The 57,671-nt window shown below is 62.7% G+C and carries 37 protein-coding genes and 1 pseudogene (2 of these 38 running past the window's edge); 11 read left to right on the top strand and 27 right to left on the bottom strand.

The window, feature by feature from the left end; all coding sequences use genetic code 11:
- Both QP305_RS01565 and QP305_RS01570 read right to left on the bottom strand, forming a co-directional pair.
- Nucleotides 1-258, bottom strand: partial view of an amino acid permease gene (locus tag QP305_RS01565; protein WP_434736380.1) — the 5' portion only. Its footprint begins 1,197 nt before the window's first position; the window shows 258 of its 1,455 coding nt (coding positions 1-258); its start codon is at nucleotides 256-258; its stop codon lies beyond the left edge, outside the window.
- A 332-nt stretch (nucleotides 259-590) separates the two neighbouring features.
- Nucleotides 591-1,112, bottom strand: a complete 522-nt coding sequence (locus tag QP305_RS01570) for a holo-ACP synthase (RefSeq protein WP_284903509.1) — start codon at nucleotides 1,110-1,112, stop codon at nucleotides 591-593.
- A gap of 190 nt (nucleotides 1,113-1,302) precedes the next feature.
- Between QP305_RS01570 and QP305_RS01575 the strand changes: the two genes are divergently transcribed.
- A complete protein-coding gene (locus QP305_RS01575; RefSeq protein ID WP_284903511.1) occupies nucleotides 1,303-2,736 on the top strand; it encodes a purine-cytosine permease family protein in 1,434 nt (477 codons plus the stop codon).
- A gap of 97 nt (nucleotides 2,737-2,833) precedes the next feature.
- On the opposite strand, the gene QP305_RS01580 is transcribed toward QP305_RS01575, so the two are convergent.
- Nucleotides 2,834-3,811: a hypothetical protein gene (locus tag QP305_RS01580; protein ID WP_284903513.1), complete on the bottom strand. Its 978-nt coding sequence runs from the start codon at nucleotides 3,809-3,811 to the stop codon at nucleotides 2,834-2,836.
- A 445-nt stretch (nucleotides 3,812-4,256) separates the two neighbouring features.
- Here QP305_RS01580 and QP305_RS01585 point away from each other — a divergent pair, with 445 nt between their 5' ends.
- A complete protein-coding gene (locus tag QP305_RS01585; protein ID WP_284903514.1) occupies nucleotides 4,257-5,834 on the top strand; it encodes a hypothetical protein in 1,578 nt (525 codons plus the stop codon).
- Nucleotides 5,835-5,961: 127 nt separating this feature from the next.
- On the opposite strand, the gene QP305_RS01590 is transcribed toward QP305_RS01585, so the two are convergent.
- The 4 genes from QP305_RS01590 to QP305_RS01605 form a co-directional block, all read right to left on the bottom strand.
- Nucleotides 5,962-15,042 carry a type I polyketide synthase gene (locus QP305_RS01590; protein ID WP_284903517.1) on the bottom strand — a complete coding sequence of 3,027 codons (9,081 nt, stop codon included), beginning with the start codon at nucleotides 15,040-15,042 and terminating at the stop codon, nucleotides 5,962-5,964.
- 84 nt (nucleotides 15,043-15,126) lie between these two features.
- Nucleotides 15,127-16,731 carry an acyl-CoA carboxylase subunit beta gene (locus tag QP305_RS01595; protein ID WP_284903519.1) on the bottom strand — a complete coding sequence of 535 codons (1,605 nt, stop codon included), beginning with the start codon at nucleotides 16,729-16,731 and terminating at the stop codon, nucleotides 15,127-15,129.
- A gap of 41 nt (nucleotides 16,732-16,772) precedes the next feature.
- Nucleotides 16,773-18,527, bottom strand: coding sequence for a biotin carboxylase N-terminal domain-containing protein (locus QP305_RS01600; protein WP_284903520.1), 1,755 nt, complete (start codon nucleotides 18,525-18,527; stop codon nucleotides 16,773-16,775).
- A gap of 2 nt (nucleotides 18,528-18,529) precedes the next feature.
- A complete protein-coding gene (locus QP305_RS01605; protein WP_284903522.1) occupies nucleotides 18,530-19,498 on the bottom strand; it encodes a biotin--[acetyl-CoA-carboxylase] ligase in 969 nt (322 codons plus the stop codon).
- 285 nt (nucleotides 19,499-19,783) lie between these two features.
- On the opposite strand from QP305_RS01605, the gene QP305_RS01610 reads away from it, so the two are divergent.
- Genes QP305_RS01610 through QP305_RS01620 form a run of 3 tightly spaced genes read left to right on the top strand, consistent with a single transcriptional unit; the run spans nucleotide 19,784 to nucleotide 22,394 of the window.
- Entirely contained in the window at nucleotides 19,784-20,695 is a 912-nt protein-coding gene (locus tag QP305_RS01610) for an ABC transporter substrate-binding protein (RefSeq protein ID WP_284903525.1), read from the top strand.
- On the top strand, nucleotides 20,695-21,561 hold the full coding sequence (locus tag QP305_RS01615) for an amino acid ABC transporter permease (protein ID WP_284898690.1): 867 nt from the start codon (nucleotides 20,695-20,697) through the stop codon (nucleotides 21,559-21,561). The genes QP305_RS01610 and QP305_RS01615 overlap by 1 nt, the downstream gene beginning before the upstream one ends.
- 8 nt (nucleotides 21,562-21,569) lie before the next feature.
- On the top strand, nucleotides 21,570-22,394 hold the full coding sequence (locus tag QP305_RS01620; protein WP_284903527.1) for an amino acid ABC transporter ATP-binding protein: 825 nt from the start codon (nucleotides 21,570-21,572) through the stop codon (nucleotides 22,392-22,394).
- A 101-nt stretch (nucleotides 22,395-22,495) separates the two neighbouring features.
- On the opposite strand, the gene pgi is transcribed toward QP305_RS01620, so the two are convergent.
- The gene (gene pgi, locus QP305_RS01625; protein WP_284903529.1) at nucleotides 22,496-24,151 is read right to left on the bottom strand and encodes a glucose-6-phosphate isomerase; all 1,656 of its coding nucleotides are present in this window, start codon (nucleotides 24,149-24,151) and stop codon (nucleotides 22,496-22,498) included.
- A gap of 156 nt (nucleotides 24,152-24,307) precedes the next feature.
- On the opposite strand from pgi, the gene QP305_RS01630 reads away from it, so the two are divergent.
- Complete coding sequence (locus QP305_RS01630) at nucleotides 24,308-26,575, top strand: 6-phosphofructokinase (protein ID WP_284903531.1); 2,268 nt, start codon at nucleotides 24,308-24,310, stop codon at nucleotides 26,573-26,575.
- Between the two features lie 202 nt (nucleotides 26,576-26,777).
- On the opposite strand, the gene QP305_RS01635 is transcribed toward QP305_RS01630, so the two are convergent.
- From QP305_RS01635 to trpD, 15 genes are all read right to left on the bottom strand, one after another.
- The gene (locus QP305_RS01635; protein ID WP_284903532.1) at nucleotides 26,778-27,419 is read right to left on the bottom strand and encodes a hypothetical protein; all 642 of its coding nucleotides are present in this window, start codon (nucleotides 27,417-27,419) and stop codon (nucleotides 26,778-26,780) included.
- Complete coding sequence (locus tag QP305_RS01640; protein ID WP_026429547.1) at nucleotides 27,397-27,639, bottom strand: hypothetical protein; 243 nt, start codon at nucleotides 27,637-27,639, stop codon at nucleotides 27,397-27,399. The genes QP305_RS01635 and QP305_RS01640 overlap by 23 nt, the downstream gene beginning before the upstream one ends.
- A 90-nt stretch (nucleotides 27,640-27,729) precedes the next feature.
- A complete protein-coding gene (locus tag QP305_RS01645) occupies nucleotides 27,730-28,713 on the bottom strand; it encodes a LysR family transcriptional regulator (RefSeq protein WP_284903533.1) in 984 nt (327 codons plus the stop codon).
- A 113-nt stretch (nucleotides 28,714-28,826) separates the two neighbouring features.
- Nucleotides 28,827-29,852 carry a class C sortase gene (locus QP305_RS01650; RefSeq protein ID WP_284903535.1) on the bottom strand — a complete coding sequence of 342 codons (1,026 nt, stop codon included), beginning with the start codon at nucleotides 29,850-29,852 and terminating at the stop codon, nucleotides 28,827-28,829.
- A gap of 298 nt (nucleotides 29,853-30,150) precedes the next feature.
- Nucleotides 30,151-31,704 carry a SpaH/EbpB family LPXTG-anchored major pilin gene (locus QP305_RS01655; protein WP_284903537.1) on the bottom strand — a complete coding sequence of 518 codons (1,554 nt, stop codon included), beginning with the start codon at nucleotides 31,702-31,704 and terminating at the stop codon, nucleotides 30,151-30,153.
- 247 nt (nucleotides 31,705-31,951) lie between these two features.
- Nucleotides 31,952-34,957 carry a hypothetical protein gene (locus QP305_RS01660; protein ID WP_284903539.1) on the bottom strand — a complete coding sequence of 1,002 codons (3,006 nt, stop codon included), beginning with the start codon at nucleotides 34,955-34,957 and terminating at the stop codon, nucleotides 31,952-31,954.
- Between the two features lie 606 nt (nucleotides 34,958-35,563).
- Entirely contained in the window at nucleotides 35,564-36,217 is a 654-nt protein-coding gene (locus QP305_RS01665; RefSeq protein WP_284903541.1) for a BspA family leucine-rich repeat surface protein, read from the bottom strand.
- 498 nt (nucleotides 36,218-36,715) lie between these two features.
- Nucleotides 36,716-38,041, bottom strand: a complete 1,326-nt coding sequence (locus tag QP305_RS01670) for a hemolysin family protein (protein WP_284903543.1) — start codon at nucleotides 38,039-38,041, stop codon at nucleotides 36,716-36,718.
- A 141-nt stretch (nucleotides 38,042-38,182) separates the two neighbouring features.
- Nucleotides 38,183-38,452: a DUF3017 domain-containing protein gene (locus tag QP305_RS01675; protein ID WP_284903544.1), complete on the bottom strand. Its 270-nt coding sequence runs from the start codon at nucleotides 38,450-38,452 to the stop codon at nucleotides 38,183-38,185.
- Nucleotides 38,453-38,490: 38 nt separating this feature from the next.
- Entirely contained in the window at nucleotides 38,491-39,894 is a 1,404-nt protein-coding gene (locus QP305_RS01680) for an alpha/beta hydrolase (protein WP_284903545.1), read from the bottom strand.
- Between the two features lie 67 nt (nucleotides 39,895-39,961).
- Complete coding sequence (locus QP305_RS01685) at nucleotides 39,962-41,389, bottom strand: cell division protein PerM (protein WP_284903547.1); 1,428 nt, start codon at nucleotides 41,387-41,389, stop codon at nucleotides 39,962-39,964.
- Nucleotides 41,390-41,524: 135 nt separating this feature from the next.
- The gene (gene trpA / locus QP305_RS01690; RefSeq protein WP_284903549.1) at nucleotides 41,525-42,322 is read right to left on the bottom strand and encodes a tryptophan synthase subunit alpha; all 798 of its coding nucleotides are present in this window, start codon (nucleotides 42,320-42,322) and stop codon (nucleotides 41,525-41,527) included.
- The gene (gene trpB / locus QP305_RS01695) at nucleotides 42,315-43,562 is read right to left on the bottom strand and encodes a tryptophan synthase subunit beta (RefSeq protein ID WP_434736378.1); all 1,248 of its coding nucleotides are present in this window, start codon (nucleotides 43,560-43,562) and stop codon (nucleotides 42,315-42,317) included. The genes trpA and trpB overlap by 8 nt, the downstream gene beginning before the upstream one ends.
- 2 nt (nucleotides 43,563-43,564) lie before the next feature.
- Nucleotides 43,565-44,413: an indole-3-glycerol phosphate synthase TrpC gene (gene trpC / locus QP305_RS01700; RefSeq protein WP_284903550.1), complete on the bottom strand. Its 849-nt coding sequence runs from the start codon at nucleotides 44,411-44,413 to the stop codon at nucleotides 43,565-43,567.
- On the bottom strand, nucleotides 44,406-45,425 hold the full coding sequence (gene trpD / locus QP305_RS01705; RefSeq protein ID WP_101595402.1) for an anthranilate phosphoribosyltransferase: 1,020 nt from the start codon (nucleotides 45,423-45,425) through the stop codon (nucleotides 44,406-44,408). The genes trpC and trpD overlap by 8 nt, the downstream gene beginning before the upstream one ends.
- Before the next feature lie 749 nt (nucleotides 45,426-46,174).
- Here trpD and QP305_RS01710 point away from each other — a divergent pair.
- Genes QP305_RS01710 through QP305_RS01725 form a run of 4 tightly spaced genes read left to right on the top strand, consistent with a single transcriptional unit; the run spans nucleotide 46,175 to nucleotide 49,827 of the window.
- A complete protein-coding gene (locus QP305_RS01710; RefSeq protein WP_087070585.1) occupies nucleotides 46,175-47,140 on the top strand; it encodes a metal ABC transporter substrate-binding protein in 966 nt (321 codons plus the stop codon).
- 9 nt (nucleotides 47,141-47,149) lie between these two features.
- Complete coding sequence (locus tag QP305_RS01715) at nucleotides 47,150-47,893, top strand: metal ABC transporter ATP-binding protein (RefSeq protein WP_284903551.1); 744 nt, start codon at nucleotides 47,150-47,152, stop codon at nucleotides 47,891-47,893.
- Nucleotides 47,894-47,905: 12 nt separating this feature from the next.
- Nucleotides 47,906-48,856: a metal ABC transporter permease gene (locus tag QP305_RS01720; RefSeq protein WP_284903553.1), complete on the top strand. Its 951-nt coding sequence runs from the start codon at nucleotides 47,906-47,908 to the stop codon at nucleotides 48,854-48,856.
- A complete protein-coding gene (locus tag QP305_RS01725) occupies nucleotides 48,853-49,827 on the top strand; it encodes a metal ABC transporter permease (RefSeq protein ID WP_284903554.1) in 975 nt (324 codons plus the stop codon). Before QP305_RS01720 ends, QP305_RS01725 begins: the two co-directional genes overlap by 4 nt.
- Before the next feature lie 22 nt (nucleotides 49,828-49,849).
- Here QP305_RS01725 and QP305_RS01730 read toward each other — a convergent pair whose 3' ends face one another.
- Complete coding sequence (locus tag QP305_RS01730; RefSeq protein WP_284903555.1) at nucleotides 49,850-52,501, bottom strand: UvrD-helicase domain-containing protein; 2,652 nt, start codon at nucleotides 52,499-52,501, stop codon at nucleotides 49,850-49,852.
- 162 nt (nucleotides 52,502-52,663) lie between these two features.
- On the bottom strand, nucleotides 52,664-54,043 hold the full coding sequence (locus tag QP305_RS01735) for an aldehyde dehydrogenase family protein (RefSeq protein WP_284903556.1): 1,380 nt from the start codon (nucleotides 54,041-54,043) through the stop codon (nucleotides 52,664-52,666).
- 85 nt (nucleotides 54,044-54,128) lie between these two features.
- Here QP305_RS01735 and QP305_RS01740 point away from each other — a divergent pair, with 85 nt between their 5' ends.
- Nucleotides 54,129-54,995: a DUF981 family protein gene (locus QP305_RS01740; RefSeq protein ID WP_284903557.1), complete on the top strand. Its 867-nt coding sequence runs from the start codon at nucleotides 54,129-54,131 to the stop codon at nucleotides 54,993-54,995.
- A gap of 183 nt (nucleotides 54,996-55,178) precedes the next feature.
- Here the strand turns inward: QP305_RS01740 and pflA are convergent, their stop codons facing one another.
- Both pflA and pflB read right to left on the bottom strand, forming a co-directional pair.
- A complete protein-coding gene (gene pflA / locus QP305_RS01745) occupies nucleotides 55,179-56,057 on the bottom strand; it encodes a pyruvate formate-lyase-activating protein (RefSeq protein WP_087070580.1) in 879 nt (292 codons plus the stop codon).
- Nucleotides 56,058-56,060: 3 nt separating this feature from the next.
- Nucleotides 56,061-57,671 (bottom strand): annotated as a pseudogene (gene pflB, locus QP305_RS01755) (formate C-acetyltransferase); it runs 780 nt beyond the window's last position.

The following is a 57,671-nucleotide window of genomic DNA, read 5'->3' on the forward strand; positions in this document are numbered from 1 at the left end:
ACGCCGCCCGTATTCTTCGAAGGAGCCGGCCACCGGCAGGTAGGCCGCCATTTCGCCCAGAGATTGCATGAGGAGGTAGACCATCATGCCGATGAGCCCGTAGGCCACCAGGGCCCCGCCCGGGCCGGCCTGGCTGATTGTTTCTCCCGAAGCCACGAAGAGCCCGGTGCCAATCGCCCCGCCCACCGCGATCATGGTGAGGTGGCGGGCGTGCAGACCGCGTTGCAGCTGCGGCTCGGCGGATTGCGCAGATTGCACGGATTGCCCAGCTAGCTCGGGTTGCTCGGCCCGCTCAGCTTGTGCAGCTCGCCCAGGTTGTCCAGCTTGCTCTGGTGCCACGTTTTCTCAGCTCCTTCATCGCGGCGCCCCTGTGGGCGGGCCCGCTCCCCGCGGTGGCCGCGCCACCGCCTCAGTGCTTCGTTCGTACCGGCACACGGTAGTGTACGCCGCCACCGCGGCGCTATTGCTTCTCACACAGCGAGCCGCGGGTCTATTTCCGGCCGGTTCGAGGTGTAGCGGCCGCTCGCTCGGGGTATAGCGGCGGCTTCTTCGGGGTGTAGCGCGGTTTAGGGGCGGGTGTAGAGGCGGGTTTAGTGCGTGCTTGCGGCCCGCCGCGCCCCACTATTGTTCTGATATTCAATAAGAACGACGGCGCTGGCCACGTTGCCATCATGACTCATGGATACATGAATATTCACGCTCCCCAGGGTTTTATGGACCGCCCCGGCTATCGGTGCCCCGAGGATAATCGCGGGGCGCCCCCAGCGGTCATTGGTGACCTCGATTGCATCCCAATGCCCCTCGGGCAGCACCGGTTGAGAGCCATACAACGCCGCCGACCACGCCTTAATAAAAGCCTCTTTAGCCGCCCAGCGCGCCGCCAGATGCGGGGCGAGCTCCACGGCCGGGATAACGGTCTCAAATCCGGCTTCTTCCGCGGCCGGGGTGGCAAAAGCCCCGGCGGCCTCAGTGCGGGTGTGGCGTTGGGCCCGGCGGATCGCATAGCGCATTTCCCTCGCGGTAAAAACATTGCGGAAGCGGGAGCCGGGTAGATCCAGCTGCTGGGCGAAGGCATCGATGGCCACGGTATCGGTTCCAATTCCCGCTATCACGGAGTACTCCTTCCCGGTGACGTATCCGTTTGGCCAGCTCAGAGCCAAAGTAGCGCCGTCGTTCCTATGACTTTAGCTCCCGCGTGACTTTTCCCTTTTATGGTAGACGAGGCCGCCGCTCCCTGTCTGCTCTTCCCGAATTTTGCTTTTCCTCTACTATTCGCCGCTGAGCTGGAGAAAAATAGTCCCTATGGCATCGATAGAGACAACCGGTATCGAAATAGTCGACGATAGTGAGCGCACCGCGAAACCCCGGCATCTGTTCCTGCCGTGGTTCGCCTCGAATATCTCCGTTTTCGGGATGAGTTACGGGGCGTGGGTGCTTGGATTTGGTATTTCTTTCCCGCAGGCGCTGGTCATCACGGTAATCGCCGTGATTCTGTCCTTCGCCATTTGCGGGGTGATCGCGCTGGGCGGCAAACGCGGCTCGGTTCCCACGATGGTCATGTCGCGCGCGGCTTTCGGGGTCAGCGGCGCGAAAGTTCCGGGCATTATTTCCTGGCTGACCTCGATTGGCTGGGAGACCTCGCTGGCCATTACCGCAGTTCTGGCCACTAATACGGTGCTGGCGCGGCTGGGCTGGGCCGGGGAAGATTCCACCACGGTCAAGGTGGTGGCGGCGGCCATTGTGGCCACCCTCATCGTGCTGGGCGCGGTGGCCGGGTATCACATTATTATGAAAATGCAGGCGGTTCTCACCTGGATCACCGGCATCACCACCATTATCTATATTATTTTAGTTTTCCCACATCTCGACGCCGCCGCGCTTTTCTCTCACCCTTCCGGCTCGCTTGCGGCCATGCTCGGCGCTTTCGTTATGGTGCTCACCGGTATGGGCCTGGGCTGGGTAAATATCGCGGCGGATTGGTCGCGCTACCAGAGCCGCGAGGCGCGCGGCAGCCATATTATTTTCTGGAACACCCTGGGTGGTTCCCTCGGCCCGGTGGTCCTCATTAGTTTCGGGCTCATGCTGGCCGGTTCGGACGACGCGCTCTCCGAAGCCATCGGCGCCGACCCGGTCGGTGCGCTGGCCACCATCCTGCCCACCTGGTTCCTCCTCCCCTTCCTCCTCACCGCGATTCTCTCGCTGCTCTCGGGCGCGATTAACGGTATTTATTCTTCGGGACTCACCCTCCTGACCCTGGGGATTCGGATTCCGCGCCCCCTCGCCTCCCTCATCGACGGCGTCATTCTCACCGTGGGAACCGTGTACGTCACCTTCTTCTCGCCCACCTTTATCGGCCCCTTCCAGTCCTTCCTGGTCACCCTGGGGGTACCGCTTGCCGCGTGGACCGGCATTATGATGGCGGATATTACTTTGCGTAAGCGTGATTACGACGACGCCGCACTCTTCTCCCCCACCGGCCGCTACGGCAAGTACAACACGACCTCGCTGGCCATCCTGGCGGTGTGCTGCGTGATCGGCTGGGGTTTGGTAGTCAACGGCTTCTCCGATGCTCCCTTCAATGATTGGCAGGGCTACCTCCTCCCCCTCATCGGCGGGGTGGACGGTCCGCTCGGCTCGGGCAATATCGGCGTGATCCTGGCTCTCATTATTGGTTTCGTGGCCTACTACGGGCTGTGCGGGGCGCGGGTGCGCCGCCAGGAAGCGGAGATGATTTAGCGCTCGCATACACAAGTGGGGCGGACATTATTTATGCTGTCCGCCCCACTTTTATAATTTTATTTTTCTTGATATCCGCAAGATATCCTCGTTATTGCTACTTTTTAACCACCACTACGATAGCCCAGATGGAGAAGGCAATATTCACGATGGTGGCGAGAACCAGGAGAATGAAACCGAATCCGAGGTTGGCGAAACCGGCGAAGTCAGGAAGCTTGGACAGAGCGTTCATGATTCCAATGAACCACAGGAGGCCGAAGAGCAAGCCCACCCCGCCGGCGGTGGCCATGGTCCACTTCTTCTTGATAACAAGGGCGAGCGTGGAGAAAACAGCCGCGATGAGGTAGCAGAGCAGCACCATCCAGCCGATTTCCGAATCTGCGGTCATGAGGCTGACGGAGAACCCGAAGCTCGAAACCAGCGGCAGGAAAACGCTGAGCATCGCGAGCACCTGGGCGCCGATGAGCACCGCCGGAATAATCACATTCCACTTGGAAGCGCGCCCCGCGGAGGCAGCCGCGAAGCTCTGGCGCATCGCGCCGGCCTGCTGGGCGACCGCCGGAGCTACCCGGTTACTCACAAAATCCTTGGCCCCGGTGGCGAATTGCTTGAGACCTTCTTTCATGTCCCCCACGGAATTATCCGGAACCCCCGGCCCGGCTACCGCGCCCTGGGCAACGGCCTCTTGGTATTCCCGCAAGGTGGGTTCGCGGCCGTTATCCAGCTGGAAGCGGGCCTGCCACTGCTCAGCGGTGAGGGGCTGCGGGGCCTGCTGCGCGTGCGCGGCGGGCTGCTGGAACTGGGGTTCGGGCTGCTGATATTCACCAGACGGCTGCTCCGCGGCGGGCTGTTCTTCCGGCTGCGTTGCCGGTTGCGCTTCCGGTTGCTGGGACTGCGCAAACTGCGGGGCCTGCTGCGCCTGGGCTTCGGCCTGACGCTCGCGAATCCAGGACACCAGCGCCGGGTAGCACTGCGGATGAACCGCAATAGCATCCCACAGGTCGGGGCGCTGGGCCGCAATATCGGCAAGATCCCGCGCAGTAATCTGCGGGTCGCCTAAGTTTTCAAGGGTCATTGTGCGCGGATCGTACATCATAGCGGTTCCACTTTCTCCCATAGAATTTCCGTACCGCAAAAACGCGGACGAAAACCCCGTGTAGCTACCAATACTTTCTACGGTTAATATACGGAGTTTTCTCCTGTAGCAACAGTATCCCAGTTACCCTAGGTACGTGGGGTTTATGAAAAACTCTACAGGTACGACGGCGGGGCTCATCACGCGAGTTCCACCTTCCACGTCACCGTACTCCATCTGTGAGGAAGGACTTCTTATGACTAACGGACCTGATCAGTTCCCATCGTCCACGCCGGTGCCCCCGCCTCCACCTCCGCCCCCCTCCGCGCCAACTCCCTCTGCGCCGAGCCCGGAGGACGCGGAGCTAACCCGGACGATTCCGCCTGTCGAGGAGGCGCCGGCAGCCCGGCCCGAGGCTACCCCTGCGCATCCGCTTGCGATCCCGGTGCCTCCCCCGCCTCCCGAACCGCCGGCCCACGAGCCGCCGGTCTCCGAGCCGCCGGCCCCCGCGCATGCCGCAGATGAGCAGCCCGAAGAGCAACCTACCGAAGACGAAGCTACCCCACAGCCCGATCCGGAAGCCACGCTCGCCGCGGAGATCCCCGCGGCGGATTCGCCCGCGGCAGCGGCGCCGTCGCCCCTATCGCCAAGTGAGCCGGAAGCGTGGATCACGGCCGATGTTGATGCGGGCGCGCCCACCCGTACCGCGCTTCCGCGGATGCTCGAGGATATTCCGAGCGCGGCCAGTGCTGGGGCTGCCCCGGATGCGCTACCAGCTCCGGATTCGGTACCGGCCCCGGGTTACCCGCCCGCTCCCGGTTATGCACCGCAGCCCGGTTACGGCACCACGCCGCAGGGCTACGCGCCTCCGGGCGGGTACGGCACCGTGCCGAGCCCGGCCGCCGGCCCCGGAATGCCGGGCGGAATGTACGCCGCCGCCCCGGCCCCGGCGCTTCCGCGGGAAAAGAAATCCCATAAGAAATTGTGGATTAGCCTGGTGGTTTTGCTGGTGCTCGTCGTGGCGGGAGTTATTGGTTTTAAGGTGACGGCCAGTAAATTCGCGCCGGAGAAAACGGCCGAGGCGTATCTTTCCGCGATTGTGGAGGGGAAGGCCAGCGCTGCGCTTGAGGTGTACGACCCGAATGTGCGGTCCGGGGAGCGCCTGCTCCTCAGCGACGAGATTTACAGCAAGGCCACGAACCGTCCCACCGATTTTGAGGTGATTTCCGCTTTTAAGCAATCCCAGCCGGGCGGGAAAAATACCGTGCACGTGAGTGCGGAATTCACCATCGATATGAAGAAATATCCCGTTGACCTCACCCTCAGCGAGCGCGGCAAGAAATTCCTGTTCTTCTCCGAGTGGCAGGTCACTGATGCGCCGCTGGGGACCGTGGAGCTGCGTTCCGCAACGCCGCAACTCAGCGTCAATGGGGTCGACGTCGATCTTTCGACCACGGTGGACCCGGCCACGAAGGGCGAGCGCGCCAGCGAGTACTATTCGCTGCCCGCGTTCCCGGGGACCTACACGGTGGGCGCCCAGGGCGGTGACACCTTCGTGAGCTTTGGGGAGGCGGAGAGCGTATCCGTTCCGGTTATTGGCCCGGGTTCCTCGGCCGCCATTGAACCGAGCTTCACTCCGGAGGTGGCCGCGGAAATCCAAAAGCAGGTGAATGCGCGGTATGAGGCGTGCATGCCTGCCGATACCTTCGAGGTGAAAGACTGCCCCGAATTGAATATGAGCGATCCCGTTTTTCAGGCGGTGACGGAGATTCGGCGCTCGTGGAAGGAGGAACCCAAGGTCGAGGTGGAGGCCTCCAGCCTGCGCTACGAGAATGGCGCTTATGTGGGCACCGCCACGATCAAGGGCAAGGCCGTTATTAATTACAAACAGCGCTACAGCGAGAAGGATCCGTGGAAGGAATCGGAGTGGCCGGTCAATATCAGGGTGAACCGCACCCTGCGCTTCGAAGTGAAGGACGGGGCGATCACGGTGGATTTCTCCAAGGATAATTACGGCTGGTAAAAGCGGCTGCGGTCACGGAGCGCTGATGTGATTACGCACTGCTAGACAGCAACCGGGGCGGGGTGGTTCGTGATGAACTGCCCCGCCCCGCTCTTATGGGATGGATCCGCTCTGCTTTAGCTCTGCTTTAGCGCAGCTGGTACTTTCCGTTCACCAGGCGGTAGCGCGGATCGAGGAGCAGCGCCGCTTCGCCTTCGTGGCGGTCCCCGGCGAAGCGCTCATCCACCGAGGTTTCGGTGTAGAGCGGCGCGTGGCCGACCATTCCGGCAACCAGGTGGCGTGCGCCTTCCAGCAGGCGCATATCAGCGCTCTCCCGCCACAGCTGGGCTGCCTTCGCGCCGTTGGTGCGCGCGATAGCCGCTTCGAAAGCCGCCGGGTGCACGAGCATCATGAGCGCGGAAACATGCCCGAAGCCGAGCGAAGTCAGCACGGCCGCCTTGATATCGCCCACCTCGAGAACCTCGCGCGGCCACACCAGGTAGCTGCGTTCCTCGAAAGCCGGATCGGAGCAGTCCAGGGCCTTATTCCCCGGGATCTTCCCGGTGGCGAACATCTGGGTGATGCCAGCCATCTGGAAGAGCGCCGCCCCGCCCTTGGAATGCCCGGTCAGGGTCTTCTGGGAAACCACGTAGAGCGGGTTACCCGCGCTGCGGCCCAGCGCCGTGAAGAGGCGGTCGTGAAGTTCCGCTTCGTTCGGGTCATTCGCATTGGTGGAGGTGTCGTGCTTGGAAAGCACGGCGACGTCGTCCACACTCACGCCGAGGGCGCGCAGGTTCGTGGCCAGCACGGAGTTCTCTCCGCCCATGCCGGCGGCCAGCGCTCCCAGGCCCGGTGCCGGAATCGAGGTTTGGATACCGTCCGCGAAGGAACGGATATAGGCCACCACCCCGTAGACGGGCAGCCCCATCTGGGCGGCCACGTCGCCGCGGGCCAGCAGCACCGTGCCACCGCCGCAGGCTTCCACGAAGCCACCGCGGCGCAGATCGCCAGCGCGGGAGAAGAAGCGCGGGTTGATGCCCTTCTTCGCCATAGCGGCAGAATCCGCCGTCGCATTCATATCACCGAAACCGATGAGGGACTCGACCTGCACGTCATCAATCGCGCCCGAGACCACGAACTGGGCCTTGCCGGTGGCGATCTTATCCACGCCTTCTTCCACGGACACCGCGGCGGTCGCGCAGGCACCGATCGGGTGAATCATGGAACCGTACCCGCCCACGTAGGCCTGCATGGTATGCGCGGCGATCACATTCGGCAGGGTTTCCTGGAGGATATCCTGCGGGTAGTCCTTACCCAGGAAGCGATCCACGTACAGGCGGCGCATGGAGGTCATCCCGCCGAAGCCAGTGCCCTGCGTGGAGGAAACATCCACCGGGTGCACGTATTCGAGCAGCTCCGCCGGGGAGAACCCGGCCGAGAGGAAGGCATCCACCGCCGTCATGAGGTTGTAGATAGCCATGCGGTCCGCGCTCTCCACCAGCGATGCCGGGATCCCCCACTTGGCCGGATCGAAATCGGTGGGGAACTGCCCGCCCACGCGGCGGGTGAGGGTGGTACGGCGCGGCATATAGGTCAGTGCCCCGGCCTTGCGGGTCACCCGCCATTCGCCGTCTTCCTCGAAGAAGCTGGTGAAGCTCGGATCCGCTTCGGCGTGGGCGCGGGCTTCCGCTTCGCTGCCCACCGTGAAGGTCACGTCCTTCTCCAGGTAGACCGGGGCGATATCGGTGGTCCCGATATCGGCCAGCGGCCCGTCATCCACGAAGGCGCGGATACCCGAACGTGCCACAACTTCATCGCGGTAGCGTTCGAAAATATCCTCTTCGGGAACCAGCTCGCCCTCGGGGGTGTACCAGCCCGGCTTCGGGGTATCGAACCAGGTGAGCAGGCCCATCATCCAGGCCAGCTCCAGCACCCCGGCCGGGGTGAGGTCCACATCGCCGTCGCTTTGAATCCCCAATTCGGCTTCCCACCGGGTACGCGAGCTGCCCCACGGACCGGTTTCTCCCAGCCCCACGATCACCACGAGGTCCTCGGGCTTGGCGCTGCCGCTCCCGAAAGCACCCAGGTCCATGGTCGGCTGGTGGATGCTCACCGGGCTGGGCAGGGCCCGCACGCTCGGTGCGGCCTGCGCTGCCGGAGCGGGGGCGGCCGGCGTGATGCTCGCGGCCAGTTCGGGCAGGTTAATATCACCCAGCCCACCGGTCATATCGTGGATAACCGGCGCGGTGCGGGCAGCCGCCACCGATTCGGGGGTGAAGAGGGTGAGCAGTTCGCGTCCGGCTTCCACCGTGGACCAGGTATGCACGCCCTTGGCTTCCACAGCTTCCACCAGCGGATCATTCCCGCCCATGAGGCCGGTGCCGCGCACCCACCCGATCTTCGCGTGCGCGATAGTGGTGCGCTGCCCCCACGGCTCCACGCGCCACTTATTGACAACGGCATCCAGCGCGGCCTTGACTTCGCCGTAGGCGCCGTCCCCACCGAAGGAGCCCCGGTTCGGGGAGCCCGGCAGAATCACGTGCATGCGATGGTCAATGGCGGCATCGGTGCCCAGGCTCGCGAGGGTGCCGATGAGGCGTTCCACGCTCCACAGCAGCACGCGGGCCTGGTTTTCCGCTTCGGGGCCGGCATCGCTGAGGTAGCCGCTCACCCGCGGTGCCGCGAAGGGCACCAGGAGGTCAGGAATGAGGGCCGGCTTGACGAGCTTCGAGGTGGCACCCACCGTTTCACGCTGCTCGGCGCCGATCCACGCGGTGATCGCGTCGACGTCGCGGAAGGAAGCGAGGTTGGCGGGGATAAGCCACAGTTCGGCACCGTTGATGGCGTTCTCACGGTAGAGCTTCTTAGCGAAGTTCAGGCGCGCGGTGGAGATACGCGAGGAAGTGGCGACGACGGTTGCCCCGCCGGCCAGCAACCCGGCCACCACCGCACCCGCGATGGAGTTCTCCGCCATACCGGTCACCACCGCAACCTTCCCGGCGTAGATCCCCGGGGTGGTATCGCGGGCAGCGCGGGCGATCTTCGTCAAGCGCGCCGCGAGCTTGGGATTACGGGCCGCCTGCCATTCGGCCTGGCGGGCCACTTCTTCCCCAACGCCGGTGAAATTGGCGTTCACTTCGCGCCCGAAGGCGATCTTGGCCACGTCCTCGCGGGCGGTGGCCCAGCGGTCGCACAGGCGCACGGCCTGGGCCGGGTCGAAGCGCGGGGTCACGAAGTCTTCCCAACCGCTGCCCAGTTCCGCGCTCATCGCTTCGCGCAGGGCTAGGTCATCAGCGGTTGCGGGCGCCTCGGGGCGCTCGTTGTGGCCGAGGCGCGCGAGCAGATCGCGCGCGGTTCCGGCCAGGATCGCGTCCATACGTTCGGCATACGCGTCCAGGGCAGCGGAATCGACGACGCCGCCCGCCCCGCTCCCGGTACTCGGGAGCGCAACGTTGATGCCGTGGGCCGCGCCCACCGCCCGCACCGCCGCGTCGATGAGTTCATCGAGCTGGGCGGCCGAGGTGGGGGCCAGCGGGAGGGTAGCCAGTTCATCGCCGCGCACCGACTTACCTTCGCGGGTACCCAGGAGGATGGTGGCGGTCACGTGGGCCACCCAGCCTTCGCCGAGCTGCCAGGTATCCTGCACCCGCTGGGCCACCCGGGCCGGCTTAGCGCCGGCCGCACCGGTGAGCGAACGCAGCCGGTCCGCGATAGCTTCGCGCAGCACGCTCCCGAAGGGCTTATAGGAGTGGGCGGCCTGATCCACCTGGGAAACCAGGGTGGCCAGCGGTGCTTCCGCGGCGCCGTCCATGGAGGCCAGGTCGAATTCGGCGGTCATATCCATGAGGATCTGGTTGCGCTTGGAGGAAACCCCGTTGGTGAGGGTTTCGACCGAGTCGGCATCGCCCATCTGATCCAGGCGGATCTTCGTGGACCAGGCGAGCAGGACGCGCAGGGCATCCCCGGCCCGGAAGGGCAGGTCCGCGGTCGGTTGGCCATCGCCGGCCGGAGCCGCGGCGGGTGCCGGGGTTGCTGCCGCGGCCGGCGCGGCCGCAGCGGCGCCAGCAGCAGCCGCATCCGGTGCGGGAGCAGCAGCTTCCGGAGCAGCAGCAGCGGTTTCGGGGGCCGGGGCCGCGGCGGTATCGCCGCCGTTCGCCGCAGCGCCATTGGCACCGGCCGCAGCCGCCGCGCCGTCCGCGAATCCATCTTCAGCAACCGGGGCGCTGGCAACATCCTCGTGCAGAACGCGCTTGGCGTCCCGTTGCACGTTGTATACGCTCACGTGGCGCTGGGCGTGCTTGGGTAGCGCGAGGGTGCGGGTGGCCATATTCGCCAGCGTCGGCGAAGCGGCCAGGCCGATTTCCACGATATCTTCCACCCCGGCCTCAATGAGGTAATCCTGGGTTTCAATCCAGCGCACCGGGGAGGCAAATTGCCAGGCCAGCAGCTCGATGAGGATCTCGCGGGCGGTACCCACCCGGTCGCGCTCCACGCGCGCGGCCAAATCATCGCGAATCTCGCGCACCACCGTTGAGGGAACCACCTCGAGGAGGGCATCGCAGAATTCTTCCGTCAGCTCGAAGGGGCGGGCCACCAGGTTAGGCAGGTAGCGCCCTTCAAGAATTTCGAGCTTAATATCCGCGGGAACAATAGCGCGCAGGGTATCGCCAAATTCGGCTACGCCGGTGCGCAGCACGCTGGAATGGAAGGGAACATCAATACCGGGAACCAGCATGAAGGGACGTTTGCCCCCGGCCTGCCGGGCCCGCTCATTAGCGTCCTTTTCCAGGGCTTCCAAGCCCGCCACGGTTCCGGCCACCGCGTACTGGGCGCCGGCCAGGTTGTAATTAACGATCTCGAGGAATTCCCCGGAAGCGGCAGCTACCTGCGCGACGTAGTCGCGCACGGCGTCGTCGCCCACCCCAAATTGGTTGGGACGCAAGGCACCCATGCGGTAATTCGAGCGGCCCTGCTCATCGCGTTCCACCAGGTGATGCATGGTGGTACCGCGCCGGTACACGATTTCCAGCACGTCCTCGAGGCTGAAGACCTGCGAGTAGGCGGAAAGCGCATTGTATTCACCCAGGGAATGCCCGGCGAAGTAAGCACCGCTTACCAGTGAACCCTGTTCACGCAGGCGCGAGGTTTGGGCGAAGGCCACGGTCGCGAGCGCCACCTGGGTGAATTGGGTGAGGTTAAGGACCCCGTCCGGGTGGCGGAAGATCTCGTCACGCACCCGCAGTTCCACGGGGTTATCGCGCACCACCGCGAGGATGGAGAAGCCGAGGGCGGAACGGGTATGCCGGTCGGCGCGTTCCCACACCTCGCGCACGGCAGCGGAGGCTGCCCGGTCATCGAGGGTCATGCCGCGGGCCTGGATGCCCTGGCCCGGGTACACATAGGCGGTGCGCGGGGCGCTCACTGTGCAGGAAGCCTGGGAGACCACGGTATCCCCGCAGCGGGCGGTCACGTCGAGGGCGAGCCCGCCCCCGCGCACCCGGCCCACGCGCTCCACGGTAATATCCACCGCGTCGCCGAGGTTCACCATGCCGAACATGCGGTAGGTCCACCCGGTGATATGCATGGGGGCGCGCCCGGCCACCGGATCGGCCACCGCGTGCTGGGCGGCGGCGCACAGCCACATGCCGTGCACCAGCGGGGCATCCATTCCCGCCACCAGCGCGGCGTTGCGGGATACGTGAATCGGGTTGAAATCACCGGAAACAATCGCGAAAGCCGTCATATCGGTGGGGGCCTGCACGGTGACCTTGCGCAGCACCGAACGGGGGGTGTCGATAATATCGGCATCCACTCCCCCGCGGGCGGCCGGTTCGGAGGGCAGTTCCGTGGTGGTGGCGCGCCCGCGCATGGCGAAGCGTTCCTGGAATTCCAGCACCACGGTGCCATCCTCGCGCGCAACATTCGTGCGGATGGTCAGCACCCGGCCGGCCGAAGATTCGGCCACGGATGCCACCCAGGAGCGCGCGGTGAGCTGCCCGGCTTCCAGGATCTCCTCCACCGGCACATTCACCTTTTCCAGGTGATCAAGATGCACGCCGGAGAGCAGCCCTTCAATAATCGGGTAACCATCGGCTTCGCCCGAACCCATCGCGGAATAGATGGTGGGCCAGCACGAACCGAGCAGCGCGGAGGGCACGGCCGTCGGGGTGCGCCCGGCCGGCGCGGTAATCCCCGCGTGCAGGGTGTTGATCTCCGGGGAGACCGCGAAGGTGAGGGTGGCAACGCCGTCGATCATCTCGGGTTGCTTCGTGATGGGGGTGCCGCCCAGGGTGGTGGTTCCCACCCCGGACATCGCGGCGAGCACCTCGCGCATGGCCGCTTCCAGGCGGGCATCATCCACCACGGGCAGCCCGCCGGTGGCTACCGATTCGGGCAGCAGCAGCGGGATGCGCATATGCCGCACCACGTGCTGGTGCGCCTGGGTGCCATCCCAGAGGGTATCGAGGGGCACGAAGATTTCCAGGCCCTCCGGGGTATCGCGGATTTCCGCTTCCGGAATGAGGTGGGCCGGGTTGGTGGCCAGGTGGCCGTGCCACACGATGAAGGGGGTTTCCCGCAGGAAGGTTTCCCGGTCGCGTGCCGCGCGGGAGAAGGCCGGCTGGGCCTGCGCCCCGGCCGCGCTCACTCGGGCCACGGCGTCTTCTTCGTAGCGGCCCAGGATATCGGCGATGGGCTCATCGACCTTGGTGATGGCGGCCACCGAGGTGGGGCCGGGAATAATACGGACCTGGTCCGCGGTGTAGCGCGGGTTGTGGGATTGCCACAGCGAATCCGAGCCCCAGAAGCGCAGCACCTGCTCGTTAATCACCGGCACGAAAGGCACCGGCTTGGGGTACTTGGAGGCCAGGGCCACGAACCAGGCTTCGTCCTGGGCGAGCACGGTGTGTTCTTCCGCGCTCGGGTAGGCGGCGAGGAAGCGCTGGAGCGCGGCCTGCGGATCGGCGGCGGCATCGGCCTGGGTCGGGAAGAGCGTGGGAACATCCCCGCTTTCCGCTTCGCACAGGCGCGCTTCGAAACGCTGAAGCATTTCCCAGAAGCGGGTTTGGGTGGGTTCGTCGGCCCAGGGCACGGTCAGTTCCACGTAGCGGCGCAGCGCCTGGGCGTAGGTCATCTGCGCGATATCCCCGAAGTAGGGCTTCGCGGTGGCGTTGATCGCGGTAATAATTTCCTCGCGGCGCGCGGCGATGGCCTCGGCATCCCCGTCCACTTCCACGAGGAGGCGGGCGGCGCGGGCGGCCGCGTTTTCCACATTGTAAATATCGGCGTGCAGGGAGGACTGGGTGGAACAAATACCACCGCGGGTCGAGCCGGCCGCCACCCAGCCGCCGTTATCATCCGGGCTCACACCGGGCGTATCAACGAGCAGCTGCTTGACGTCCGGATTCGTTTTCGCTTCCTTCGCGGCCATGGCCGCGGTTCCGATGAAAACGCCGTCCACGGGCATGGGTCGCATACCGTAGGCCTGCGCCCACGTTCCGGTGAGGAACGACGACGCCCGCTCGGGAATGCCCAAGCCGCCACCCACGGTAATAATGAGGCCGGCCTCACGCATCTGGCCGTAGGTCGCGATGAGCAGGTCTTCCAGGTTCTCCCAGGAGTGGTGCCCGCCGGCGTGGCCGTCTTCTACCTGCGCGATCAGCGGGGCACCCGGGCATGCCTTGGCGATCTCCACGAGCTGGCGAATCTGGGCCACGGTGCCGGGCTTGAAAGCAATATAGGGGAAACCTTCGGCGCGCAGGCGCGCGATAAGTTCGAGGGCTTCGTCCTTTTCCGGAATTCCGGCGCTAATGACCACGCCGTCCAGGGGCGCCCCGGCGGCGCGCTGGCGGGAAACCAGCCGGCGCGAGCCGAATTGGAGATCCCAGAGGTAGCGGTCCAGGAACATGGTGTTGAACTGGGCTACCCGGCCCGGTTCCAGGTGCTCGCGCAGGGTGGAGAGGTTTTCCGCGAGGACTTCTTCGGAGACCTGCCCGCCCCCGGCGAGTTCGGTCCAGTAGCCGGCGTTGGCGGCGGCCGCCACGATTTCCCCGTCCACGGTGGTCGGGGTCATCCCGCCGAGCATAATCGGGCTGCGCCCGGTCAGCCGCGAGAAAGCGGTATCCAGGTAGGTATGGCCCTTGATCTGGCGCAGCTGCGGGGCGTATTCGGACCAGTCGCGGGTGCGGGTCACGCGCGCCACCCCGGTCACCAGGTCATCGCGGGCCGCGGCGGTGGAGGCATCCACGTAGCTCACCCCGGTACCGGCCAGGTTTTCCAGGGCGATGGTCTTGAGGTTCGGGCCCGGGCCCAGGTCCACCACGAAACCGGCCGGGGTGCCGCCCTGCCCTGCTTCGTCCAGGGCGGCGGCGAATTCCGCGGTCCAGTCCAGGCTGGCGGTGAGCACGGCGCGGGCCAGCTCATCGCTGCGTTCCACATTGAGGGAGCAGCGAGCCGCCCAGGCGTCCACCAGGGCCACGGCCGGTTCGAGGAGCGGGGAATGGAAGGGAGCTCCCACGTTGAGGAATTCGCAGACCGGGTGGAGGGCTTCCCCGCCGGTGAGTTTATCGGCGCGGGCACGCGCTTCCCGTTCAGCTTCGCGTTCGATGAGGGCTACCAGGGCGGTGAGGGCGGCCGGGCGCCCGGATACCACGCAGGCTTCCCGGGAATTAATAATGGCAACATCCGCATCCGGAACCTTGGCAGCCAGGCGGCGCAGCAGCGGGGCACCCACGCCACGCACCGAGAGCATGGGGCTGGCATCCTTGCTCGCGGTAATCCCGAGTTCGCCGCTGACCTTGGAGGCGGCCGCCCCGATGAGCCGGGCGAGGGCAAAAATACTGGCCGGATCGCTGGATTCCACCATGGCGGCGGCCAGCACGCCCTGGGAATGCCCGATGGTGGCGGTGGGGCGCACCGCCAGGTCGCGGTAGGCCCCGTACTGGCTGAGCAGGATACCGGGAACCGAGGTGTGGGGGGCGCGCCCGGCGCTGGCCGGGCCGCGCAGCCCGAGCAGGTCGAGGCGCCCGGCGGAAATCACGGTGAGTTCGGGGAGCACCGGGGCGAGGATCTCCTCGGCCGCCGCGTCCACCTCGGTCAGGTCCGCGCGCAGCCGCGCGGAGGTGAGCAGCTCATCTAATTCGGCGCGCCAGGGGGTACCCTGGCCGGCGAATTGGAGGATCCACGGGGAAGCCGGCGGGGTGGCCGTCAGGGATTCATACACGCTGGTCATAGTGTTCTTTCTGCTAGATGCGGGAGGTCCCGCGAGGCAATTCTTGAAAAATGGAAAGATCGAAATTGGGTTCGGGGCGGGCCGCTACATGGGAATATTCCCGTGCCGGCGCTCGCCGGGATGCGAGCAGTCTTTGGTGGCGAGGATGCGCAGGGATTCAATGAGCACCCGCCGGGTATCTTCGGGGGCGATAATGCCGTCCAGCTCCCCGCGTTCCACGGAGAGGAAAGGATTGACATTCTCGCGGGTGTACTCTTCGATGAGCTGCTGGCGCACCGCCGCCACATCCTCACCGTTCTGTTCGGCTTCCCGCAGGCGCCGTCGCCCTGTAATAGCGACCGCGCCCTCGGCGCCGAGCACCGCAATTTCCGCACCCGGCCACGCGAAGTTGAGGTCCCCTCCCAGGGACTTCGACCCCATCACGATATAGGCGCCCCCGTAAGCTTTACGCAACACCACGGTCACAAGGGGCGTCGTCGCATTCGCGTAGGACCAGATGAGCTTCGCGCCGCGGCGAATAATCCCGGCCTGCTCCTGTTCGGTGCCGGGCCGGTAGCCGGGCACGTCCACGAGGGTGATCACGGGCACGTGGAAAGCATCGCAGAATTGCACGAAACGCCCGGCTTTTTCGGAGGCGTCCACGTCCAGGGTGCCGGCATCCACGAGCGGCTGATTGGCCACGATCCCCACCGACTGCCCGGCCAGCGCCGCGAATCCCACCACGATGGAACGGGAGAAATGCTCCTGGACCTGCACGAATTCCCCGTAATCCACGAGGTTCGCGATGACGTCGAGCATATCGTAGGGCTGCTTGGTGGAGGCGGGCACCAGATCGGAAAGGTGGCGGGCGCACTGGGTATCCGTGGCCGTTTCCTCGTAATCCCAGCGCGGCAGCTCCGCGTCGCAATGGGCGGGCAGGTAGGTGAGGAGGGTGCGGGTGTAATCGAGGGCATCGTCCTCGTTCGCGGCCAGGTAGTGAGCCACCCCGGATTGGAAATTGTGGAGGGTCGCCCCGCCCAGGTCATCGAAGGAGACCTCTTCCCCGGTGGTCGCCTTGACGACGTCCGGTCCGGTCACGAACATATGCGCGTTATCGCGCGTCATAATAATGAAATCGGTGAGGGCCGGCCCGTAGACCGCGCCGCCCGCGCAAGGTCCCAAAATGACGGAGAGTTGCGGGATAATGCCCGATGCCGCGATTGTTTTCTTGAAGATACGGCCGTATTGGGAAAGGGCGACGACGCCGTCCTGGATGCGGGCGCCACCCGAATCAAGCAGGGAGACCATGGGGATGCGCAGCTCAAGGGCTTTGTCCATGAGGGCCACGATTTTATCGCCCTCAGCTTCGCCCAGGGTGCCCCCGGATACGGAGAAGTCCTGGGCGTAGACCGCTACGAGCTGGCCGTCCACCTGGCCAATTCCGGTCACCACCGCGGCGCCCCGGAAGCCGCGCCCCAGGTTCCCGCCGGCGAACTGCCCGATTTCGGTGAAGCTGCCCTCATCGCAGAGCAGGGCGATGCGCTCCCGGGCGGTCTTTTTGCCGTGGGCGTGCTGGCGCTGCGCGGCGTGTTCCTCGGCCTGCCGGGCCAAGTCGTTTTGGTATTCCGCGAAACGCACCCGGTCCACCTGCTGGGCGCTGTGATCCAGGGTTTGCCATTCGTGGGCGGAACGTAATTCAGTCAGCGACATGATTCTCCTTCGCTACTTTCGGGCAGGGGCTGGGCTGGTTGCTAGGCATCGGCGCCCACCACCCGCACGAGGGGTTGGAAGGCCGCCACGGTGGCCCCGGCCCGCACTTCCACGTCGGTCACTTCGCCATCGCGCGGCGAATACACGTAACTTTCCATCTTCATGGATTCGAGTACCACGAGCAGATCGCCTTCGTGGACCTTATCCCCCGGTTCCACCACCACGCGCACCACAATCGCCTGGATGGGCGAGTTCACCATTCCGCTCGGATCGGTCAGGTCCTGGGCCGGCATCGCGGTGCGGGAGGCCGCCTGGGAGCGGCGCGGTTGCAGGGTGCGGCGGGCCACGTGCGAGCCGGTGGCGATGAGCGCGGCCGGGAGGGTCATGCGCATGCGCCGCCCATCCACTTCAATAACGAAGGTGTGCCGCGGTTCTTCATCCCTAACGGGCGCCGGAGTAGCAACAGCCTGGGTATTTTCGTAAGCAGGGAGCACGGTATCTTCCAGCCAGCGAGTGGATGGAATATGCCCGGCGAATTCCTCCATGGCCAGCACATCGCGGTACATGGCGCAGGGGGTGGCCACCCCGGTGATCTGCAATTCCGCGAGGGCGCGGCGCGAGCGGGCAATAGCTTGCTCACGGTCCGGGGCGGTCACCACAAGCTTGGCGAGCATGGGATCAAAATCGGCGGTCACAATATCGCCTTCTTCAATTCCCGATTCGATACGCACCCCGTGCCCGAGCGGCCAGCGGATTATTTCGATGGTTCCGGTGGAGGGCACCATCCCGGTGGCCGGGTCCTCGCAGGTAATCCGGAATTCGAAAGAGTGGGCGCGCGGTGCGGGAACTTCGGAGAGTTCCGCGCCGGAGGCAATGAGGATTTGTTCGCGCACCAGGTCCATGCCCGTTACTTCTTCGGACACGGTGTGTTCAACCTGGAGGCGCGGATTCACTTCCAGGAAATTGACTCGCCCATCGGGTTCCACCAGGAATTCGCAGGTACCCAAACCAACGTAATCCACCGCTTCGAAAAGCCGGCGCGACCATTCGGTCACGATTGCTTCCGCGTTGCCGGGCAGCAGCGGGGCGGGTGCTTCTTCGATGAGTTTCTGGTTGCGGCGCTGGGCCGAACAATCACGGGTGGAGATCACCGCGAAATTCCCGTGGGAATCGCGCGCTGACTGCGTTTCAATATGGCGGGCGGTGCGAATAAAACGCTCCACGAAATAGGAATCCAGGTCCGCCCCGTGGGCGGCGAAGAAGCGGTCCAGGTCAGCGGCTTCGTTATGGATGGTGATGCCGCGCCCGCCCCCGCCGTCGGCCTTCTTCGTGACAATCGGGAAACCGAAGCGCGCCACGAACTCGTCCACGCCGGCGCGCCCTTGCACCGGGTCAGATACGCCAGGCACCGGGGCCACGCCCACCGATTCAGCTAGCCGGCGCGCCTGGATTTTATCGCCGAGGCGGTGGAGCACCGCGGGGGCCGGGCCGATCCACGTGAGGCCCGCCTCGATTACCGCGGTGGCGAATTCGGGAACTTCGGAAAGAAAACCGTAGCCGGGATGCACGGCGTCCGCGTGGGAACGCTTCGCAATCGCGATGATTTTCTCAATATTCATATACGTATCGGCGTACGCGGTGCCCTCCAGCGCGTAGGCACTATCGGCATCCTCCACGAATTGGGCTTCGCGATCAGCGTCCGCATAGACCGCCACCGCTTTCATCCCCATATCGTGGGCGGTGCGAATAACGCGCTCGGCAATTTCGGAGCGATTGGCAACCAGAATTTTTTTCATCACTACTTTCCTTCCGAGGGCGCAACCCGACCCAGGAGCGAGACTTCTCCGGTGGAAATACGCACGTCACCGGCAGTAGTGGCGACCACGAGGGCGCCGTCGGCTAAAATCTGCACCCCGCGCCCGTGCACCGGAGTATCGCGCGGGCGGTTGACGGTAATGCCCTCGCGCAGGGTTGCGCAGGTGGCATTGAGTTCAGCTAAGAGCCCGGAGCGTTCTGCCGCACTGGTGGAGCGTTCTGCCGCGCTGCTCCCTGCATCGCTCGCCTCCAGGTCACCCGCGGCCATTTCGGGTACGACGGCGCCGCTAGCTGCCGCAGTACTTATTCCGCTCTCACAGGCACTCATGAGGGCGGCCAGCCGGGCCCCGAGCTCGCGCAGGTAGGCGGCGGCTGCCTCATCGCGGCTAGGAACCGGGAAGCCGGCGGTGGCTAGCGAAGCCGAGGTGGGGGTAGGAAGTTCCTCGGCGCGCAGCCCCAGGTTGATTCCCACCCCGAGCACCACGCCAATATTCCCGGCCGCGTCTGTACTCACCACTTCACCCAGCAAGCCGGCCAGTTTCGCGGCGTGCGGGCGGGTAACAATATCATTGGGCCAAGAAATCGCCACGTCAGCCCCGAGTTTTTCCAGGGCGGCGCGCGCGGCTAGGGCCCCGGCGAACGTCACCCAGCTCAGTTCCGCGCGCACTGTTTCCGGCACCGCGATGAGCACCGAGAAAAGCAGGGAGCCATCTTTGGTAGCGAACCAGGAGCGGCCCATGCGCCCGCGCCCATCACTTTGTTCATCGGCGATAAGGCCGCAGACCAGCCCGGATGCGGGCACGCCCCCGGAATTGAGCCAGAGTTCGGCCAGGTCATCCTGGGTGGATGTGGTCAGATCGGTATGCAGGAGCGCAGCACCGGGGAGCCCTACCTCCCCCAGCGCGCTCGCGGTACGCGGGAAGAGCACGTTTCCTGAATGCACGTTGCTCACCTCAGCCTTCTTTCCGGCGGGTCACCCCACCGCTAACCTACTAATGCGTAACCTTACGTAATCGTAACTTACGGATTCGTAACATGCCCACTCCTTCGCGGTGCGCCACCGTTAGACCTCTCACATCTACGCCGCACAAAGCCCGAAAATACGCCAAAGCGGCCATTATCTACCCGCATATTCACATTTTTATACATGCACACGTATATTTACTGGCTATACTTGGGATTGTTCCGAGTATTTTCCACCCGAACACTGAAAAAACATTCACCGTAGGGGAAGAAAATGAAGAAAACAATCGCGCTGCTTGCTGCCAGCCTCCTCACGCTGGGCGCCTGCTCCAATGATGAGGCTGCTTTGACGGATTCCACCGCCGCAGCTGATCCGGGTGAGTCCGGTTTCGCTGTTGATGGCATCGCGGCAGATTCCGCCGTCGCTGCCCTAGTGCCTGCGGATGTTACCGCGCGCGGGCAATTGCGCAACGGCGCGTCTACCGATTACGCTCCCGCGGAATACCGCAAGGCGGACGGGCAGACCCCCACCGGTTACGATATTGATCTCACGCGCGCCATCGCGAAAAAGATGGGACTCAAAGACGGCACCACCACGCACGTGGAATTTGATTCGCTCCTCCCCCAGATCGGAACCAAATTCGATGTGGGCCTGTCCACCTTCACCGTCACCCCCGAACGTGAAGAAGCTTTCAATATGATCACGTATTTCGAGGCGGGTTCCGAATACGGGGTGCCGGCCAAGTCCAATAATTTCACCCCGGATGACCCTTGCGGTTTCACCATCGGCGTGCAAACGGGTTCCTCCCAGGAGGAAGCCCTCAAGGAAGCCACCGCCGCCTGCGAAGCGAAGGGCGCCAAGCCGATTAAGATTATGTCTCTCCCGGATGTACCGCAGATCGTGACCCGGGTGGTTTCCGGCCAGTACGATGCTATTTTCGCTGATTCCCCGGTGCTCGGTTACGCGGTGGCCCGCTCCAATGGCCAGCTGAAGACCACGGGTGATATTTATGATTCGGCCCCGGTGGCTATCGCGGTGGCCAAGGATAATCCGGAGCTCGCCAAGGCGGTGCAAGCCGCGCTGCAATCCCTTATGGATTCGGGTGAACTCAAGGAGATCTTCGCGCATTACGGCATTACCGAAGGCGTGCTGAGCACCGCCGAGATCAACCCCCAGGTGCAGTAATGGAGAAGATTCATCCGCAAGCCCGCGTGAAGTTGAGCAATATTGTGTGGCTCATCGTCATGGCGGTGCTCGGGGCGATGGCGCTTAATGCGCTCATCACCAATGATGCTTTCCACTGGGATGTGGTGGGGCGTTATCTTTTCGATTGGCGGATCCTGCGCGGTATCGTCTACACCCTGGTGCTGACCGTGCTCGCCATGGTTATTGGCATTATTTTGGCGCTGACCATGGCGGTGCTGCGCGAATCGAGTAACGCGGTGCTGCGCGCGGCGGCTCGCTTCTATATTTGGTTCTTCCGCGGCACCCCGATTTACACCCAGCTCATGTTCTGGGGGTTGCTGCCTTCGCTCTATCAGAAGCTATCGCTGGGGATTCCTTTCGGGCCGGAGTTCTTCACGTTCCAAACCGACCGGGTCATCACCCCGTTTATCGCGGCAATTATCGGGCTGGGGCTCAACGAAGGCGCCTACCTGGCGGAGATTATTCGCTCCGGTTTGGGTGCGATTGATCCGGGGCAGCGGGAAGCCGCGGTGGCGCTGGGGATGCGTTCGGGCACGATTATGCGGCGTATTATTTTGCCGCAGGCCATGCGTATTATTATTCCGCCCACCGGGAACGAAACGATCTCGATGTTGAAAACAACGTCGCTGGTACTCGCCGTTCCCTTCACCCTGGACCTCACCTTCGCGGCCCAGGATTTGGGTTCGAAAACGTATCTGCCGTTCCCCTTCCTCGTGGTCGCGGCGATCTGGTACCTGGTTATTACCTCGCTGCTCATGATGGTGCAGCATCGTATTGAACGCCATTTCGCGCGTGGTTTTGACGGACGTACGGCGACGACGGCCTTCCTGGACGTCACCCCCTAAGGAGAACAATGACTCACGCCATGGTGGACGTGTGCGACGTCTACAAATCTTTCGGTGATCACACCGTTCTCAAAGGTGTTAATCTCACGGTGCAGCGCGGTGAGGTGGTGGTGCTGCTCGGGCCGTCCGGTTCCGGTAAATCCACGCTGCTGCGCTGCCTGAACGAGCTGGAAACTATTACCGCCGGGCGCATCTACCTGGATGGGGAGCTGCTGGGGATGACCGAGCAGCCCGCCCCCACCGGGTGGCGCGGGATGCTGGCCCGCCGCTCCGGTGCCGTCACTTCGCAAGGGACCTGGTTGCGCCAGCGCACCGAGGCGGAGGTTGCCGCCCAGCGCGCCAAGGTGGGGATGGTGTTCCAGCGTTTCAATCTTTTCCCGCATATGAGCGCGATGGAAAATATTATGGAGGCGCCCGTGCAGGTGGCCCACCGCCCCGAAAAGGAGGCACGGGCCGAAGCCCTGGAGTTGCTGGAGCGGGTGGGGCTGCGCGATCACGCTAATCATTTCCCGGCGCAACTTTCCGGCGGGCAGCAACAGCGGGTGGCTATTGCGCGTGCTCTGGCCATGCACCCCGAGCTCATGCTTTTCGACGAGCCTACTTCGGCGCTCGATCCGGAGCTCGTGGGTGAAGTGCTCTCCGTGATGCAGGATTTGGCGCGCGGGGGCATGACCATGGTGGTGGTCACCCACGAAATCGGTTTCGCCCGGGAGGTGGCCGATAAAGTGGTGTTCCTCGACGAGGGCATGATTATCGACGAGGGCACCCCGGCGCAGGTGATCGATAACCCGCGCTCGGAGCGCACCCGCGATTTCTTCACCAAGGTGCTCTAGCACAAGTACAAACGGTGCCGGTTCCTCCATATTGGGGTCGCCGGCACCGTTTGTGTCTACTGTGCGCTAACGCCGGTGTGCGGCGCTAGCACCGCACGGCACTACTTCCGGTGGGCGCGGTAGTACTCAATGAGCTGGCGGGTGGAAGCATCCTGAGCTTCCAGGGCCGCCGCGTCCCCGCTAATCGCCGGGGTGAGTTCCTTGGCCATCTGCTTGCCCAGTTCCACGCCCCACTGGTCGAAGGAGTCGATACCCCACACCGCACCCTGGGTGAAGGTGATGTGCTCGTAGAGCGCAATGAGCTGGCCGAGTACCGCAGGCGTGAGGGCCGGGGCCATAATCGAAGCGGTCGGCTTGTTCCCGGGGAACTCCCGCGCGGTCACGATCTCCTCCGGGGTGCCTTCCGCGCGCACCTCATCCAAAGTCTTCCCGAAGGCCAGAGCCTTCGTTTGCGCGAAGAAGTTACCGAGGAAGAGCTCATGCTGATCGGCCTCCCCATCTACCAGCGCGAAAACAGGATTCGCGAAGGCGATGAAATCGGCGGGGATAAGCTGGGTGCCCTGGTGAATGAGCTGGTAGAAGGCGTGCTGGCCGTTGGTGCCCGGCTCGCCCCAGAACACTTCCCCGGTCTGGGTGGTCACCGGGCTGCCGTCCCAGCGTACCCGCTTCCCGTTGGATTCCATGGTCAGCTGCTGAAGGTAGGCCGGGAAGCGGTGGAGGTACTGCGCGTAGGGCAGCACCGCGTGGGTGGCCGCCCCGAAGAAATTGACGTACCAAATATTGAGGAGCCCCATGAGGAGGGGCACGTTCTGCGCGGCCGGCGCGGTGGCAAAATGCTCGTCAATCGTGCGGAACCCGGAGAGGAATTCTTCGAAATGTTCCGGTCCGATGGCAATGGCGAGGGAAAGGCCGACGGCGCTATCCACCGAATAGCGCCCTCCTACCCAATCCCAGAAACCGAAGGCATTGGCGGGCTCAATTCCGAATTCCGCTACCTTCTCCAGGTTGGTGGACACGGCCACGAAGTGCTTGGCCACCGCACCGGGATCTTGGATGCCGCGCGCGGCGAGCTGGGCGAGGAACCAGGAGCGGGCCTGGTGGGCATTGGTGAGGGTTTCCAGGGTGGTGAACGTCTTGGATGCCACGATGAAGAGCACGGTTTCCGGGTCCACCCCGCGCAGGGTTTCCCCCACATCGGTGGGGTCAATATTGGAAATGAAGCGGCATTCCAGCCCGTCCTTGACGTACGGGAGGAGGGCTTCGTAGGCCATTACCGGGCCCAGATCCGAACCGCCAATGCCGATATTGACCACGGTGGTGATGGCCTTTCCGGTCACCCCGCGCCAGCTACCTTCGCGCACCTTGGTGGCGAAAGCGTACATCCGCTCAAGAACTTCGCGAACATCGGCCATCACGTTGTGCCCGTCTACTTCCACGGTGTCATCGGCGGTGCGCCGCAGGGCGGTATGGAGCACCGCCCGATTTTCGGTCACGTTAATCCGCTCTCCGCGCAGCATGGCATCGCGCCGCTGAGCAACCCCGGTTTCTTCAGCGAGTTCCAGCAGGGCATCGCGAACGTCATCATCCAAATAGGATTTGGACAGATCCACAAAAAGATCGCCGGCGGTGAAACTCAGCCGCTCGGCACGCTGGGGATCCGCGGCGAAACGAGCCCGGAAATCAGCGGTGAATCCGTCATGAAGGTCATGCAGCCGCGCCCAGGCGCGCGTGGTTGTGGGGTCAATGGGGTGCGACATGGTTATCCTCATCCTCGAAGTAGTCTTTATCTCGTAGTGTAATCAACTTTGCGGCCCCGCGGCGCGCCGCTACCACATCTCGCGGGCGCGCCGCCGGACTCTAGCACCACACATGAGCCCACCATCTTTGACACAATGATCTTCGGAGGAGGAACCATGTCAGATCACGCAGATCCCGTATCCCTTGCCATTCTTACCTCGGGTGGGGACGCCCCGGGCATGAACCCGGTGGTGCGCGCCGTGGTGCGTACCGCTTTACACGTGGGCGCCCGCCCCTTCGCGATTCGCGAGGGGTGGCGCGGAGCTATCGATAATCTTATTGAGCCGCTGGTCTGGAGCGATGTGTCCTCCATTCTGGATAAGGGCGGCACGGTGATCGGCTCGGCCCGCTCCACCGAATTCCGGGAGCGGGATGGAATGCGGAAAGTCGCCGCGAATCTGGTGCGCGCCGGAATCGACCGCCTCGTGGTCATCGGCGGTGATGGCTCCCTGACCGGGGCAGATACTCTGCGCGAGCGCTGGAGTGGACTCCTCGAAGAACTGGTAGAAGCCGGGGAAATCGAAGCGGATCTTGCCGCCCGCCACCCCGAACTCCATATTGCCGGGGTGGTGGGTTCCATCGATAACGATATGGTCGGCACCGATATGACGGTGGGAACCAATTCGGCCCTGTGCCGCATTATTGACGCTATTGACGCGCTCACTTCCACGGCCGCCTCCCACCAGCGGGTCTTCGTGGTGGAAGTGATGGGGCGGCGCTGCGGCTACCTGGCCCTCATGGGTGCAATGGCCGGCGGGGCTGATGATGTGATCATTCCCGAGCTTCCCCCCGAAGATGGCTGGGAAGATGCCATGTGCGAAAAGATCCGTGCCGGGCGGGCGGCCGGGCGGCGCGATTCGATTATCGTTGTTGCCGAAGGCTGCATGGATCGGCACGGTGAAAAGATCACCGCCCAGCGCATCCAGGCCGCCATTAAAGAACGCACCGGGGAATCCCCGCGGATTACCGCGCTCGGCCACGTGCAGCGCGGCGGCACCCCGTCCGCTTATGACCGCTGGATGTCTACCCTGCTCGGTTACACCGCCGCCCTGGAGGTGATCCGGGCCGAACCGGGCGAAGAATCCTGCATTATCGGGATTCGTAATAATCGGCTCCAGCGCCTACCGCTGGTGGAAACGGTTGCCAATACCAAGAAGGTCATCGACTACCTGGAAGAAGGCGATTACGAGGCGGCGGTGCGCTCGCGCGGCACCAGCTTCTCCCGGATCAAGTCCCTTTTTGAAACACTTTCTTCCCCGCTGGGCGAAGACCGCTACTTCAAGGACGGCTGGCGCCCGCGGGTGGCCGTGCTCCACGCCGGCGGACTCGCCCCGGGAATGAATGCGGCCGCGCGCAGCGCGGTACGGCTCGGCCTGGATCGCGGCTTTGAAATGCTCGGTGTGGAGGGCGGCTTCCCCGGCCTCATCCGCGGGGATATTCGCCCGCTCAGCTGGGGCGATGTGGATGGCTGGGTTTCGCTGGGCGGCGCGGAGCTGGGCACCGCCCGCTCGGTCCTCGGCATCGAGGATTACTTCGGGCTGGCGCGCTCCATTGAAGCCAATGGGCTAGACGCGGTCATTATGATCGGCGGCCTGGCCGGCTATGAAACCGCCTGGAATATGGCGAAAGAAGCGGACCGCTACACGGCCTTCCGCCTCCCCCTCATCTGCGTGCCGGCCTCCATTGATAACAATCTGCCCGGCCACGATCTGTCCATCGGGGTGGATACCGCGCTCAATACCAATGTGGAGACCATCGATAAGATTCGCCGTTCCGCTTCCGCTTCCCGGCGCTGCTTCGTGGTGGAAACGATGGGCCGGAAATGTGGTTACCTCGCGCTTATGAGTGCGCTATCCACCGGGGCTGAACAGGTCTACCTGCATGAAACCGGGGTGGATCTGGCAATGCTCACGAAGGAAAGCGAGCGCATGAACCGGGCTTTTGATGGCTCCCGTTCCCTCTACCTGGCTATTCGTAATGAGGATGCTTCCAAGTACTACACCGCGGATCTGCTGCGGCGGGTTTTCCAGCAGGAGGGCCACGGGGCTTTCTCGGTTCGTTCCACGATTATTGGCCACCAGCAGCAGGGCGGTATTCCCACGTCCTATGACCGTACTCTCGCGGTGTCGCTCGCGGCTCTCGCCATTGATGAGGTGACCGCGCAGCTGGAGAAGAAGGAGCGGGTGGGCGCGCGCTATATCGGCCAGCACAATGGCAAACTGGAGTCCCATCCGATTATGCGCATGGACGAAGAGATGGATATGAAGAACCGGGTGCCGCTGGATCCGTGGTGGATTTCCGCGCTCCCCGTGCTCTACACGGTGGCGGCCCGTGAGGATACTTCCCCGCTGGAGCACCTGGCGATTTACGACGATAACCGTTAGTCGCGTTTTCTTATAGCGCGGTTCTTGCGCCGCGTGCGGTGGGGGCGACGACGCCGCTAGCTGGCTGTGCCCCCACCGGCCGCGGCTGCGCACCTACGTGGTGACGGTCCCCACCCAGGAAACCCGGAACGCCTCTCCGCGATTTTCAACGCGGAGATCGATGCGCGCCTCGGTCCGGTCGCATTTTATTAGCGCGGGTGGTTCACTCTTCAAGAGCTTGGAGAGCGGTGGCGCGGTGATGCCGAACTACGGATCGCACCTGGATCTGTTCCCAATCCTCGACGCCTTGGTTGAGCGCTTCGCGTGCTTGTGGTGTGCACGCCACCCCGAGCTCGTCAATGACTAAGAGGAGGATTTCTTCCAGGCAGGGCCGGAACCAGCGCCGACCCATCGTGAAATGAATATCAGCAACGTGGGGAGTACGCGCTTCGTTCTTGATACGCCGGCGCGACCGGCCGGAATGAGTCCCGCCTAGGACTAAAGCGTGTGTCCATTCATCGCGGTGGGAATGGATCTGGATATGTGCGCAAGGAATATTCGAACGTGGTGAGCGAATATAATCCCAGCGCACCAGCGGCTCGCTGCTTTTCGCTCCTCGGATGACCGAGAACGTTGATTCATTGACGCTGAGTAAACCGGTTTCCGGATTAAGGAAAAGCTCGTAATCGAAACGGACAATAAGGAAACGAGCAACGCGAATATCGCCCGACAATCTTTTTAGCGGAAGATCTCCTTTTGGGATCGTCTGCTTTATCAGTAAAAAGCCAGGATCGATCAGCTCCCCGATCCGCTGTATATGTGCCGCAAACTCATCGGCACGCTCATCCAATCGTGCGTTCACCACGGCAATACTCCTCGAAACGATCCAGGCCTATCATCTCAAAATAAGCGTCGGACTCTTTTGGTCCGAGCTGGTAGTTATCGGCACGCCAGTCGAATTCTTCGCGGGTCATTCTGACCTCACGCAAGATTTCCTCCTTGCGTTCGAGGATTTCTTCCAGCGAGTTGAAAACACGATCCGGAAAATACAACCGGTCCTCGTAAATATCCTCGTAAATATCCATGTGTCTCACTCCTTCAATTGTGTAGTTTCGGGTGTTTTCCCGTCCGTCTCCGTCATTCTTGCATGATACGGAAGCACAGCAAAGAGCGAGTTACAACTCTGTGGACAAGGGTGACGTTTCGCGATTCTGTGGATAACTTCTAGCCGGCCACGCTCCCACCGCCCGTGGCTGCGCGCACGCTTCCAGGAATATCTCCCCCACCCGGCTCAGGCGTGCTTGTTTATCCCAGGCAAGCACGCAGGTCAAGCCGACCAACCAATCCAGCGGGATAAACACCAGGCCCGCACCGGCAGCCGCTTCACCCAACCGGGTATCCGCGTTCCCGCCCAGCCCCGCGCTCCCGCCCAGTGCCATATTCTCCAGCACGATAGCCTCACCAACCCCGGCCTCGACCATGATCCGAGCCCCGCGACTCGTCCCGTACCGGCCCACTACCGTCAACTGGTTTTCCTTATCCAACCAATACCCCAGCTCCCGGCTACGCTCCTTCGGCATAATCAACGACCGCTGAGTAATATCCGCCCGCCGAACCGTTCCTCGCCCAACCACGTCACTATCCGTACGCACCAACAAACCCCACCGATCCTCACCTGGCAGGGAGAGTGTTTCCCAAGCCGTGCAGTCCCAGGAATCATCGAGCACCGCGAAAGACGCCGTCCCCTCACCGATCATCCGGGTAGCCGCCTCGCGCCCACACAACGTGACTTGGAAACTAATGCCCGGGTAGCGGGCCCGCACCTGACCCATCACCGGCGCCAGGCTATCTAGGGCGCTGCTTTCCCGGCCCGCGATCACGATAGTGCCCTGCGGGTTATCCTCCAGATTCTGAAGCTCAGCCACCGTGCTATCCACGAGCCCGAGGATCTGGTGGCTACGTTCCACCAGGTAGCACCCGGCTTCGGTGAGTTCCCTCCCGCGCCCAACCCTGCGAGTAAGTTGCTGGCCGACTTCTTCTTCCAAAAGCTGGATACGTTTCACGACCGCCGCGGTCGTACACCCGCACTTGCGGGCCACCGCGTCCATGGTCCCCAGTCGTGAATAAAGAATGAGGGTTTCTAATAATTCCAGTCTCACACCGGTACCTCGTTGTATGTCGTGATGCTAAAGGTTGAGATAGTTGAGTAATGTACGACGCCGCAGCACCCGTCCCGCAATTTGAACTGCCGCGCGTTTCGTATCGTTTCTGGTTAGCGGAGCATGTGTCGGGGCAACATATCCCGCCTGGAGGCCTCCCCACGCCGGGCCAGCGCGGACCTGGCCACCAGGAACGCAAACAGCAAAGATATAAGGATGGCGAGCACGAAGAGGGTCATCCACCACGACCATTGCAACCCGTCCACTGCCGGCACCTCCACCGGGTCCGGCAGCACCCGCTCACCCGTCACCAGCAAGCGGTGCGAATTCACCCCATACGGAGTACACGTAAGAAGAGTGGCTAGGTCACGCCCCGGTACGCGTACCAGCAGGCTTGGGTCGTGAGGGTCGACGACGTCTACTCTGACCACGCGATACCCAAACACTTGACCCTGGATTTCGAAGAAAAACTCATCCCCGATACCCAGATCGGTCAGCCGGTCGAACATGGTAGAGGTCGGCAAGCCAGTATGAGCCGTCACCACACTATGCCGGTTTATACCGCCGACCGGGATATCGGTGCCGAACATATGCCCAGCCCCCCGCTGCAGAGTCTCAGGTGAAGTCCCGTGGTAGATCGGGAGTTTCACCCCTATCTTCGGGATTTTCACGATCCCCATAATCCCATCCGGCTGATCAAGTACCCTCGCATACTCCTGATAGGCAGGCAGGTCGGTTGCTATATCGTCAAGATAAGGATCAAGGACCGCCATTCCCTGGTGGCTGGCGTTATAGGCGTGAGCACGCTCGATATACGAGTTGCGTAGTTCCTGGGATTGGGTATTCACTTGGCCCTCATAGGCACGGGAGACCACTTTGGATTGCCAGTTATTCCACACCGTCGAAGTCACGGGGTAGGCAAGGCACAGGATCCCGATGAGGATCATGGCCAGCGGGGAGAGTCGGCGTTTATCCTCTTTCGGATCGGTATAGAAGAGCAGGCTCGCTAGTCCGCTTTTTTCCCCCACGCGGGCCGCCCGCCGGCCACGAACCACACCGCCGGCAGGGCCGCGCTGCGCCTTGGTTTCCACATGATGTGCTGGCGCAGGAGCCGGTTCGGGCTCCACATGAAGTGCCACCTTAGGTGCTTCCCTGGGTTCTGCCCTGGATGCCGTCTTGGATTTTGTTTCGGGAGCTGGAGTGTGTGTCGGGGTGTTGAGGGCACGCCGCCCACGCACCGTGCCCGTTTCGCCTGTCACGTCCCTACCCCCTTCCCTGGCGTGGCCTTTTCCTTGCGCTAGACGCGCAATTCGTATTGAGCTACTCGTGCAGATTTAACCTGCGATTGATAGGTTGTGGGGCCAGTCGGACTGACCGGCCCCACAACCTTCGTTACCTACTCAGGCTGGCAAACCTGAACCGTTAGTGTTTTCCCGTTTAGGCGTTGTTTTTACGCGAACGCAGGTGCGTCACCGCACCGCTCGCCACCAGGCCAGCGCCGAGGAGGGCGAAGATACCCACCCCGATAGCGCCGGTCTTGGGCAGGTCGAACCACTTACCCGAATCCTTCGTCGGCACGTTCTTAATCCCAGTCTGGAAGACCTGGCCGGCGTTATCGGTTACGGTGACTTCGGTGATCTCATCCGAGCGAATGAATTTCTCCGGGGCCTCAACCTCAACCACGTAGAAAGCAGAGCCCTTCTTCGCCTTAAACTTCAGAGTCAAACCATCCGCACCGGTTTCCTTAGTACCGAAGCCCTTGGAAACACCGGAGCAATTGCTACGGTCTTTCTCGGCCACGCACTTCTGGGCGTCATCCTTGCTGGCGAAGGCCACGAACTTCGCACCCGCAAGCGGCTTGCCGTCCGAAGCGTTGGTCTTGGCGATCTGGAAATCGTAGAGCTCAATGGTCGGGAACGGATTCGGCGTCGGACCAGGGCCCGGTTCCGGTCCAGGCTCGGGGCCAGGTTCGGGAACAATCGGGCCGGGAGTCGGCTCGCTATCCGAGTGCCCGGGGATGAAACCGAACTTGTTAGAAACCGAAGTGACATCCAGGTCAGCCTTGAGGGTGAAGGTGAGGTCCACAGTCACCACCGGAGCCTTCGCTTCGGTTGCAGCTGCCGCGATGGTAGCCAGGCCGGCTTCCGTGAAGTTCACCTGGAGACGGGTACGATCCGCTTCCACACCCTCGGTCGGGGTGGTAATGGTGTACTGAGAAGCCTCGATCACGGTGTCGTTAACCTTCACGGACTTAACAGCATCCGCATTAACGCTCTGGTAGGCGTTAGTCGGAGCATCGTCGAAGATCGCGAAGTCCTTAATATCGGTTCCCTTGATTGGGCCCTTCTTATTCAAGGTCGCGGAGATGGTGTAGGAGATGTCATCACCCGCTCCCACAACCTTGTCAAAAGCACCAGTCTTGCTCACCAGGTTGCGGGCGTCCATATTCTTTGGAGTAACCGCAACATCGTAGGTGAACTTCTGGTCAGCGGACGAGGTACCGGTGATTTCCGGGACCGTCATGAAGAACGGCTTAATATCCGAGGTATACCCAGCCGGTACCTCAGACTCCACGATCTTGTACAGACCAAGGGGCAGATTCTTGAACGAAGCTGTCCCATCGGCTGTCGTTTCCTGTTCATAGGTCACGGCCGTGCTCAGCGCAACATCTGCACTACCCGGATTCGCGTTGAGCTCGTTGATTGAACCTGCGACGGTCTCCCAATCGCTCATCTTCTTCATATCACCGAGCGCCGCACCCTTGATGGATTCAACCTTGGTAACAGTGAACTTCGCTCCCGCAACCGGCTTCTTGGTGGTTGCTTCCTGCTTCGTGATCGTAATCGACCCCGTTGTGGGAGCACCCTGCGCCCACGGAGCAACCGGAGCAGGATCACTACCAGGTGCAGCGTTAGCTGCCCCGATACCCATTCCCGTCAGTGCCAGCGCACACGCCGCCACCAACGCTCTTAATGACTTCTTACGAGCCATATTTTTTCCTTCCCAATAATTTCAGCACCACAAGAAGTACTGACCAACACGCCAGGCACACGCCCAGCATGTGTTGTTGAACTTGTTGAAAAACTGCCCCTAACCGGGCTGGTCCCACCTATCTCGCCAGGGAACCGAGGGCGCGCGGGTAGTTGTTGCGTGGCCACACGCCCGCGCTCGTCTCCCTATTGGCTTGACCACGCGCCCTCTTGGTTTATTGAGAGAGCGTGGAGGTGGTCGCAATAGTTCACGCGCGGCGGCCCACCCCCTTCTTACGTCGGGTTTGAGCCCACCACCAGCCACCGGTGACCCCCACGATCAGGAGCGCACCCAGGCCGGCCGTGCGGTTCATTCCAGCCCCACCCGTCTTCGGAAGCGCGGGCTGCACAACCTCCACGGTCAAAGGCTTGCGTGCCCACCCCACGCCCTCCACAGCGTTCGGCCCCGTAGCCGCACCGGTAAGCGGGTCGATAGTGATACCGGGTTTGGTGGCATACACCCAACACCGATACGTGCCGAGGTCGGCTTGGGTGGCGTTACCATCCACCTCACCAACCGTCCGCGCACCACTCCCCGCGAGCTCAACGCCATCCGGTGCTTGCTTGACGCGCACCAACTCCACACCCACCGGCAGCGCATTGCGATCGCCCTCGGCCTGACCGTCATGTTTCGGTGCGCACACGGTTTGCAGGCTGATCAGCCCCGCATCCGTCCTCGACGTGGCCTCCACGGTGAGCGGCTCAAGTACCGGTTGGCCTTTGACCACGGTGAGGGTGTCTTTAGAAACCGTGAGGGCAACATTCACGCATTCCCCAAGCTCGCGCTCATCCATATCCCGCTCACGCGTCTCAGTCCGCTTCGAAGCCTGCGCGGTATCCAAGACCCACTGGCGCTTACCGGAGTCCCACTTAGGCGGAGTCGTCGTCACCGTACGCGACTGCGTAACCTTCCGGGTGTTGCAGTCCTTGGCGCCGTCTGCCCAATCCGTTGACGTGACTTGAACCGGCAACCGAGGAGTACACGCCTTGTGCTCGTTATCGTTCATGTCCCGCTGGCGCGTCTCGGTCTTCTTCGACGCCTTGGAAGTGTCGAGAACCCACTTACGAGAACCGGAATCCCACCGATGCGGAGTCGTGGTCACCGTGCGAGACTGCGTGACCTTGCGGGTGTTGCAGTCTTTTGCGCCATCAACCCAGTTAGTTGAGGTGACTTGGGCCGGCGGCTGCGGTGTACATTCCCGGTGCTCGTTATCGTTCATGTCGCGCGACCGGGTCTCGGTCTTCTTAGTTGCAGCGGCATTATCGGGCACCCACTGGCGCTTCGACGAGTCCCACTTATACGGGGTCGTGGTCACGATCCGGGACTGGCTAACCTTCCTGGTGTTGCATTCCTTCGCCCCATCAACCCAATTCGTTGCAGTCACCTGTGGATTCGGCTGCGGCATACAAGCACGGTGCTCGCCGTCATTCATGTCGCGCTGGCGAGTCTCAGTCTTCTGCGACGCCTTGGAAGTGTCGAGAACCCACTTACGCGAGGAAGAATCCCACCTGTGGGGTGTCGTGGTCACCGTCCGGGACTGCGAAACCTTACGAGTATTGCAATCCTTGGCCCCATCAACCCAATTCGTTGCAGTCACCTGCGGATTCGGCTGCGGCGTACATGCACGATGCTCGCCGTCATTCATATCCCGGGACCGGGTCTCAGTCTTCTTCGAAGCCTTGCCGGTATCAAGCACCCACTTACGCGCGGACGAATCCCACTTATGCGGGGTCGTCGTCACCGTACGCGACTGCGAAACCTTACGAGTATTACAATCCTTGGCCCCATCAACCCAATCCGTTGCAGTCACCTGCGGATTCGGCTGCGGCGTACAAGCACGGTGCTCGCCGTCATTCATGTCTCGCTGGCGCGTCTCAGTCTTCTTCGACGCCTTGGAAGTATCAGGCACCCACTTACGCGCAGACGCATCCCACTTATACGGCGTTGTCGTCACGGTACGGGACTGCGACACCTTCCGAGCGTTACAGTCCTTCGCGCCATCAACCCAATTCGTTGACGTGACTTGGGCCGGCGGTTGCGGCGTACATGCACGATGCTCGCCATCATTCATATCCCGCTGACGCGACTCAGTCTTCTTCGAAGACTTGCTCGTATCGAGAACCCACTTGCGCGAGGAAGAATCCCACTTATACGGGGTCGTGGTCACGGTACGGGACTGCGTAACCTTTCGAGTGTTGCAGTCTTTGGCGCCATCAACCCAATTCGAATGCGTCACCTGGGCAGGCGGCTGCGGCGTACACGCGCGATGCTCGCCGTCATTCATATCCCGCTGGCGAGTCTCGGTCTTCTTAGTTGCGGCTGAATTGTCGGGTACCCACTTCCGCGAGGAAGAATCCCACTTATGCGGAGTCGTAGTCACCGTGCGAGACTGCGTTACCTTCCTGGTGTTGCAGTCTTTTGCGCCATCAACCCAGTTTGTTGCCGTGACATGGGCCGGCGGCTGCGGGCTACACGCCTTGTGCTCGCCATCGTTCATGTCCCGCTGGCGGGTTTCAGTCTTCTGCGACGCCTTGCTCGTGTCGAGAACCCACTGACGTTTACCCGAATCCCACCTGTGCGGGGTCGTCGTCACGGTACGCGACTGAGTCACTTTCCGGGTATTGCAGTCCTTGGCACCATCAACCCAATCCGTCGCCGTGACTCGGGCCGGCGGCTGCGGGCTACACGCCTTATGTTCGCCATCGTTCATGTCCCGCTGGCGGGTCTCGGTCTTCTTCGACGCCTTGGAGGTGTCGAGAACCCACTGACGTTTGCCCGAGTCCCACTTATACGGGGTCGTCGTCACCGTCCGGGACTGCGAAACCTTGCGGGTGTTACAGTCCTTGGCACCGTCTACCCAGTTAGTTGCCGTGACTTGGGCCGGCGGCTGCGGCGTACATGCACGGTGCTCGCCATCGTTCATGTCGCGTTGACGCGACTCAGTCTTTTTTGTTGCGGCTGCATTATCAGGCACCCACTTGCGCGAACCGGAATCCCACCGATACGGAGTCGTGGTTACCGTGCGCGACTGCGAAACCTTCCGAGTATTGCAGTCCTTGCTACCATCAACCCAGTTAGTAGCAGTCACCTGCGGATTCGGCTGGGCAGGTTTATCTTTTACCGTCAACGTCGCGGGAACGAATTTCAGCGAATAGTCGACAATCGCTTGGCGCTTAAGACGCAACGTGCCGTAACTAATTGGGTATTCTCCCACTCCAGCACCGCTCGAATATGTTGTATCAAGCTCCCCTTCTAATTGGTTTTCCAGCCCTGCCGGAGAAACGCTATACGTCAACCGCGGCACGCCTTCGTCAGTGTAAATAGTTATCGGATTAGCGCTTACGGTAATTTCTTGAGTATCGATAGGCTTGATGATGTATATAGCATCTTTTTTCCATCCACGAAGGTCGCACCCTAAGCAAAAGAGCTTATTTACATCTTCACCAAGAATGCCATCACCAGGACGAGTGCCGCCAATGATCGGTTTGTATTGGTTCGGAGCACCCACTTCCTCATACAAGGCAAATTTAACGTCTGGACGAAGCTTCATCACTTCGTGCATGCTCTGCAATTGATAAAACTGCGTAGCTCTTAGCCGAACAGCCGTACGCCCATACGTGGAATAAGTAGCGGCCTCCTGCTTGGATTGGATTCGCCAGTATTTATCCGCCCGTTCCGGCCAATTAGTAATATCAATCATACTAACGTTCGAAAGGGCGAACATATCTCCAAGTCGTGCATGTGGACTAATCTCCCATCGAGAAACGTCTGGATCGGCAGAATCCGTGTTGGCAAACATTCCATCAAAGCGCGCCACGTTTCACACATCCCACTTTGAGACATCCGGATTAGCTAGCTGCGTGCCGAAAAACACACGCTTCATGTTCCGCACATTTCGCGTATCCCAATTACTCACATCAGGATTAGCTTTACTAGCGCCTAAAAACATTGCATACATGGATTCGACGCGGCTGGTGTTGATCCCCCGAGACGGAAAAATAATATCCGCATCCACACAATTTTCAAATAACCCACTGGATACTTCCGGGAAGAAAATCTCCTGGCCGCCACTAGGAATAAATACAATTTTTTGAGGCTCAGTTTCTCCGCCAGTGTTACAGTGCTGCGTTTTCAGGTCCCCCCACTGCTTACGGTTGAGTTCGCCGTGACCAGCGACGGTGAGTGTTTTTGTGGTGGAATCCCAGGTGGCGGTGAGGTTGGGACCGACAGGGATACCTGCTGCGCGCTCCGTTGCGTGCGTTTCTCCCCCATCGGAAGTGTCGGGTGACGCAAGGCTAGGAGCGGCTACCCCCCCCCCCGCTAAAACAGCAAGCGCGGCAATAACGGCAGCCGCTCGTTTGATCAGCTTCACTACTAACCCCTCACCAATTGATACCGTTACAGGCAGATCTCCCATACCCGTCGCGAAACCATTTTCACGCTCAATAAGGAATAGGAATGAGTACGACTGCATAGTCGCTTTCTTGATTTACCTTAGCTAATTTCTACAGTTTTCGCCACGGGTGACGTTCAGGATAATTCCAGCACGAACCACGTAGTAGTCAGACTTTTCCGCTTATTTATGCGGTAACAGGTAGCTACTTGTGACTAAAGTCTCGAGTAGAAACGCCTTTTGCAACCAAAATTCAACGGATCGGAAACGCGCCCACTATAGCTCGATTACTTGCCGAATACACCGTCGATTTATACATAATAATTAGTTATCGATACGCCTCCGCAGTAAAATATTTCGATCTATTATTTTCACTGTCGCGAAAACCGGAAGCATATATCATCCTGTAAAAATGCTATTTTTTAGCTTTTCCGCATCGAGGTTGCAAGACTGCACGTAGCTCCATGAAGGTATATCCAGAATTCAACGGCACCGCGACCGTTGGCAGCGGGCTTACGTCCGATGCCAACGAGTCTTGCTTCCCGCGCGATTCGGCTACCCGCGTGATCCGGCGGCGGGCTACCGCCCGGCCTCGCTATGGCCTTCCATCCGGGCCATAGCGATGTCCTCCGATTCGGTCACCTGGTCCACCCGCACCCGGTCGATACGCCGCCCGTCCAGGGATTGCACGGTGAGCTCCACCGCGCCCAGCCGAGTGGAATCCCCCACCTGCGGCATGCGCCCCAGCTGGGCGATGATATAGCCGGCCAGGGTATCGAAAGGCCCCTCGGGTAGCTCCACCCCCAGCATTTTGAGCACCTCAGGGCGGGTGGACAGCCCGTCCATATCCCGCACTCCCCCGTGCACCTGCACCTTAGGCACCTCACGGTCGTACTCATCGCGGATTTCGCCCACGAATTCTTCCATCACGTCCTCAATGGTGACGATGCCGTCCGTGCCCCCGTATTCATCCACCACGATGGCAAGATGAGCGTGCGCTTTCCGCAGGTCCGAGAGGGCTTCCAGCACGTCCTTACCCGTGGGGAAGAACGTCACCGGGCGCACTAAATCGCTCACCCGTTGAGCTGTGGGAGCGGGAGCGAGCATATCGCGGATGTGCAGAAAGCCGATCACGTCGTCGTCGTTCCCACCGCGGCGCACCGGATAACGCGAGTGTTCCAGGGCCGTAACGAGCGGCCGTGCTTCGTCTAGGGAAAGTTCCGCGTCTAGGAATTCCACTTCGGTGCGCGGCGTCATGACCTCCTGGACGGTGCGGTCCGAAACGGACAGCATCGAGACCACCATATCGCGTTCCTCGGTGCCGATCGTTTCCTGGCTGGCCACGAAGGCGCGCAGCTCCGCAACTCCCATTTCTTCGCGCTGCTCTTTCGGGTCGCGGCGCAGCAGCCGCAGCACCCCGTTCACGCTCACGCCCAGGAACCAGATGACCGGGCGCAGCACCGCGGTGATAAAAGCGAGGGGCCGGGCGGCCAGCGTGGAGATAGTTTCCGCCGATTGCAGAGCGATGCGCTTGGGCACTAGCTCCCCGAACACAATGGAAATATAGGAAATCACGAGCGTGGTGAGCACAAAAGCCAGGGTGGTGGCACCGTTTTCGGACATCCCCCAAGCTCTGAACGTGGGCGCGATCTCCGGGGCGATGGAGGCCGCACCGAAGGAGGCGGAGAAGAACCCGGCCAGGGTCACGCCCACCTGAACTGCGGAAAGAAACTGGTTGGAATCCGCGGTCAGGCGCTGGATCGTTTTCCCGGAGGCGGAGTTCTCCGCCATCTCGTCGATCTGCGTTTGCCGCAGGGAAACCAGCGCGATTTCCGAAGCGGCGAAAAACGCGCCGATCAGCGTGAAAACAACAACCCAGATAATGTTCATAGCTAAGGGACTCACTCCACCAGTATGGACGAGCCCGCGCCCACCAGCCCCACCGCGTCTCAGAAACAAGCGGCAAGCGAACACGGGAAGGGCACGGTGGCACAGCGGCGGCGCAGCGCCTGCGTGGTGGCGTGCCGAGGAGCTGCGGCGTCGTTCTTAAATAACGGGGGGCGTGAGGGCGAAACGCGCGAGGAAAAAGAGGGCTGCGGCCAGGAGGAGGAGGGTGGCGGCGTCCGTGATCCGCGAGCGCACCGAGGGGACGTAGCCGGTGGGCAGGGTCAGGCGCGCCACCGCGAGGATCACGAAACTGCCCGCGAGCGCGAGGATGGCCACGCGCGGGTCGGCGAGGAAGGCGAGGGCCACGATGATGCCGATCCAGGCCGCGCAGGCCCAGTAGACCACCGGGTGGGAAAAGTGCGCATTCACGTGAGCCAGTATAGCCCGCTGCTCGTAGCTACCCGCCGCTACATGGTGAAGAGGTGGAAGAAGGCGCCGATGAAGCGGATGTCTTCGACCGTATGCGTTTTGAGATTGACGGTGAGGAGCAGGGCCACGATCCCCCAGGCCACTGTGAGGCTCACCCAGGCCCAGCGCCGGATCCGGTAGCGGCCTGTGCCGCGCGGCAGGGCGTGGCGGCGGGTGTGCAGTGCGTGCCGGGGCACGTAGCGGGGGCGGCGCACCAGGGCCCGCCCGCGCACAATGCTCCCCGCGGCCAAGAGCGCGAAGACCAGGTAGGCGCCGGCAACGGTTGTTTTTTGGGTCATCCAGCCGCGGGTGGCCACCACGCTTTTCGCTCCGCCCGCCCGATCACCATTCCACCAGTCCAGCGCCCCGGGCAGCTGTTTTTTCCAGGTGTCCCAGGAGTGCCCGCCGTTCGGGTCCAGGTGCACGGTGGTTTTCAGGCGCGGGTTCTTGACTTCCTCCAGGCCGCGCGCGAGTTCCACCGGGTCGTTATCGGTGCGGGTGCCGGTGAAGTACATGGACTGCGGCCAGCTCGCTTTTTTCATGAGGTTGGTGACGGTGAATTGTTCGCGCAGGCCGGGGGCCTGGGTCAGGCCGATAACCGGCACGTTGTACCCGGAAAAGGAAATCACCGAGGCGAAGGTCTGCGGGTTGTACAGGCCGAGCACCGGCGCGCACCAGCCCCCGTAGGAGGCCCCGGCAATAGCCCAGTCGCGCCGATCCGCGGAAACCGAGAAATTCTTGCGCACCATCTGCACGATATCGCGATTCACCCAGGTACCCACCGCGGGCCGCCCGGATAGATCCACGCAATCGGGCTGTTGGTTATCCACATTGAGGGAGGGAACCACCATGATCGTATCCGGCGCGCTCTCCGGCATCGTATGTTCCAAATCCAGCACGCCCGGGATTTTCTCCGTCTGCGAGGGGAAGCCCTGGATCATGACGATCACGCGGTAGGTGCGCTCCGGCGAATAATCCGGGGGCAGGTAGACCCAAACGGGCAGCTCAAGGCCGGATTCGGGGCCGCGGAAAACGGTGCCCACCACCCCGTGCCCGGCCGGGGTGAAATCAGCTTTCCACTCTTTGCCTTCCGGCATGGGAATCTCACCGGACTGCCCGGCGTATTTGGGTAGCTCGCTCGTCACCGCGGTCACGGAAGCCTTGCCGCCGCTTTTCGTGAAAATGGTTTTGACATCGCTCCACGTGCTTGCGTACTGCAAGTTGAGGTTCATCCCCACCCCAATAGCGACGACGCCGCATACGGCTGCCACCACCATGGCAAGCACCGGAATCGCGGTAGCCAGGCGACGGGTACGCGGGATGGTGCGCACCCCCAGCGCCAGGAAAGCCAGCGAGCAGAGGCCGGCAGCCAGGAGCGCCCCGTGCGTATTGGGTTGAAGCATAGGCAAAATTTTAGGCCGCTCGGGCACCTCCGCGCGCCGTTATTTCACTCTATGCCCAGCTCTCCTGTTATTTTTCCTCACTTTTCCCACGCTCTTCCCAGTCAGCGGCGGCGGGCTGGGAAGATGCTGGTTCCGGGGCGGTGGCGGCGGTGGGAACCGAGTGCAGGCTGGCGGCCGGTGCGGCTGGTGCAGTTACCGCCGGTGCGGCTGGCGCCGTGGCAGCCGTGGGCGCGGTGGCGCTGGCATCGGCGGTGAGTGCGCTCTCCCCGCCCGGCACTGCGGCGGTCTCCGCCGCCTGCTCCGGCGCTGCATCGCCGCCGGGCTTCGCGGTGGCGGCGGTGGGTGCTGCTGAGTGGGCGGCGGCGTCGTTCTGCTGTGGGGCGGGGCGCAGGGCGCGCCGTACCCGGTAACGCTCCCACAAGGCGCGCACCCACGTCCAGAAGTCGCGCGCGCCGTAGCCGAGCGCGAAGGGTAGCAGCACGGTGAGCGCCACGCAGCCGGTGAGGAGCGGGGCGCGGGTGCCGACCTCGAGCATGCGGCCCGGGCCGATCCCGCCGGTGGCGAATTGCCCGGCCAGGGCCACGAGCACCAGGAGTTCCAGGGCGCCCACCGCGGCGCTCAGCCAGTCGCGCGGGCGCAGCGAGCGGATAATTCCCCAGACCAGGCCTGTGAGGATGGGGATGATGAGGAGCCAGGCCGGGCGCAGGGCCGGGTCGGGCAGCAGGCCGAAAACGGGAAGGCCCGGGATGGGGGCGAAACTGCCGCCCAGGGCCGAAAAGACCGCGCCGCTGCCCACCGTGAAACCGGCGCCGGTTACGTAGGCCAGTGCCCATACCGCGAGCGCGGGGGCGAAAAGTAGCTGGGTGAGGGTGAAGAGAATCGTGCCGGTGAGGTCGGTGAGGTAGGCGGCGTGCAGGGCTTGGGCGCGCCCGAAGCCGAGCACCACCGCGGCAAGAACCAGGAGGAGGCTCACGGCGGCCAGGGTGGCAGCCAGCGGTGCGATGAGGCGCCAGCCGCGTTCCAGGATAGCCACCCCGGGCCAGGCCGGGCGCTCCAGCCAGGCGCATTGGCTGGCGGCGAAACCGAGCACTGCCCCGCCCACGAGGGCGTGGAGCAGGGACGATTGCGGGAGGGAAAGCAGGCAGATCACGCCGGCGCTGCCCGCTCCGCTCAGCGTGGCGATGGCTACGTCCCACCAGTCTTCCACCACGATGGCGCGCAGGAAACGCACCGTGAGCCAGGCGATGAGGGCGGTCAGGAGCAGCGGCATGAGGCCGATATGCCCGCCCGCGGTCACCAGCGGCGTGCCGAGGGCCAGCAGCCACAGGGAGCCGCCCAGGCGTGCCGCGCCCTGCCAGGTTACGTCCCCGAGCAGCGGGGAGGCCGCGGTGAGGGTGTATCCGAGCAGGCAGATGAGTACCACCGTGATCCAGGTGAGGATCACGGGCTGGATAACGGCCAGGGCGAGCGCCACGCGGCGCGAATACGTTAACATCCCTTCCATGGTGGCGCGCGATGGGTGCCGGGCCGCGGAAGAGGGCTCGGCGTGTTGCTCACCGCACCATCTTCTCGCGGCCGCTGCGCACGCGGAGCCTGCGCTCCGCAACGCGCACCGGCACCTTCGCGGCGTTTAGCCGAGCGCGCCCTTGAGCTCGCTCACCCGGACGGCGATATCCGCCGCGATCTGCTCCGCGCCCTTTCCGGCCGCCGCCAGTTCGTGAATCCGGGAAACCAGGGCCGATCCCACGATCACCCCGTCGGAGAGGGCCCCCATGCGCGCGGCCTGCTCCGGGGAAGAAATCCCGAAGCCAATCGCGCAGGGAGTATCCGTGACCGAGCGGATTTTCTCCACGATGGCCCCCACATCGGTGGTGATATTCGAGCGCATGCCCGTCACTCCCATGGAGGAAACCACGTAAAGGAAGCCGCGCGCGGCCCGCGCAATCGCCTCGATCCGATCCTCGGAGGTAGGCGCGATGAGGGAAATAAGATCCACGTTATGCGCAGCCAAAGCTCCCTCGAATTCGCCCTTCTCTTCGAAAGGCACATCGGGGAGGATCACGCCGGAGACCCCAACTTCTGCGCAGCGGCGCGCGAAGCGCTCCGGGCCGTAGGAGAAGACCACATTGGCGTAGGTCATGATGACGAAGGGGCACGCCAGATCCGGGCGCACCTGGTCGATCATCTCAAAAATTTTGTCCGTTGTGGCTCCCCCGCGCAGCGCCCGCTCCGAGGACGCCTGGATGACCGGGCCCTCGGCGGTCGGATCAGAGAAAGGCACGCCGAATTCGATGAGATCTGCACCGGCCCGGCCGGCCGCGCGGATGATGTGCGCCGTCGTACCTAAATCTGGATCCCCGCAGGTGAAGAACGGAATAAAAGCTTTGCCGCGGGAAAAAGCCCGGGCGATGGGTACCTGTTTAGTCATGGATATCTTCTCCCCGGTAGCGCGCGATGGCCGCGACGTCCTTATCCCCGCGGCCCGAGAGCGTGACGATAATAATCTTGCCCGGCATTTCCGGGGCGATCTTCATGGCGTGCGCGAGGGCGTGCGCCGATTCAATCGCGGGAATGATCCCCTCGGTGCGCGAAAGGTATTCGAAAGCATCCACTGCCTCCGCATCGGTGACCGGGACGTATTCCGCGCGCCCGATATCGTGCCAGTAGGCGTGTTCGGGGCCGATGCCCGGATAGTCCAGGCCAGCCGAGATGGAGTACACCGGGGCGATCTGCCCGAATTCATCCTGGCAGAAATACGATTTCATGCCGTGGAAAATGCCTTCGGTGCCGGTGGCGATGGTCGCGGCGGTATCCGGGGTATCCACACCCCGCCCGGCCGCTTCCGCGCCAATGAGGCGCACGCCCGCATCATTCACAAAGTTATAGAAAGAACCGGCCGCGTTCGAGCCCCCACCCACGCAGGCGATCACCGCATCGGGCAGGCGTCCCTCAGCTTCCAGGATCTGGGCGCGGGCCTCGCGGGAAATAACCGCTTGGAAGTCACGCACGATCGTGGGGAAGGGATGCGGGCCCATAACCGAGCCAAGGCAGTAGTGGGTATCGCTCACCCGCCCGGTCCATTCGCGGAAGGCTTCGCTGGCGGCATCCTTGAGGGTGCCGGTCCCGGATTTCACCGCGACCACATCCGCGCCCAGCAGGCGCATCCGGTACACGTTGAGGGCCTGGCGGCGGGTATCTTCCTCCCCCATGAACACCACGCATTCCATATTGAAAAGCGCGGCGGCGGTGGCGGTGGCGACCCCGTGCTGGCCGGCCCCGGTTTCCGCGATGAGGCGGGTTTTGCCCATTTTCTTCGCGAGCAGCGCCTGGCCGAGCACGTTATTGATTTTGTGGGCGCCGGTGTGGTTGAGGTCCTCGCGTTTGAGGTAGATTTTCGCGCCGCCCAGGTCGCGCGTCATCCGCTCCGCGTAGTAGAGGAGGGAGGGCCGGCCCGCGTAGTTATTGAAAAGATCGGTGAGTTCGGCGTTAAATTCCGGGTCGTCGCGGTAGTGCCGGTAGGCGGCGTCCAGTTCTTCGATGGCCGGCATGAGAGTTTCCGGGATGAACTGCCCGCCGTGGATGCCGAAACGGCCCGGGCGCGCGGTTGCGCCGGTTTCCGGCGTGGAGGTTCCCGAGGTGGAGCTTTCCATCGTGTGTCCTTCGGTCATGGTTATTCTTTCTCCTGTGCGGGGGCGACGACGCGCGCCGCGGCCTGGCGCCACTGAGCCAGGACTCCTACTTTATCGGCGCTGCGCATGAGAGCCTCGCCCACGAGCACCGCGTCGGCACCGCCGGCCGCGAGCGCTTCCACGTCCGCGGCCCCGCGCACCCCCGATTCGGCGACGACAAGCGCAGTGCTCTCGATACGGGCCCGCAACTGGCCCGCGGTGGCCAGATCAACGGAAAAATCTTTGAGATTGCGGTTGTTGATTCCGATAATGCGGGCGCCGGCCTCCTGGGCGGAATCGATTTCCGCGGCGTCGTGGGTTTCCACCAGGGCGGATAGCCCGAGGGAATGCGCCAGCTGGAGGTACTCGCGCAGGGTCGCGGTATCCAGGAGCGAGCAGATGAGCAGCACCGCGCTGGCCCCCAGCGTTTTCGCCTGGTAGATCTGGTAGGAATCCACCACGAAATCTTTACGCAGGCAGGGGGTAGCAACCGTGCGGGTGATCTCCTCCAGGTAGCTATCCGAGCCGAGGAACCACTGCGGTTCGGTGAGCACGGACATGGCTTCCGCCCCGGCCGCTTCGTAGGAGCGGGCGATATCGAGGTATGGGAAATCTTCGGCGATGATTCCCTTGGAGGGCGAGGCTTTTTTCACTTCGCAGATGAAGCCGAGCCCGGGGCCGCGCAGGGCGGCCTCGAAGGGGAAACTGGCCGGGTCGCTCCCGGGTTCGCTGCCGGGGGCGGCGGCGAGCCCTTCGGCGAGTTCGCGCATGCGAGCCGCGGGGACCTGTTCTTTATCGCGGGCCACCCGTTCCCGGGTGGCGGCGGCGATCTGCTCCAAAATATTAGGCACGCGAAGCCTCCACGAATTCGTCGATCTTGCGGTAGGCACTACCGTCGTCAATGAGGTCACCGGCCATATCCACGCCCGCGGCGATGGAGCGGGCCTTGCCGGCGATATAGAGGCCGGCACCGGCATTGAGCTGGACCACGTCACGCTTGGGGCCGGTGATCTTCCCGGAGAGGATATCGCGGGTGATCTGGGCGTTTTCTTCCGGGGTGCCGCCGAGCATATCGGCCGGGGTGGCCCGGTTGAAGCCGAACACATCCGGGGACATTTCGAAGGTGCGGTATTCTCCGTTGCGTACTTCGCAGACCGTGGTGGGGGCGGAGAGGGAAATCTCATCGAGCTTATCCTGGCCGTAGACCACCAGGCCGTGGTGGACACCCAGGTCATTGAGGACGCGGGCGAGGGGCTCAACGAGGTACTCATCGTAAACGCCGAGGACCTGGTATTCGGGATGAATCGGGTTGGTCAGCGGCCCGAGGATATTGAAAACAGTGCGGAAGCCGAGCTCCTTGCGGATCGCCCCCACGTTCTTCATGGACTTGTGGTAGAGCTGGGCGAACATGAAGCACATGCCCACTTCATCGAGGAGGCGCCGGCAGGTATCCGGATCCTGGTTGATATTCACCCCAAGGGCTTCCAGGCAGTCAGCGGTACCGGAAAGCGAGGAGGCGGCGCGGTTGCCGTGCTTGGATACCTTGACTCCCCCGGCGGCCAGCACGAACATCGAGGTCGTAGAAATGTTGAAGGAGTGGGCGTTATCCCCGCCGGTTCCCACGATTTCCAGGGTGGGGAAAGGAACCTCGAAGTAATCAGCGTGCTCGCGCATCGCGGTCGCGCAGCCGGAAATCTCATCAGTGGTTTCCGCCCGGGCGTTCTTGGTGGAAAGCGCGGCGAGGAACGCTGCCGTCTGGGTGGGGGTGCTTTCCCCGCCCATGATCTCGTTCATAACGGTGTAGGCCTCGTCGTAGGTGAGATCCTGCTTGGACACAACTTTAATAATGGCTTCTTTAATCATGACAACTCCGTACGTTGGGAAAACTTGTGTGGACTGCGGTACTGAGCGGGCCGCGCTGAGGGAAGCACAGTGGGCCAGCGCTCTACGCGGGGTAGGCTGCGGTCTAATGCGGCCGGGGCGCTACCTTAAGCGCCGCGCGCCATCGCCCCCGGGCGGCTTTCCACCAGCGGCAGCGCAGCTGGGCGCGGGTGGAGGCAGCCATGGCGGCAGCCGTGGCACCAGTAGCCGGCGTGGCGGAAGGCGCCATGATGGAGACAGTGAGTGTGGTGGAGTGCCGGCGATGCGTGGATAGGGCATCGGGGACATGGTGCTCAGGTGAATGCGGTAGGTCCCGTTGCACGGGATTCTCCTCTCAGGTGGTTGGGGCGGCGTGGTTGCGCCGCAGGGGCACGCTTCTTAGGCGCGCCACCATCGCCAGGCCGCACCGGCCTGACCCTGTACCTTGAGATCCTGCTGCATAGCTGTGAGCTTAGCCCACCCCGGATGGCGCCCCCGCCCCGGTCCATCATGCGGACAGGTAAGGGCGGCAGCCAGCTGGCGGCGTCGTCGTACTACCAGAAGTGAGCGAGAGTGCCACAGCTACCAGGCACGCAATTATTATTATTGACTTTTCACCCAGCAATTCCCGGGATTTTTCGCGACGTTTCGCAGATTCGCCCTAGTGCTTTATGCGTGCATCGGTTAACATATTCAGGTCCCGAGTAAAGAAACCCATACCTTACATGCTTTCGTGATTGAAGAAGGACACCATGAAACATTCTGTTAAGTTGGCCGCGATTGCCGCGGCCGGGGCTTTGGCACTCACATCCCTGACCGGCTGCGCCACCGAAAACAAGGGCGCATCCGAATCGCCGGCCACCGACTCCTCAAAGGCCGCGGGCCTGTCGGTGGTGGCAACTACCGGTTACCTCGAAGATGTTATTCGCAACGTCGCTCCCGAGGCTAACGTAACCACCTTGGTCAAGCCCGGCGGTGATCCTCACACCCAGGAACTGACCACCCAGGATACCCAGGCCATCGAAAAGGCCGATCTTGTGGTGTGGACCTCCCACGATATGGAACACAAGATGATGGGCCAGCTCGAGAAGCTTGGCGACCGCCAGATCGCGGCCGCGGAAGCCATCCCGGAAGATAAGCTCCTCCCCTGGGAAGAAGATGGCAAGATCGAAGGCCACGACCCGCACGTGTGGAACTCCCCGGAGAACTGGCAGTACGTGGTGACCGCCACCGCCGCCAAGCTCGGTGAGATCGACGCCGCGAACGCGGACCTCTACAAGGCCAACGCGGAAGAATACAACAAGAAGATCGCCAAGGCCGCCGATGAAGCCAAGGCCAAGTTCGATAAGATCCCGAAGGAAAACCGCGTGCTCATCACCGGGCATGACGCCTTCAACTACCTGGGTGCTTCTTTCGGTATTGAAATTCACGCCACCGATTTCGTTTCCTCCGAATCGGAAATGTCCGCGGTGGAGCTCAACGAGCTCGCCACCCTCATTGCCGAGCGCAAGGTTCCGGTGATCTTCCAGGACAACCTCAAGAACCCAGAAGTTATCAAGCACCTCCAGGACGCGGTGCGCGAAAAGGGCTGGCATGTTGAGGTCTCCGATAACGAGCTCTTCGCCGATACCCTCAGCTCCGAAGCTCCCACGAATACCTACCTGGGCGCTTTCAGCTACAACGTTGATTCCATCGTCAGCGCGCTTTCGCAGAAATAGGTGATATCTATGGGATCCGCTACCACGCTGGCCTGTCAGATTGACCACCTGAGCGTCGCCTACCAGGATACGATCGCGGTGAGCGATGTTTCGCTCCGCGTCAATCCAGGCCAGGTGGTGGCGCTTCTCGGCCCGAACGGCGCGGGGAAATCCACCGTCATGAAGGCGGCCCTGCGCCTCGTTCCGGCCCTCGCCGGGGAAGTCACCTTCTTCGGCGAACCGCTCCCCCGGGTGCGTTCGCGTATTGCTTACGTGCCGCAAACCGCCACCGTGGATTGGGATTTCCCGACCACGGTGGGCGACGTCGTGCTCATGGGTACGTACGCCCAGCTGGGCTGGCTGCGCCGCCCGGGCGCGCGCCAGCGCGAAGCCGCCGCCGCGGCCATGGAACGCCTGGGAATTTCCAATCTTGCCCACCGCCACATCAACGAGCTGTCCGGTGGCCAGCAGCAGCGCACCTTCGTGGCGCGCGCCCTGGCCCAGCACGCCGAGCTCTACCTCATGGACGAACCTTTCGCGGGTATCGATATCACTTCCCAGCAGGCGATTATGACGCTGCTGCGCGAGCTGGTTGATGAGGGGAAAACCGTGATGATCGTGCATCACGATTTGCAGACGGTCCCCGATTTCTGCGATAGCGTGGTGCTGCTCTCCGGCGGCAAACTGGTGGCGAGCGGAAGCGTGGAGGAGGCTTTCACCGCGGATAATATCGCGCGGGCATACGGCCTTTCCATCGCCCTCGAACGCAAGTGAGGGCGCGGCGCAATGATTGATTTTATTTCCCCGCTGGAATTGTGGGGAACCTATATTTTCCGCACCATGCTCATCGGCACCACCCTCATCGGGGTGTTTTCCGGGATCGCTGGCTGCCTGCTCTACCTGCGCCGCCAGTCTCTGGTATCCGACGTTATCGGGCACAGCTCCATCCTCGGTGTGGTTGCCGCCTTCACGGTGGCCACCCTGCTGGGCATGGATGGGCGCTCGATGGTGGTCCTCGTGCTCGGGGCAAGCGCGGCGGCGATGTGCGCCGTCGTTCTCACCAATATCATCGTGGCGCATTCGAAAGTGAAAGCGGATGCCGCCATGGCTATCTGCCTCTCGCTGTTCTACGGGGGCGGGATGGTGTGCCTGCGCCTTCTCACCCATTCTCACCTGCCCAATCGCGGCGGGATCGACAGCTACATGTTCGGCAACGCGGCGAATGTGCGCGCCGGAGACCTGGTGACCATCGCGGTATTCGGGCTGCTCACCGTCGCGGTGATTCTCGCTTTCTTCAAAGAAATCAAATTGGCGACCTTCGATCCGGTCACGGCACAATTGCAGGGCTTCAGCCCGCGTGTGCTCACCCCGCTCATGCTGGTGCTCGTCACCATCGCCATCGTTATTGGAATCAAGGGCGTGGGGCTTATTCTCATGGTCGCTTTTGCGATTATGCCGGCCGCGGCCGCGCGCCAGTGGACGCACCGTATGTCCTCCATGATGGTGCTGGCCGGGATTTTCGGTGGGGTTGCGGGCGCGGCGGGCGCGTATCTATCCGTCTGCCTGGGCAAGGTTCCTACCGGCCCGATCGTGGTGCTCCACCTCTTTGTTATTTTCGCGTTCTCGCTGCTGGCCGCGCCGCGCCGCTCGATTGTGGTGGTGGCCCTGCGCCAGCGCCGCTTGCGCGGTGATCTTGCCACCCGGGCGCTGGCTAATTCGGAGAGGAGCGGGCAATGAGTTTCATTGTGGCAGTTATGTTGCTCGCGGTGGTGACCGCGGTGACCTGCGCGCTTCCGGGGGTATTCCTGGTGTTGCGCGGGCAGTCGATGCTGGTGGATGCGATGTCGCACGCGGTGCTCCCCGGGATTGTGGTGGGCACGATTCTTTCTGGTTCCACGCATTCCCCGATCATGGTGGTGTGCGCGGCACTCATGGGTTTGGTGGTGGTGCTGGGTGCCCAGCAGCTGGATCGCACCCGGTTGCTCACCGGGGATGCCAGCCAGGGCGTGATTTTCCCGGTGCTTTTCGCCCTGGGTATTTTGCTGCTCTCAACCACGCTTTCCCATGTCCATATTTGCCAGGACACCGTGCTTACCGGGGATCTCAATCTCATGGCTTTGAGCCCGGAACATATCATCATCGGCGGTTACGATATTGGCCCGCGCACCATGTGGCAGCTGCTCGCGGTATGCGCGCTCAACGCGATTTTCATCGCGGTGTTTTTCCGGGTTCTCAAAACCGATACCTTCGACGGTGATTTCGCTGCAACTATCGGTTTCCCGGTGCGGGCGGTGGAGTTGGGGCTCATGATGCTGGTGTCCCTGACCGTGGTGGCGGCTTTCAATGCCGCGGGGGCGATCCTGGTTATTGCCCTCATGGTGGTTCCGGCGGCCACGGCGATTCTTTTCGCCCGCTCGCTGCGCCACCTCCTGGTTCTCACTCTCCTGATTGCGGTGGCCGAGGCGCTCCTCGGGTTCGTGCTGGCCCTGTATCTGGATTTGGCGACCTCGGCGATGATGGCTTTCACCGACGGGGTAGTGTTCCTGAGCGCGCTGGCCTGGTACAAGCTGAGCGGGCGCGCTGCGGCACGCAGCCACCGGCGCACTCTGAGCGTGCCGGCCGCTGCCGCGGGCACTGCCGTGGCTAACGGCGCGACGGAAGGCGCCGGCGCTACGTGCGTGGCCGGCGCTGCACGTACTGCCGGATAACCGTACTGCCGGATAAGCGCGGCTACTTCTCCACTTTCGTCAGCGGAGCGAAGCGCAGCATCAAGCGTTTCGTGACCGAGCCGAAAGCGACCTTCGCGGTGGTGGACTTTCCTCGGCCTTCGAAGCCGAGGATGGTCCCCCGCCCGAAGGAGCGGTGCTCCACGGTGTCACCCACCGCGAAGCCCTTGGTATCCGCCGCGGTATCGGCCCCGCCCGCCGCGCTAGCTGCGCCTGCTGTGCCTGAGGTGCCGCTCGAACCGCCAACCGCGGAACCACCCGAACCGCGGGCCGCAGGATGCGCACTACCGGCGGAATCCGCTCGAGATGCCGAGCCTGCGGTGGCGGGCACCCCGAGTTTCCCGGGTTTGAATTTACCTGAGCCGATGATGGGCCCGGCGTCGTCGTCAAAGAAAGAAGGCGCGCGCCGTTCCCGGCGCCCCCACCCGTAACCGGAACCAATACCGGACCCAATGCCACCACCGCGCACCAGATCCTGGGAGGATTGTTCCCGGCGCCAGTCAATAAGTTCGGGCGGGATTTCTTCAATGAAACGCGAAGGTGGAAACTCCTGGGGTGCCCCCCACGACGAGCGTGCTGCCGCTCGCGAAATATAGAGACGTTCACGCGCGCGAGTAAAAGCCACGTAAGCGAGGCGGCGTTCTTCGGCGAGTTCGCTCCGGTCATCCAGAGAACGCATATGCGGGAAGGTGCCGTCTTCCAGGCCGGTGACGAAAACAACCGGAAACTCCAGACCTTTGGCGGTGTGAACCGTCATAAGGGTGGTTTCCCCTTCGGATTCGCTCCCTTCGGGAAGCCGGTCAGTATCTGAGACCAGCGAAATCTGATCCAGCCACTCCCCCAATCCGGCATCCGGATTCTGGGCGGAGAACTCCACCGCGACCGCGTGTAATTCGGCCAGGTTTTCGACCCGGCTGAGATCCTGCGGGTCTTTGGATTCTTGCAGCACGGCCAGGTACCCGGATTCATCCATGAGGTAATCGAGGATATCCGCGGGTTTGCCGCCCGCGGCGGCATCCTGACGCGCCGTTTCGAGGATGCGAGCCAGATCGGCGACGGCGCTGCGGGCCCGGGCCGTCAGCCCCGCAACTTCGCCGCGCTCCGGGTTGGGGCTAGCCACATCGGCCACCGCGGCACCGAAGGAAATATTCCAGCGTTGAGCATGGGTGGCCAGGTGGCCCTGCGCGGTATCCCCCACCCCGCGTTTGGGTTCATTAATGATGCGACGCAGCGAGACGGTATCATCCGGGTTGGCTACCGCGTGCAGGTACGCGAGGGCATCCTTAATTTCTTTGCGCTCATAGAAGCGGGTACCGCCGATGACCCGGTAGGGAATCCCCGAGCGCACGAACATTTCTTCCAGGGCCCGCGCCTGGGAATTGGTGCGGTAAAACACCGCCACATCCCCGTAGCGCACCCCGCTACTATCCCGGAGCCGGTCAATTTCCGTGACAACGAAATGTGCTTCGTCGCTTTCCGAATCGGCCACGTAGCCAGTGATCTTTTCCCCGCTCCCCGAATCCGTCCACAGCTTTTTCGGCCGGCGCCCTTCATTATGGGAAATCACGGCATTGGCGGCAGAAAGAATATTTTGGGTGGAGCGATAGTTTTGCTCCAGAACCACGCTGGTGGCATCCGCGAAGTCCTTCTCAAAATCCTCAATATTGCGGATCGTGGCCCCGCGGAAGGCGTAAATGGACTGATCGGCATCACCCACCACGGTGAGCGCGGAACGCTCCGGGCCCTGCCCGGCCAGGGTGCGTACCAGCACGTACTGGGCGTGGTTGGTATCCTGATATTCGTCCACCAGAATGTGACGGAAGCGGGTGCGGTAGCGCTCAGCTATATCCGGGTGGGAGGTGAGGACCTCCACGGTACGCATAATAAGATCATCGAAATCCAGCGCATTGGCGCGCTCGAGGCGATCCTGGTAGGCGGCATAGGCCTGGGCTAGCACCTGGCCATCCCGATCAGTGGCGGCCGCGGCCTGCGCGGCCGGGGTGACCAGTTCATCTTTGAGATTGGAGACCTGGCGGCTGAGCATTTTGGGAGGGTAGGCCCGGATATCGATGTTTTCTTCCCGGCACACCATGGTCATGAGGCGCTGGGAATCCGCGGCATCGTAAATGGTGAAGGTGGAACGCATCCCGAGCGTGCGGTGTTCGGCCCGCAGAATCCGCACGCAGGCGGAATGGAAGGTGGAGATCCACATGCCGCGGGCCAGGCCGCCGAGCATCCCTTCCAGGCGTTCGCGCATTTCCCGCGCCGCCTTATTGGTGAAGGTGATGGCGAGGATATTGGCGGGGTGGGCCTGCCCGGTGGCGATGAGGTAGGCGATACGCGAGGTGAGCACCCGGGTTTTACCCGAGCCGGCCCCGGCGACCACGAGCAGCGGGCCGCCGCTGTGAACCACAGCCTCCCGCTGGGCGCTATTGAGGCCGGTGAGAATACGCGCCGCCGCGCCCGAGACTTCCGGCGCGCCCGAAACCTCCGGCCCGGCCGCGGCCGCCGGCCTGCCCTGACCAGTAGGCGCACTTTCAGCGGCCTGAGCCGGTGTGGGCACACCCGGGCGCCGCCCCACGGTAGCCCCGGCTTGCTGGGCGGCCGCCACGCGTTCCCGCAGCCGCGCGATTGTTGCTTTGTACGATTCCTCCATAGCCCTTCTAGGGTACGACACCACCCCGACACAAAAAACGCCCCCGAGCTTCGCGTTGCTCTCACTCCGGGCACCGGCCGATGGCATGCAGGACCTGCCTGCCCGGCCGGCCCCGCGCCAGCTAAGCTGCGCCGTCGTACCAACGAAGCTGCGCCGTCGTACCTATCGCGCCGGATGGACGCGCACCGCATGCTCGTTCGTGAAGGCGCGCAAACCCCAGGCGCCCTCCTCGCGACCGTAACCGGAACGATTAATCCCACCAAAAGGCCAGGTGGGCGCCGATTCGCGGTGCTTATTGATAATGGTCATCCCGGCCGCGAGCCGCGCCGCGAACCGCTGCGCCTTCTCCAGATCCTGGCTCCACACCGAGGACTGCAAACCGTAGGCGGTGCTATTGGCCAGCTCGAGGGCTTCCTCCTCATCCGCCACCCGGTAGAGCGCCACCACCGGCCCGAATAATTCGTTGCGAGCGATATCGTGGTCCGCGGGAATATCGGTGAGCAAGGCCGGGGTCATATAGGCGCCCGGCCGGTCAATTTTGTGACCTCCGTAATGGCGGTGTGCTCCAGCGGCGACGGCGCTCGCCACCCGCCGCACCACCTCGTCCCTGGCCGCAATTGAGGACAGCGGCCCCATATCCGTGGCCGGGTCATCATAGGGACCCACCACGATGCTCGCGATCTCCGCGCGGGCCGCCGCGAGGAATTCTTCAAAAACGCTATCCAGCACGATAATGCGCTTATTCGAGGTGCAGACCTGCCCGGCGTTGAACACGCGGGTGCGCACCGCCGCGCGGGCCACCGCCGTGATATCAGCGGCGTCCAGCACCACCATGGCATCATTGCCGCCCAGCTCCAGGAGGGAACGTTTCGTGTACTTCCCGGCCAGCTGCGCAACCGAGGATCCCGCCCGCTCCGAACCGGTCAGCGATACTCCTTTGACGCGCGGGTCCGCCAGGACTTTCTCCGTATCCGCAATATCCAGGTAGATATTCTGGTACACGCCATCGGGCAAACCAGCTTCGCGCAGCAACGCCTCGAATGCGGCCGAGGAACGCGGGCAAATCTCCGCTTGTTTCATGAGAATCGTATTGCCGACCATGAGTTGGGGCAGCGCGAAGCGGGCGATCTGGGAATAGGGAAAGTTCCAGGGCATGATCCCCAGCAAAACGCCCAGCGGCTGATGGAGCACGTAGGTGGGGATGCCATCCCCAGCATCCAGCGCGGTGGGTTCCAGGTAGCGCGGCGCGTTATCCGCGAACCAGTGGGCGTGCTGGCTGACGGTGGCGAGCTCGGCGGCGCCATCGCGCAGCGGTTTGCCCATTTCCCGCCCGATAATATCGGCAAGCTCAGCGCGGCGCTCCGTGACGAGCTCCCCGAAGCGGTGCAGAACAGCGGCGCGGGTGGCCATCGGGGTATCCCGCCAGCTGGTGAAGGCATCCCAGGAAGCACTGATCATGCCCGGGATCGCGGCGGCGGGCAGGGAGGGGAAGCGTTCTTCCACCTCGCCGGTATTGGGGTTATGCACGCGGTAGTGAGTCATGAGTCTAGCCTACTGTGTTGCGGCCCACTGTGCCGGGCGAACCCGGCTATCATGGGGACATTAGTCCTAGAAAGAGAAAGGAGTGGTGAACGTGGGAGATTTCTTCACCGGGGAAAGCGCCCCGGGCATGATTGATTGGGCGTCGATGCCCACCTACAACACCATTATGGCCATCGCGGCCGGAGTGGGCCTGATTCTGGTTGGCCGGCTGCTGGTGCACTTGCGCAGCGCGGTTTCAGCGGGAGCGGTGGGAGCTGGCGCTGCCGCGAGCACAGCTGACGCTCCGGGTGCTACCGCCGCCGCGCATGCCGCCGCCGCGCATGCCGCGGGCGCGGATGCCGCGGGCACCGATGCCGATAAGGCCGTGATCCTGGACGGCTACACCCTGGGCTTCTTCGTGACCGGCCTGATCCAGACGCTAACCGGCCTGCACATGTCCCTCACCTGGCCGCTGGCCGCCGGCGGCTTCCCCTTCGACAATATTATCTTCGGGGAAACCTGCCTCGGCTTCGGCGTGCTCCTGCTGGCGGCGAGTTTCATCCTGTGGAAGCGCGGGGATCGCATCCTCGCCTCCGCCACCCCATTCAACACTTTCGCGCGGATCGCCCGCCCGGTCTCCATTTTCGCGCTGGCAATGGGCTTGGCGCTGCTGGCGATTATGTGCGCCGGGATGGTCTACCAGTTCTTCGCCGCCCCTCCCCAGGAGCCGATTTCCGGGTCCTTCGCGGCCTACCCCTGGTTGGAGTCGATTGCCCTCTCCGCGGTCTTTGGCCTGGCCGGTGTGGGTGCGATTCTCTTCTTCGCCGCGGTGCGCCCGGACGCCCGCGGGCAGGTGCGCGGCGGCGTGGTCAGCGCCGCCTACTGGTGCCTGGTCATCAGCGGGGTCATCTTCATGCTCTTCGGTGCCATGAACTTCTATACCCATATCGGGCTCGTGGTCAATACCATGTAGTACCGCCACGCCGGCGCGCGGCCCGGTGAAGCTGCGGCCGCTCGCGGTGGCCGCAGCGGCGTCGTCGTACTTCACGTTTCTGGTACGACGACGCAACACCGTTCCATCAGTGCACCACGCAAGCACGCACACAAAAGGGCCGCATCCCTTTCGGGACGCGGCCCTTGGCGTCATCCGTAGCGTTTAGAAAGCCGGGGTGTTCAGCCCCAAGCGCCGGAAGTGCTCCCGCGCTTCTTCCACGGCTTGTGGTGACGGCGGTACGACGTCTTCCAGTTGGTAGTCATAGCCAAGTGAATGCCACTTGTCTCGCCCCATCTGGTGGAACGGCAGAACCTCAACGCGGCTCACCGCGTTCTTCCACCGTGCAACGATCTTCGCAACGTTCTCCACGTTCTCCGGATCGTCTGTCAGCCCGGGCACGAGTACGAAACGTACCCAGATTTCCTTGCCCGCGGCAGCCAATCGATCACCAAAATCAATGGTCGGTTGCAGTTCGCGGCCGGTCGTGCGCTTATATACTTCCTCGGATCCCGATTTCACGTCGAGCAACACCATGTCGATGTAATTCATCATTTCGTCGTCGACGTTACGGCCGAGATATCCGGAGGTATCGATACACGTATGGATTCCCATTTCCTTGGCGCCGCGAAGCACGGTCTTGAGGAAGGCGGGCTGCATTAAGCATTCGCCACCTGAGATCGTGATTCCGCCACCCGTCGCCTTGAACATGCGACGGTAGCGCTTCCAGCGCCGCAGCAATTCATCGGAATCCACCGGCTGACCGTCCTTCATGATGAAGGTGTCAGGGTTATGACAGTACAGGCACCGCAGGGGGCACCCTGCCATGAAGACTGTCATTCGGGTCCCGGGCCCGTCCACCGCGGTCACAAGTTCCCACGAGTGGACGGAACCGAGGGTTCCCTCGCGCATCTTGCGAAGCCGTTCTTTGCGTTCGATGTCGTCGAGGACATCGATGCCTCCCAGACCGGCCCCCTGCAACCGACCGGTCGGCGCTTCGAAATCTTGAAGGCCGACCGGTGCTAGTCGCAACTCAGCAGACAATGGTTATGCCGAGTGATGGAAGGTACGCGACAGAACGTCGAGCTGCTGTTCGCGGGTCAGCTTCACGAAGTTCACGGCGTAGCCGGAAACGCGAACGGTCAGGTTCGGGTACTTCTCGGGGTGATCAATCGCGTCCTCGAGGGTGGAGCGATCCAGCACGTTGATATTGGCGTGGTACAGACCCTGCACCCCACCGTTATCTTCGCGAGCAGCCTTCATCGACTCGAGACGCTCTTCGTAGGTCTTAGCCATTTTTTACCTTCTTTTCTTTGTTGGGGGTTGAATCTTAGAGTTTTAGTCTTCTTCAGCCATGAAGCCGGCATCCATAATTCCGACCAGGTTCTTGACCTGCTCTTCCTTATTGCGGCCGAGGCCAGCCGGCGTAATGGTATTCGTCAAGGAAATACCATCGAGGGCATCCTTGTAATCCAGCTTACCAACAGACATCATGGATGCCACCATACCGTGGGTATCCATACCGTTCTCCGGGTTCGCGCCCGGGGAGAACGGAGTGCCAGCCTTGTGGCCGGACGGGAAGGAACCCGTGGCCTTGCCGTACACCACGTTGGAGGTAATGGTCAGCACCGACTGGGTCGGGATGGCATCGCGGTACATCGGGATCGCCTTGATCTTCGACATGATGGTGTGGACCACGGTTGCCGCGATGTCATCAGCGCGGTCATCGTCGTTACCGTAGATCGGGAAGGTGCCTTCCGTCTTGTAATCGACAACGAGGCCGGTTTCGTCGCGAACCGGGTAGACCTTCGCGTACTTGATCGCGGAAAGCGAGTCCGCCACGATGGACAGGCCGGCGATACCGCAACCCATGGTACGGATGATCTCCGAATCATGGAGAGCCATCTCTACCGCTTCGTATGCGTAGCGGTCGTGGCAGTAGTGGATGATGTTGAGAGCTTCAACGTAGGTGCCAACCACCCAGTCGAGCATCTCTTCGTACTTCTGCCAGACTTCATCGAAGTCGAGCGGGCCATCACCTTCGAGCGGGGTGAACAGACCCGGTTCGGTCACCTGCTTGCCGGTCATTTCATCGCGGCCGCCGTTGATGGCGTAGAGCAGGGCCTTAGCGGCGTTCACGCGAGCACCGAAGAACTGCATCTGCTTGCCCACCCGCATCGGGGAAACGCAGCACGCGATGGCGGCGTCGTCGCCCCACTGGTTACGAATCTGTTCGTCAGATTCGTACTGGATGGACGAGGTTTCGATGGAAATAGCCGCGCAGAATTCCTTGTAACCTTCCGGAAGTGCCGGATCCCAGAAAATGGTGATATTCGGTTCCGGAGCCGGACCCAGGTTACGCAGGGTCTGGAGCAGGCGGAAGGAGGTCTTGGTGACGAGGGTACGCCCGTCATCACCGAAGCCGGCATCCGACCAGGTGGCCCAGTAGGGATCACCGGAGAAGATCTGGTCGTAATCGATGGTGCGCAGGAAGCGGACGATACGCAGCTTCATGACGAGGTTGTCAATCATTTCCTGCGCGTCGGTTTCCGTGATGGTTCCGGCGGCCAGATCGCGCTCGAAGTAAATATCGAGGAAGGCGGAGAGGCGGCCGATGGACATGGCCGCGCCGTCCTGGCTCTTCACGGAAGCGAGGTA

Origin of the sequence: Actinotignum timonense, assembly GCF_030216305.1 — a bacterium.
GTDB classification, from domain to species: Bacteria; Actinomycetota; Actinomycetes; order Actinomycetales; family Actinomycetaceae; genus Actinotignum; species Actinotignum timonense_A.

What these genes read in the sequence shown, in the direction of transcription:
- QP305_RS01575 (WP_284903511.1), top strand. Translation starts at nt 1,303, where the DNA reads ATGGCATCGATAGAGACAACCGGTATCGAAATAGTCGACGATAGTGAG.
- QP305_RS01580 (WP_284903513.1), bottom strand. Translation starts at nt 3,811, where the DNA reads ATGACCCTTGAAAACTTAGGCGACCCGCAGATTACTGCGCGGGATCTT.
- QP305_RS01590 (WP_284903517.1), bottom strand. Translation starts at nt 15,042, where the DNA reads ATGACCAGCGTGTATGAATCCCTGACGGCCACCCCGCCGGCTTCCCCG.
- QP305_RS01595 (WP_284903519.1), bottom strand. Translation starts at nt 16,731, where the DNA reads ATGTCGCTGACTGAATTACGTTCCGCCCACGAATGGCAAACCCTGGAT.
- QP305_RS01600 (WP_284903520.1), bottom strand. Translation starts at nt 18,527, where the DNA reads ATGAAAAAAATTCTGGTTGCCAATCGCTCCGAAATTGCCGAGCGCGTT.
- QP305_RS01610 (WP_284903525.1), top strand. Translation starts at nt 19,784, where the DNA reads ATGAAGAAAACAATCGCGCTGCTTGCTGCCAGCCTCCTCACGCTGGGC.
- QP305_RS01615 (WP_284898690.1), top strand. Translation starts at nt 20,695, where the DNA reads ATGGAGAAGATTCATCCGCAAGCCCGCGTGAAGTTGAGCAATATTGTG.
- QP305_RS01620 (WP_284903527.1), top strand. Translation starts at nt 21,570, where the DNA reads ATGACTCACGCCATGGTGGACGTGTGCGACGTCTACAAATCTTTCGGT.
- pgi (WP_284903529.1), bottom strand. Translation starts at nt 24,151, where the DNA reads ATGTCGCACCCCATTGACCCCACAACCACGCGCGCCTGGGCGCGGCTG.
- QP305_RS01630 (WP_284903531.1), top strand. Translation starts at nt 24,308, where the DNA reads ATGTCAGATCACGCAGATCCCGTATCCCTTGCCATTCTTACCTCGGGT.
- QP305_RS01640 (WP_026429547.1), bottom strand. Translation starts at nt 27,639, where the DNA reads ATGGATATTTACGAGGATATTTACGAGGACCGGTTGTATTTTCCGGAT.
- QP305_RS01655 (WP_284903537.1), bottom strand. Translation starts at nt 31,704, where the DNA reads ATGGCTCGTAAGAAGTCATTAAGAGCGTTGGTGGCGGCGTGTGCGCTG.
- QP305_RS01665 (WP_284903541.1), bottom strand. Translation starts at nt 36,217, where the DNA reads ATGCAGTCGTACTCATTCCTATTCCTTATTGAGCGTGAAAATGGTTTC.
- QP305_RS01680 (WP_284903545.1), bottom strand. Translation starts at nt 39,894, where the DNA reads ATGCTTCAACCCAATACGCACGGGGCGCTCCTGGCTGCCGGCCTCTGC.
- QP305_RS01685 (WP_284903547.1), bottom strand. Translation starts at nt 41,389, where the DNA reads ATGTTAACGTATTCGCGCCGCGTGGCGCTCGCCCTGGCCGTTATCCAG.
- trpA (WP_284903549.1), bottom strand. Translation starts at nt 42,322, where the DNA reads ATGACTAAACAGGTACCCATCGCCCGGGCTTTTTCCCGCGGCAAAGCT.
- trpB (WP_434736378.1), bottom strand. Translation starts at nt 43,562, where the DNA reads ATGACCGAAGGACACACGATGGAAAGCTCCACCTCGGGAACCTCCACG.
- trpD (WP_101595402.1), bottom strand. Translation starts at nt 45,425, where the DNA reads ATGATTAAAGAAGCCATTATTAAAGTTGTGTCCAAGCAGGATCTCACC.
- QP305_RS01710 (WP_087070585.1), top strand. Translation starts at nt 46,175, where the DNA reads ATGAAACATTCTGTTAAGTTGGCCGCGATTGCCGCGGCCGGGGCTTTG.
- QP305_RS01715 (WP_284903551.1), top strand. Translation starts at nt 47,150, where the DNA reads ATGGGATCCGCTACCACGCTGGCCTGTCAGATTGACCACCTGAGCGTC.
- QP305_RS01720 (WP_284903553.1), top strand. Translation starts at nt 47,906, where the DNA reads ATGATTGATTTTATTTCCCCGCTGGAATTGTGGGGAACCTATATTTTC.
- QP305_RS01725 (WP_284903554.1), top strand. Translation starts at nt 48,853, where the DNA reads ATGAGTTTCATTGTGGCAGTTATGTTGCTCGCGGTGGTGACCGCGGTG.
- QP305_RS01730 (WP_284903555.1), bottom strand. Translation starts at nt 52,501, where the DNA reads ATGGAGGAATCGTACAAAGCAACAATCGCGCGGCTGCGGGAACGCGTG.
- QP305_RS01735 (WP_284903556.1), bottom strand. Translation starts at nt 54,043, where the DNA reads ATGACTCACTACCGCGTGCATAACCCCAATACCGGCGAGGTGGAAGAA.